We start from the raw sequence: 57,671 nt of genomic DNA on the forward strand, positions 1-57,671 counted from the left end.
GGACTCGAACCTCCGATCCCGTAGGGAATATGATGCTGTTTCGAATGCAACATTGTTGCAATAAATCTCTCTGCAAACTCTCCGGAACAATCGGATGCGGCCGGACATCGAGAACATACACGCCATCACGATCCACGTCAGCAAATCTCAGTTTTTCTTGCCGACTTCGTTTTTGCCGCGTCGCAGCACCCCGGCGGAAGTCGAATGACTCTGTTCTTCCCGATTTCATGAGTGTGAAAAAGCGGCACCCGGTACCTCGTATTGATATAGTCGGGACTGCAGATTATCATTCCCTCTGAAGTGACATCTCGTGGAAATCGTCTTGCTCGCAAAATTCGCCAACCTTTTTTCCGCTGTAGGCATCGTCCTGTCCGGGCTGGCGTTGCCGCACGCGCACGGGTCTGCGGCGGTCGGTGAGCCGGACGACCACGCACACCGGCCACATTTCCACTTCGGTCAGCACGGGCACTGCGACTGCCACGAGCACGGTGAACATGATGACGAAAATACACCCGCCCCGCCGCATGACGATGACGCGGTCTATGTCGACGGCGATCTGATCGCCGCAACAAGCGGCGTGAAGGTACCTTCGGTCCTCGAAACATCGCCCCTGTGGATGGCGATGGAAGTCGCGGACTCCAGTCCCTCTCGGATTGGCTGGCGAGTGGCCTTGAGGCGACCGCCGGACCGGGATGCTCTGCCCGTCTACCTGCGGACGGAATCGCTTCGCTTGTAGGCCGACCACGCTTGCCTCGTGCCGCACGGAAATCCGCTCGGGTTCCGTCCGCGGCGTGACAAGTCTCTGTCGCCTCGCTTCCGCAAATGAGTGGACGGGGCTGCGTGGTTGGAGCCTTACACATGTTGCGACTTCTGAAAGTCGCGGCGGTCCTGTGTGTCGTTGCGGTTGCTGTTTTCGGCTGCTACACGACCCGCGATCGCTGGTTGCCGCTGCTGCAAAATTCGGAACATGATTCTGTCGCTGTTGCTCCGAGTAGTTCGGCGGGCGGGGCGAATGAGCAGGTTCGTCTCACGAAACAGGCCCGGAAGAATCTGCGGCTGACTTCGATGCCGCTGGTGCCAACGACCTATTGGCGGTCGATCGAGATTCCGGGTGTCATCGTCGACCGACCCGGCGTGAGCGACCGCGGTGTCGTCGCCCCGGTCTCGGCTGTCGTCACCAAGATTCACCACTATGCCGGTGAGACCGTGCTGCCCGGCGAGCCGCTCGTGACCTTGCGGCTGGTGAGCGAGTCTTTCCAGATTTCACAGATCGAACTCTACAAGGCGGTCGAGGAGAAGCAGATCACGCAAGCCGAGATCGATCGGCTGAGCGACGCGGCCCGTTCGGGGGCGGTGCCGCGATCGACCATGATCGATCTCAACAACGAACTGCGGCGTCTCGACGTTTCTATTCGTGCCTATCGGCAGGACTTGCAGATACGCGGCCTGAACTCGCAGCAGATCGAGGCGGTGACTAAAGGTGATTTCACGTCGGAGATCATCGTCTACGCTCCCGCTACGACGAGCGAGGAGGTGGATTCACTCGGCACCGAGGCGGCGGACGGTGTCGAAGACGACTTCTATGAAGTCCAGCGGGTCGAAGTGGAACTTGGCCATCACGTACAGGCCGGGCAGAAGGTCGCCACGCTGTCACGGCACCATTCACTGTTCATCGAGGGGCGGGCTTTCCGGCAGGAGATACCGCTCGTGCAGCGTGCGGCCGAAGGCAAATGGCCGATCCGCGTCGAGCTGTTGCAGGAGTCGGAGCACGATTGGGAGGGGCCGCTCCCACCGGTGACCGTGCATCACATCTCGAACACGTTGAACGACGATCGGCGAACGATCTCGTTCTTCTGCCCACTCAAGAATCAGGCCCGACGCTACGAGCGCGACGGTCAGTCGTTGTATCTGTGGCGGTTCCGGCCCGGCCAACGGGTCACGCTGCACGTTGACGTGGAAGAATTTAATGACGTCTTTGTCGTACCCGCGGACGCCGTGCTGATTGAGGGGCCGGAGACTTACCTCTTCCGGCAGAACGGCGACTTCTTCGACCGTAAGCCTGTGCATGTGCTGCACCAGACCCGCGAGGAAGCGGTGATCGCCAACGATGGCAGCGTCCCGCCCGGCATCTATGTGACGAAGTCGGGGGCGGTGCAATTGAACCGCGTGCTTCAGTCACAGTCGGACACCGCACCCGCCGGCGTTCATGTCCACGCCGACGGCTCCGTTCACGCCAACCACTGAGGAGCCGTCATGCTCGATTCCGTGATTGCCTTTTCGCTACGGCATCGCCCATTAATCATCGTACTGAGTCTGGCCGCGATGATCTACGGCGGCTTCCTGTCGACCTCGATGCCGATTGACGTGTTCCCCGACCTCGACCGTCCGCGGGTCGTGATCCTGACGGAGTGTCCGGGCTACTCGCCGGAAGAGATCGAGGCCCTCGTTACGCAGCCGATTGAGCAGGCCGTCCTCGGTGCCAACGGCGTGACCGACGTTCGCAGCCAGTCGAGCATGGGGCTGGTCGTGATCTATGTGGAATTTCAGTGGGACATGGAGATTCGCTACGCACGGCAGGTTGTGCAGGAACGGATCACGAACGTCGTCGCAACAATGCCGCCCGGCATCGACCCCTACATGGCCCCGCCCACCTCGATCATGGGGCAGATCATGCACGTCGGCCTTTCTCGCCAGAAAGGCCCCGGCGGCGGCACTCTCGCTCCGGTCGAGGAGCCTGGCCTGCTCATCGAGCGGCAACGGACTGAGGGAGGTGTCGAACTGACCGCTTGGCGAACGCAGGGGCGGCGAGACACCTCGCAGTGGGTCGAAGCCGATATCAAATCGTGGGATGAGATTGAACCGCGGGAGCCATCGACGGTCGATCAAGTCTTCGAGGTCGCGATTGATGGCGAACGCCATACGGTGCGATTCCTGACGGACGAGCAGCGTTCGATGGAACTGCGGACGTTGGCCGACTGGATCGTACGTCCGCGGCTGCTGCGGATTTCCGGCATCGCCGAGGTCATTGTGCTCGGCGGTGACAAGAAGCAATACCACGTCTTGCTAAACGCCGACCGACTGCTGGAATACGGCGTTTCGATCCGGCAGGTCGAGGAAGCGGTCGCCGCCAACAACCTGAACACCAGCGGCGGCTTCACCGAGGAAGGTCAAATGGAACGGCCGATCCGCATCATCGGTCGCCTCGGACCATCTCCCGATCGGGTCATCGAGCACCTCCGGAAGATTCCGGTCGCTGAGGATGAGAACCGGCCCGTGCTCGTGGAGCAGATCGCCGAGGTTGCCGAGGGCACGCCTCAGAAACGGGGCGATGCCAGCATCGATGGCCGCGATGGCGTCGTCATCACGCTCGTCAAGCAGCCGCACGTCGATACCCGCGGACTCACCGAGAGAATTCATGAAACGCTAATTGATGTGGAACGCTCACTCCCCGCCGACATGGTGGTAAACCGCGAACTGTTCCAACTCAAGAACTTCATCGATCGCGGCATCTACTACGTGGCCGAGGCCCTCGTGGTCGGGGCGGTACTGGTCGTGATGGTGCTGGCCCTGTTCCTGATGAACTTCCGCACGACCTTTATCACCCTCACGGCCATTCCACTGTCGCTGATGATCACGGTCATCGTGTTCAAGCTGCTCGGCGTCGTAGTGGGGCGGGAACTCTCCATCAACGTGATGACGCTCGGCGGGATCGCCGTGGCGATGGGCGAACTGGTCGACGACGCGATCGTCGACGTCGAGAACATCTATCGACGGCTGAAGGAGAACAATGCCCTCGGCAATCCGCGACCGGCCTTGCAGGTGGTCTACGAAGCGAGCCGGGAGATTCGCAGTGCGATCGTATTCGGCACCGCGGTCGTGATCCTCGTGTTCCTGCCGCTGTTCGCGATGTCGGGGGTCGAGGGGCGACTGTTCGCCCCGCTTGGCTTCGCCTACATCGTCTCGATTCTGGCGTCGCTGCTCGTCTCACTCACGGTGACGCCGGTGCTGTCGTACTACCTGCTGCCGCAGTCGCGGGCGACGCACGAGCACGGCGACGGGCCACTCCTGAGACTGCTCAAATGGCTCGCAAAATTCCTCGTGAAGTTCAGCCTGCGGTTTGCCGGTTCGCTGCTGGTGATGACTTGGGTCCTTGTAGGCGGATCGATCTGGCTGCTGAGTTCGTTGGGTGCGGACTTCCTGCCCAAGTTCGACGAGGGGAGCGTGCAGGTCAATCTGACGCTCCCCGCGGGTTCGTCGCTCGAAGCCTCGAACGACGCCGCGGCGATCGTCGATGCCAAGCTCGAACCGCTGATGAAGACGGCGTCGAACCCGGAGGGCGACATTCTGCATTTCGTGCGACGCACCGGGCGAGCCGAACTCGACGAGCACGCCCAGCCGGTCAACATGACCGAGTACATCCTCAGCATGAACTCCGAGACGGAGCAATCCCGCGGCGAGATCATCGAGCAACTGACTGAGGAATTGAAGCAGGAACTACCGGGCGTCGATGTCGAGATCGACCAGCCGCTGGCTCACCTCATTAGCCATATGCTCTCGGGTGTCTATGCCCACGTCGCGATCAAAATCTACGGCGACGATCTCGCCACACTGCAACGGCTCGCGAGGCAAGTCAAAGGCGAAATTGAAGACATCCCCGGCTTGACCGAGCCGGTGATCGAGTCGCAGGTTTTCGTGGATGAACTCCATATCGTCCTCCGGCCCGATGCCCTCGCCCGCTACGGCGTCAGTCGGGAGTACATTGCCGCCTATGTCCAGACGGCGTTGCGGGGCGATGTCGTCTCTGAGGTGCTCGAAGGGATGCGGCGGTTCGACCTCGTGGTCCGGCTCCGCGAACAGGAGCGGACCGACTACTACTCGCTCCGCGACCTGCGAATCGACCTGCCCAACGGACAGGGCCGGATCAAGCTCGAAGACGTGGCCGACTTCCCGCAGGGGACGACCGGGCCGAATCAACTCATGCGTGAAAACGTCCGCCGCCGAATGGTGGTGCGGTGCAACACGCAGGGACGGGACCTCGGCAGCGTCGTCGCCGACATCGAGAATCGCATCGCGTCCCGCATTGATTTTCCCGAAGGCTACTACGTCGATTACGCCGGACAGTTCGAGAGCCAACGCTCGGCGACGCTGCTGATCGGCCTGCTCGCCGTTGTCTCGCTCGTCGGCGTATTCGTCGTGCTGTTGATGCTCCACTCGTCGGTGCGGATCGTGCTCCAGATTCTGAACGCGATCCCCACCGCTTTCATCGGGGGCGTGGCCGCTCTGGCGATCACCGACCAGACGCTGACGGTGGCCAGCCTCGTCGGCTTCATTTCGCTGGGAGGCATCGCGGTGCGGAACGGCATTCTGCTCGTAACGCACTACTTCCACCTGACGGAGCAGGAGGGGGAGGAGTTCTCGAAAGAGATGATCGTCCGTGGCAGCCTCGAACGACTGGCTCCGGTCTTAATGACCGCACTGACCGCCGGGATGGGCCTGTTGCCAATTGTTCTCGGCGGCCAGAAACCCGGCCTCGAAATCCTCTACCCGGTGGCGACGGTCATCCTTGGGGGTCTGATCACCTCGACCTTCTGCGAGTTCCTGATCCATCCCGGCCTGTTCTGGAAGTTCAGCGGGAAAGACGCCCTCGCTGCGGCCAAGGGCGAACACGAAGACGCGGAAATGCTCCGATGACGTTCGTCGGAGCGAGACTGAAAGTTTTTTCGATAAGGAGTGCGTTGATGAAGAAGATCACAAGTTTGACAACCGGCCTCGTGGTCGCGGCTGCCCTTGTCGTCGGCTGCCAACCGGCCGCTGATACGCCGCCTGCCGATACCGCGGACAGCGGACAAAGTTCCGGAGGTACGGCGGGCGGAGAATCGGAAGATCATGGCCACAGCCACTCGGACGGCCCTCACCACGGCGCCGTTGCCGACTGGGGCGGGGGGACCTATCACGTCGAATTCACGGTCGATCACGACGCCGAGGAGGCGACGGTTTACGTGCTCGGGAGCGATGCCAAGAGTGCCGCTCCGATTGATGCCGAGAGCCTGCTGCTCAGCATTAAGGAGCCGTCGTTTCAAGTGGAACTGAAACCGCAACCGCTCGAAGGCGAAGCCGACTGGAAGAGTTCCCGCTTTGTCGGACAGCACGAAAAACTCGGCATCGTGCAGGAATTCGCCGGCACGATCAGCGGACAGGTCGACGGCACCCCCTACGCCGGGGACTTCAAAGAAGAGCCGCACGGCGACCACGAGCATTAATCCGATACCTCGAACCGGCAAAGCGGGAGACCACGATGGCGTACTACGCATTCAAAGTGATTCTGACGGCGGCGATTGTGGTCGCCGTTTCGGAAACGTCGAAACGCAGTTCACTGCTCGGCGGTCTCCTCGCTTCGCTGCCGCTCGTGTCGTTCCTCGGCATCATCTGGCTCTACGTCGACACCGGCGACGCTGGCAAGGTGGCCGAACTCTCGAAGAGCATCTTCTGGCTCGTCCTGCCTTCGCTGCCGTTCTTCCTCCTGCTGCCCGTGCTCTTGCAGCGGGGCCTCGGTTTCACGCTGAGCCTGCTCTTTTCGACTGGAGCAATGCTCGTCCTCTACGGCCTGATGGTGCTCGTACTGAGTCGCTTCGGGGTGACTCTGTGACCGGCGAGAAAGTCCAGCGCCCTATTCATTCAAAACTTCACGACGACAGGTGGACTCTGTGCTTTCCGACCAACTTGCTCGGCTCCGCTAGGCCGCCCACTATTCGGGCTGGCCGCTGACTCTGTCCCGCGCTGTACTCAAGCTCGCAGGGAAATTTGGACTCCCCGGAACCGAATCCAACTGGTTTCAGGAATGTTGTGCCCGAGCCTATGACCGGCGATTCAATGTGCAGACGAGTGGAATCGTCTGGCAGCAAGACCTCGGTGTTTCCGAGAAGCAGGCCGAGCAGGCCGTCGAGTACAACCCGACAACGGCCTCACAGTTCGGCAGCATTCTCGAAAGCCTGCCGATCGACTACGAGCAATTCTCGTTCGTCGATCTTGGATCGGGCAAAGGGCGTGTCCTGCTGATGGCCTCGGAATTTCCGTTCAGAGAGGTCGTCGGTGTCGAGCTATCGTCACAGCTTCACGAGATCGCGGCGAACAATATCGATTAGTTCCGCAGTCGCCGACAACGAACCGTCAACATCTCCAACATTAACGGCGATGCGACGAGCTTCGAGTTCCCGGCGGGGAACTGCTTCGTCTTCATGTTCAACCCCTTCTCGGCCGAGGTCATGCAGCCGGTGGTCGCCAATCTGGAACGGTCACTGAAGAGCCATCCCCGTGAGATCATCGTACTTTACTACAATCCACGGCACGCCGAGGTTCTCGACCAGGCTGCGAGTTTCGAGCTGCACATGGAAAATGGCGACTGGAGGATGTATGGGACTTTGCCGGTGAAGAGTCAGTCATATGGAACTTCGCCGGCTGGTTCGGTGATGTCGAAGTCCGAGTAAGCATGGCGATCTGCTTATGTGGGGATGTTGACTTTCGGCAACGTATGAATCGCCGAGGAAATACAGATCGGTGCGACTCGTGCGGGGATATCTTGTAGTTCTTAAAGGGAGGTGCTCTGACTTCCTTCATCATTGGCCACAAATTAAGTTTCAGCCGAGGAGCGACATGGTCGCTGTCAATCAACTCGCAAGTCGCCTTCGGCGAAACGTGCAGCGTGAAGGAGCGGTCCGATTCGTCTCCAACCGAATCGCCGCGAAGTACAACCGGACGTTCAACGCCCGGCTCTGCGTCTGGCAGCGAAGTGCGGACATTCCCCTGCCGCAATTCCCCGACGATGTCGAGGTCCGGCGTTTTAGTGCGACTGATACGGTGCCGAAGGACCTCATCGATCGCCTGAGCGAAGCCGATCTGCCCAGCTTTGAATCCCGCATGCGTGAAGAATTCGCCGACCACGGCGTGATGTGGGTCGCCCTCTTTGGCGGTGAAGTCGCCGGTTACCAGTGGAGCCGCCGGGGCGATTACGTCCGCAACTGGCACTTCGACCTGACCGCGTCTGACACACTGGTTTTCTCGACGGTCACGTTCCCCGCATTCCGGGGCAGGTCAGTCGCTGTCGCCCTCGCCGCCAACATCTGCCGCCACGAAGTCCGTCCCGGCGGCCACGCTTATGCCGACTGCATGGTGTTCAACAAACCGGCCATCCGCTTCCTCGAAAAAACCGGCTTCAAAAAGATCGCCGAACGCAAACCGCTCCCGGACCACCCGGATTGAGCGTCAGTCGCATAGCAACGCGACCACTTCCGCTGATCCTGAAGTCGACTTGGGAACATTTTGGGAACACTGTTGTGGATTTACGGCAAATTCGAAATGCATTTGGAATACATGGTATTTGACATAACTCTCTGACTAATTTATTTTTATAATTTGTTTTGGATCGGATGCGCACGTGGCTGCAGGCAAGGGTTGTAGGTTCGATTCCTAGTGGGGGCACTCATAACCTCGTACGCCGTAATGGCTTGCGGGGTTTTTTGTTTGGGGTTGTCGATTGCTTTCGGATCGTCGACCTTTGAGGGCGAAGGTTCGTAAGGTACTGTGTGTCAACGGCTTACGGCCTGTTCGCCCACTTGGTTCGACGGTCTCCACCGCTGTTTTTGCGCCGCAACAGTCGGTTGAGTCGAGAATCCTTGGCGAATTGGCCCGGTCTGATGCAGATACCTTGATTGAAGCGAGGTTGAGTGCCTCGTGGATCGTTTTGGCATTCTCTTCGACGACCAAGCTGCAGGCGGGAGATGGACCGAGATCCGAGTGACTTTGTCGGGCTGCTGGTTCGGCATCAAAACGACCTGCTGCGGTACATCTTGCCGTTGGTCGGATCAATGGATGACGCCCAAGACGTGCTGCAGGAGACGGCGACCGCTCTTTGGAAAAAGTTCGGTGACTTCGATTCGGATCGACCCTTCCTGCCGTGGGCGAAGCGTTTCGCGCAGTACGAAGTATTGATGCACCATCGCTCCAAGCGACGATTTACGTTTCTCTCAGACGAGTTGGTTGCCGAACTCAGTGCGGCGGCGGATGCCGACGCGAATGTACTGGCCGATCATCACGCGGCGTTGCAAGTTTGTTTGGACTCATTAAGTGAGGAAGAGCGGCAGATCGTCAGAACGCGATATGCCGATTCGGACACGACCATTCAGCAATTGGCGGAGCAAACGGGGAAATCAGTCAACGTCTTATATAAATCTTTGTCGAAGATTCGGAAGCAATTGCTCGACTGCGTTGAACGGCGGCTCGCACCGCAATCTCTATCCGCGGAAAGCTGAAGAATGACCCGAACTGATCGCGAACAATTAGACGATCTGCTATCGACCTTAGTGGATGGTCGTATTGATGGAGTCGGGCAAGACCGGCTGGCCGTTCTGCTGCGCGATGCCACGGCCCGTCGACGCTATTTGGCGTTTATGAGATTGCACGCCGACCTATCGATTGACAGGCAGATTGACGCGCCAGTTATTTCGGCCGAGAGATTAAGAGATAATCGAAGACCTAACGATCGCTTCTGGTTCGCTGCCATTGTCAGCGCGTTGAGCTTGTTGGTCATCGCGGGGTGGTGGCAGGCGTTCTCAATCGATCAACCAACGATCGCATCAATCGCATCGATTTCCATCTCGGATGGTTCCGTCATCGCATCCGGATCTGATGCGTACCAATCTGACGGCGAATTAAGTGCTGGAAAACTTTCGCTGGAGACCGGCAAGGCTACCCTAAAGATGCTCAGCGGCGCCGAGGTGCGGCTTTCAGCTCCGGCATCGATCGAGTTGCTGGATGCGAAGGCGATTCGTTTAATTGCGGGGCGGATCACGGCCGACGTCCCTGATCAAGCAATCGGTTTTCGGATTCTGACTCCGACAGCGGACGTCATCGACCTCGGAACGTCATTTGGAATTGAAGTCGATGATGCCGGTGCTACGGAAGTGCATGTGTTCGACGGCGTGGTCGCGGCACGTGGTTCTGAGGAAGCCGACATCGTTCCGATCGCTGCGGGCGAGGGTGGGCGTGTTGAGCTTTCGGGCGGGGAGTTGGTCGCGGTCGCTTACGATGGAAGCCGGTTTGATAGTATTCGTCGCGCCGATTCGATTAAGCCCGTTAGCGGCAGCGACTCGGGAGAGGGCTCGGCTCCGGTCGATGGAGACGGCCCAATACCCGCCGAAGCCCGTGTGGTATTCCTAGGCGATCGCGCGACCTCCCGCGGGACTCATCTGTTGCTGATCGACCAGACACTCGCGTCTCAATTCAATGGAGATCGACCGACATTTTTTAATGAGGGTGTCACATTCCCGCTGTCGTTTGACGAAACTGATTTTCATGACCGAATCCTGGCACACCGTCCGACACACGCTGTTCTCGAATTCGCCAACGACATCGCCCGCGACGATGGGCGCCGCACGCCGACCGAATATCGCCGGGACATGCTCCGCTTGATCGAGCGTCTTAAGGCGGCGGGTATCGAACCCGTTTTAACGACAGGCTACCCGTTCGATCATGATTTCGAAGAGCCGAGGACTGCTCTCAATGCTTACAACTCAATTGTGCGTCAGATCGCTGTCGAACATCGACTGAGACTTGCGGATTATTATGACGGGTTTGTCGAGCGCGGTGATCCGCCGTCTCTGGTTTATAAGCGATTTGAAACGCCGATGTTTCATGGTTATCACGAGATGGCCGAATGCCTGCTCGAGGCGTTCGGGTATCCGGACCTCAAGGTGGCGCTCAAACTGCATGGGCTAAAAACCTTTCCGGGGGTCATCGAGAAGTGGCGATATCAAAGTATTGAGCGGAACTTAGAGATCGACGAAGCATATATCTCGTCAATGAATGTGGACGCCGAATGGGACATCGTCGAAATTCCTGAAGTAGACGGTTTTTCCCGGCGACGCACCGAGCCGACGCACTCCAATCATTTTCAGGAGACCGAGGTCGGCTTCGTTCGCAGTTTTCGCGGAGCACGCAATCGAAAATACATCCTTGCTTCAACGATCAACGTACCTCATTCGCAAGAGGTCACCGTGAATGTGGGGGGGACGGTGCGCTCGGTATGGCTTAATGGCGAGCGGATCGTCGAGCCACCGAAATACCACCGCGGTTGGCAGCCAACGGCCGTTCGAAGCGATATCTCTTTAGTCGCCGGCAGGAACCAAATCGTGATTGAAACGTTTGATGATTTCTTCTTCAGCTTGACGAAAGATGCAGACTGGGGCGTGACCTCATTACATACCAATGAAGAGCCAGCAACGTTCCATACTATCACACCGTGACCATCGCGTTCTGCATCGGTTTTGTATTAACTCTTCCCACCTGAATCCGTATGGTCTCTCGATATCCACAACTCGTCCTTTCTATCGCACTCGGCGTCGGCGTGCTCGCCGTGGGGATAACTACGGCATCCGCGGAAGATGTTTTTCGAGATCGCGTTGCTCCGCTGATCTCATCTCACTGCATCGGCTGTCATGGTGATTTCGATGATCCGGCGGGCGATATTAATCTTGAGCAGTTCAAAGCCCAGTCAGATATTTCCAAGCAGCGTGATGTGTGGGTCGGCGTGCGGGAGGCAATTGAGACCGGCTATATGCCGCCGGAAGATTCCGAACAGTTCAGCTTGGCGGAGAAAGACCGGCTGATGGCCGCTTTAGGAAAGCTGCTCGATGCCGTCGATCTGGGTGGTGCGCGTGATCCCGGCAAGCCGATTCTGCGTCGCTTGACACGCCTTGAGTACAACAACGCCATTCGCGATCTGTTCGGCTTGAAGATCGACGTCTTTAACTTTCCTGAACGAATTCCGCTGGATCGGACCTATTTTGAACCGGACAATGCACAGTTGGGCGATCAGTTATTAATTCCGGTCACACCGTACGGCAAAGTGCACCCTGCGTTGTTGCGCGAAGCCGGTCTTCCCGGAGAGAATCCCGCGGAACACGGTTTTACGAATCGAGGCGATACTCTTAATATTTCGCCGATTCTCATCGAAAAATATCTCGACCTGTCCGAACAACTTCTGGAGAGCGAAGGCCTTGCACAAGCGAGTCCGTGGGCCGCAGCGCTGTTGGGATCGGGGGCAATTCGAACAGCGATTCCGGAACGAGATGTGACGGCTCGTTACTCTCGCGGTCGATTCGGTTCTATGTTCGATGACTCGGCTACGGTGGTTGACCATTCCAATTCTGCGGGAATGGAGCTGTCGACCTTTCGGACACGCGTCCAACAGAAGCAACTTTCGAGCCGCGGTGGAGTTGTTCGGGCTGACAAAAACGGCAAAGACATCCGCTTTGGTGGCTCGTCATCTGCAGGGTTAGTCTTAGAAACCGGATCGGATCGACCGGTCCAAGTTGTCCTTCAATCATCAATGCCCCTGGCGTTCAAAGAATTGACGGGTGCTGTGCCGACATCCGGAGTGAGGGTGCTGACAAACGCCGTGCCGAATGACAAGGTCTTTGATATTAAAATTAATGTGCGTGATGGCGCGCCGCAGAACCGGCCCCAATCCCGAGTGACGGAAGCGGCATTCAATATTATTTCGCTCGATGGCGTCACAACGCAATATGTGGAGATTAAAGCTCACTTCAGTGGCGGCGGCCTGAAGAAATTGATGGAACCCGTCACAGACGGGGCCGGCAAAGGAAATCGATTCGTCCGGGTGCAGGCTCCGCAAGGCGAATGGATCGAGCGGATTCACTTCGACGGCTCGCGGGTTCGCTTTGGCGATCACGTTGCTTTCGATGATCTGACATTGTTTTTTGGCGATGTCAGCAGCACTTGGCAGCCGTTTGACGGTATCAGCCGCGTCGACTTACTTCGAATGTTTATCGAGCGCGCTTTCCGGAAACCGCTGTCGGACGGCGAATACCAGAAGTATCTAGGCATCTATGAGATGTTGCGAGCGACGGGAATTGACGAGCGCTCCGCAGCGAGGGATGTGTTGCGTGCCATCCTTTCTTCACCGCGGTTCATTTACCGGATTGAAAACTTCCGCCGTGACGAGCCGAAGGTTCGGCAGCTCGATGATTTCGAGTTGGCATCGCGGTTGTCGTTTTTTCTTTGGAACAGCTGTCCCGATGCAGAGTTATTAGCGGCTGCACGGCGAGGCGAACTTCAAAGCGATGAGGGACTCATCCGCCAACTCCGCCGGATGCTGAACGACCCGAAGGCGAAAGAGCTTTCAGAGTCATTTGCCGTGCAATGGCTGCAATTGAACGAACTGTTCGGGACGCGGCCGGACACGAAACGGTTCTCTAACTTTTATTTCGGAATTTCGAATAGCTCGACACTCCATCAGGACATGTTATTGGAACCGCTATTGCTGTTCGAATCGATTCTCGTGGAAGACCGCAGTGTGTTGGAATTTATCGATACGAATTACGGATATCTCAATGAGAAATTAATCCAACATTACGGGTACGAAGAAGAATTGGCCGAAACGCTCGCATCGCTTAAAGGGAAAGGAGAGCGGGCATTAATCGGTCGCGGAACGAAAGGAATTCGGGATATCTGGTTTCGCTGCCGATTGCCAGATCGGCGTCGCGGCGGCGTGTTTACCACGGGAGCCGTCCTGACTTTGACATCGACACCGCTAAGGACAAGCCCGGTCTATCGCGGGGCCTGGATGCTGGAGGCAATATTTAATAATCCGCCGCCGCCGCCGACTATCGCGGTTCCGCCGCTCGGTGCGGATGACCGCAAGATTGAGGAAGAGGGTTTGTCACTGCGTGAGAAGTTAGCCCAGCACCGCGAGGATGCCTCCTGCTCGGTCTGTCACGATCGGATCGATCCCCTCGGCATCGCACTGGAAAACTATGACCCCATCGGGAGATGGCGGGACCGGTCTGGAAAGTTTGAAGTGGATGCGACCGGGACATTGTCACACGGTCGTGCATACGATGGCGCCGTTGACTTCAAGGATGCGTTGCTGGATCGCCCGGAAGAGTTCGTCCATGGCTTCTCCGGTCATTTGCTTTCATACGCGCTGGGGAGAAAACTGAATTACTTTGATCGCATTGCGATTGATGAGATCGTCCAACGTTCCGCTCGGCACGATTACCGAATTAAGTCGGTTCTTGAAGGGGTCGTGCTGAGCTATCCGTTTCGCCATACTCGAAACCTGCCGGCCGTTCCTGTTGCGGATACCGTCAAGGAAGTATCTCATGATTAAGACCAATCCCGTCTCTCGCCGCAAAATATTGAAAGCGGGTGGGATTACGTTTGCACTTCCGCTGTTGGAATCACTCGTCCCTCAAGTGGCACGCGCTTCCGAACAGGCTGTGGAGCAATCTTTGCCGGTGCGAACTGCGTTTTTCTATATCCCCAATGGCGTCAACCTTGAGACGTGGATTCCGAAGCAAGAAGGAAGCGATTACGAAATACCGGCAGCGCTCAAGCCGATCGAAAAGGTACGTGATGACATCACCATTCTGACCGGCTTGAATCGGACGTATGCGGCCGGCACGACATTACACTCGCAGGCGGGCTCCTGCTGGTTGACCAGTTCGCCACCGTCAGAAACGAAAGACGGGGCCTACCCGACGAATCTGACCCTCGACCAAATGATCGCCCGCAATGTCGGAACGTCATCGCCGTTTCCATCGCTGGAATTAAGCTGCAACGACCACACGAATAATAAAGAAACCAAATACTTTGAGTCCGTGTCCTGGTACGGGCCGGGATACGCCGCTGCGACGGAGAAAAATCCCCGCGAGGTCTTCCGGCGGCTCTTCGGGGTAAGCGGGAAGGGGAAGCGTTATCGCAGCGTTCTCGACGCAATCATGGAAGATGCGGCCGGATTAAGAACCGACCTGGGTGCCGGCGACCGGGAAAAGCTGGACGAGTATTTTGAATCGGTTCGATCGATCGAACGCCGTATTAATCGGGCAGAGAAATTTCAGATTGATCGTTCGGAACTTCCGATTTCCGAGCCTGCGGGAATTCCGGAAGATCGCCGCGATTATATCCGCCTGATGGGAAGCCTGATGGCTCTGGCGTTCCGGCTTGATTTAACGCGCGTTGCAACGCTGCTGGTCGACCCGGAACGCTGGGACACCCCGCGCGAATATCCCGGATACTTTGACAAGCCCCAAAACCATCACGTCTTAACGCACACCAAAGGTGACGAACCGAAAGAAGCCCTCACGAAGATCGATGCCTTTCATGTCGAACAGTTCGCCGCGATCGTTGAAGCGATGCGTGAGACGCCCGAAGGTGACGGCTCTTTGCTCGACAATTGCCAATTAGTACTCGGTTCTGGGATGGGCCGAGGCGATTGGCATAGTTATCGGAATCTGCCCGTTGTCATCGCGGGGCGGGCCGGCGGTCGAATTGATCCGGGTCGGCACGTCGTTTATCCGAAGGGGACGCCGCTGGCAAATCTGTGGCTGTCGGTACTTGATCATCACGACATTGAACGACCTCGCTATGCGGATAGTACGGCGCAGCTTGCCGGGCTGATGACATAAGTTAGGGTTGGTGTGATCAGGTATACAAGGCGCAAGACTCGACGTCAATTTGTCAGATTGGTACGGACTCCTTTAACGCCCGCATTGTCATCAAAGTGCCGCCGTGCAAGAAGTGATGGCAACGCTGGACACGCGGACTCCGAGCGTGTCCAATACACGTCCAGAATCCTCTTGATGAGCGCTTTTGATGACCGCACCATTGCTCGCGATAACGATGGGTGACCCGGCCGGGATCGGGCCTGAGATTTGTCTTGATCTACTCGATCATGGCTCGGCCACCGGCGATTATCGGCCCATCGTCTTCGGCGACGCTCATGTTCTCTCGGCCGTCGCCGATCGCTTAAATAAGCCGCGACCTAGGCATATTATTTCGCAGCAGGATTGGTCGGCAGAATATCGATCGATCGATGCCCCGGCCGTGCTTGATGTGGCGGACCATCGGGTTCCGAACCTGGAGCCGGGAAAGATTGACGGCGATACCGGCCAAGCGTCTTTTCGATATGTAATCTGCGCAATTGAGGCCGCGTTGGCCGGAGAGGTCGCAGGCGTGACGACGGGTCCAATCAATAAAGAGGCTCTCTTTCAAGGCGGGATCCGCTATCCGGGGCACACGGAAATTTTCGCTGAGAAAGCGAAAGCCGAACGATCTTGCATGATGCTGACGTCGGACGAAATTACCTGCGCGTTCGCGACGACCCACGTCGGATATTCCTCAGTCCCAGGACTGTTAAGTATCGAACGGATTTCTGACGTAATCGAACTCGCCGCTGACGCGATGCGGCTGTTGCGTGAGCGCGAACCGAAGTTGGTGGTTTGCGGGCTCAATCCCCACGCCGGTGAACATGGCCTTTTCGGTGACCGGGAGGAAGAGCGAATCATTGTTCCGGCGATCGAGCAAGCTCGGCAAAATGGTATCGATATTGAAGGCCCGCTTCCGCCCGATACGGCCTTCTTAAAATGGCGACGCGAATCGACCGATGCTTTTATTTGTATGTATCACGACCAAGGGCATATCCCGCTGAAAGCATTAGCCTTCGATAAAGCAATCAATATCACGCTCGGTCTTCCAATGATACGCACCAGCGTTGATCATGGAACGGCGCTCGACATCGCTTGGCAGGGAAAAGCTGATTCGAGCAGCCTGTTTCTCGCCGCCGAACTCGCCGGGAAGCTCGCGCGCGGCCGTGAGACTGTGGTTGCCGAATCGTGAGTGTCCGGCATGTAATCATTGCCGACGATCTTTCCGGCGCCGCCGAAATTTCGGGGGTCGCAAGTAAGAAAGGATACCGTTCCACCTTAACAACACGTTTGGGAGGCTTCTCGGGCGAACCGATCTTGTCGATCGATACCGACAGTCGTTCTGATGCCGCAGCGTCGGCGGCTCATAAAATTCGCGTCATCAGTTCAAATCTTAGGCAGACCGGGTTTCCGCTACTTTTTAAGAAGACGGATTCGGTCTTGCGTGGGAATGTGCATAGCGAAATTGATGCGTTGCTGCAAGATTCTCCTTACACTCGCTGCGTATTGATCCCTGCAAATCCGTCAAAGAGACGGACGATTGTCGATGGCCATTACTTCGTTGAAGGCGTGCCGCTCGAGCAAACGGCATTCGCCCGCGACCCCGAGTATCCGCGGAAAACAAGCGACGTCGCCGAATTGGTCGGCGGGAAGGTCGTGCTCGTCGATCCTGAAGATGTCTGGCCCGAACAGGGCATTATCATCCCCCGCAACTTGACGGTCGACGACTTAAGTCGATGGGTCCGGCGAATTGATGACCGCACACTACCTGCCGGCGGCGCTGATTTTTTTGACGCATTTCTGCCAGCCCCGATGGACCCCAAGAGCGTTCAATTATCGGAGCAACTTACACCTTGTCGACAGCTTTTTGTTTGCGGTAGCTTGGCCGCGTGGGAGTCCCGCGAAGCGGATTGCATTACGCATGGCGTGCCTCTTGTCCCGATGCCGACGGACTTATTTGAAGGCAGGTCGAAGAACGAATTGGATGACTTGAGAGAATGGCAAGACACGGTCGTTCAAACGCTTAAGCAGGATGACTGCCTGGTCGGCATCTGCCGACGGATGCCGCCGCAGAAGAGGTCGCCGCGCGACCTTCAGCGGCTTCTGGCTCACGCGGTGGCTTCGATCGCAATGCAAGTCGGCGGACTCCGCCTGCTGCTGGAGGGCGGCGCGACCGCTGCCGCCGTGATGAAAGAGTTGGATTATACGGACTTGCAGGTCGATCAGGTTCTTCCGGAAGGCTTGGTCGAGTTCTTACCGAAACGCTCCTCGCTCCATCGCCCCGCTGATGAGCGACCGCTGCGACTGATTATTAAACCCGGTAGCTACACATGGCCCGAAATCGTTTGGAAAGATGCAACCGGAGTTGCAGGAAATCTCACTTAGAACAGTATTAAAGGTGAATCACGATGCATCAGAGAATGGCCGTCGCGCTGGCTGCCGCCGTCGCTCTTTCGATCGCAGCTGGGGTAGAGGCCGAAGACTATAGAACGATTAAGAATATCGAGTTTGCAAAGACAGGTCAGCAGCCGCTTAAGCTCGATTTATATCTGCCTGACGGGCAGTCTGAAGGACCACTCGTCGTCTGGGTGCATGGCGGTGCATGGATGCGTGGCTCGCGTGACAATGTGCCGGTTCTCTATCTCGTCGAGAAGGGGTACGCCGTGGCGAGCGTCGACTACCGCCTCAGCCCCGTCGCGAAGTTTCCCGCACAAGTTCATGACATCAAGGCCGCGATCCGCTTCCTGCGAGCAAAGGAAAACCAATTCGGGTATGACGCATCACGGATCGGAATCGCGGGGGCATCGGCGGGTGGTCACCTTGCCGCGCTCGTCGGCGTAACGAATGGGCACGAAGAGCTTGAAGGCTCGGTCGGCGAATACTCTGGCGAATCATCCGATGTCGCCGCCGTCGTCGACCTTTACGGTCCGACGAATTTCCTCACGATCCTCGCTCAATCCACACCCCATGGGCTGAGTGTCCGAGTGCCTGCGCTGAAACTGTTATTAGATGGTCATGTGAATGAGCGACCGCAGGCTGCCGGCTTGGCGAGTGTGACCTCGCATGTCGATCCGTCCGATCCGCCGCTCTTAATACTTCACGGCGACCAGGACCCGCAAGTTCCAATTAATCAATCTCACGAGTTGTATGGGCTGTACGACGATCAGAACCTCGACGTGACATTTGAAGTCGTCCACGGCGGCGCGCATGGCGGGAAGCAGTTTCACGATGACGAGCGTCAAGAGCTTGTCGTTACCTTCTTCAACCGCGCATTGTCCAAGGGCAAGACATCGCCAGTGCTTGACGAAGAGTTGGAATAATTCGCTTCACGAAATAGTCACAGTAGAGTTTAGATCAGCCGCAATACTATAAGATAACTACGCTCATGTCGCTCCGAGAAATCCTCGCCAAGATCCCCGGCGGATTGATGATCGTGCCGCTGATGGTCGGGGCGTTACTCAATACGGTCGACGAGATGCACCTCGGACCGGTTGAAGCCGCGCTCAAGTTCATTAATGCCCCGGCGATTGAAGAGACGGTCGAAGACCCTCACACCGGTGAAGAAGTCACGGTCAAATATTACGAATTCCTGGAAATTGGCGGCTTTACGACGGCACTTGCGCGGAAGGGAACGCTCCCGCTCATTGGGATGTTTCTGGTGTGCGTTGCCTCGCAGATGAATTTTCGTGTCGGGGCTCAGGCATTAAAGAAGGGGGCCGTGATCACGACGGCGAAATTCATCGCGGCCATCTCTATGGGATACCTTATCTCGACGCTGACCGACCCGTTCAGTGGCTTGTTCGGGCTGTCGCTCGTTGCCATCGTCGCGGCGATGTCGAATGGCAACGGTGGGCTCTATCTCGCCCTTACCGGCGAGTACGGCGATCGCTCCGACGTCGGCGCTGTCAGCGTCATCTCACTGAATGACGGCCCATTCCTCACATTGGTCGCGTTGGGATTAACAGGGGAAAGCTTCCCGTTCGTGGCGTTCTTGGCGGTGCTGCTCCCGATGCTCGTCGGGTTCCTACTTGGCCAATGGCACGAATCGATTCGAACATTCTTAAGCCACGGTGAAAAACTTGTAATCCCGTTCTTCGCGTTCGCGCTGGGAACCACGATGAGCTTTGCCGCGTTTTTTGACTTAAACGTGCTGACCGGCGGGTTATTTCTCGGAATTGCAACGGTGGTCTGCTCGGGCGGACTTGGAGTGCTCGCCCTAAAAATAATTGGTGAGCCAAACCAGATTGCGGCGGTTGCCGAGGCCTCGACCGCAGGAAATGCCGTGCAAACTCCGCTCGCCGTCGCCAGCGCCGCTTCACTCGCCGCGGCGGCCGGCGCCATGTCGGCTGAGCGTGCGGAAGATTATCAAAGTATTGTTGAAACGGCGACCGCGCAGATTTCAATCTCCACAATCACGACCGCCATCCTCTGCCCCCTCGCGGTCATTGCGTGGCATCGCTGGCAAAACGGGTGTTCGAATAGTGACGAGACCGAATCGTCTCGTGATCAAGACGAATAAGTCGTTTTCTCTTAATCAGATTCCGTCCGTTCGGCTTCCTTAAAATGCTTCGGCTCGCGTAGTGGGCACTTTAAAAGATAGTCGCGGAACGCCCGCTTAAGATCGATCTTCCTGCCGAACCTTCTGCGGTACGTGCACGCCCCGAATTTCCCGTGCGCGTCGATCTCTTCATACGACGGCAAGTGCTTCAGCTCTTGCGTCAGCCGGTGCAGCTCGCACAGCAGCTCGTGGTCGGTGATTTTTTTCCACGAGGAATATCGCTGAGGCGGCAGCCCGGCCGCGGCTCTTAATTTCGCCCACCCCCCACACTTCGACGTGACCGGCCCCGCCGACACCCCGGCCGCGTCCTGAAACTCTCGAAACGTCACATTCTCCCCGCGCTCAAAGGCGATCTCGCGCAGCGTGAGAATCAGCAATTCGCGCGTCCAACGGCAAGGCATGGGTACCGCGATGTGTTCGGGGTGAAGGGCATCCATTAGAGACGGCGGTAGTTGCGCGGACCCCGTGTACTTACCCGAGCCTTACTGATCCGAACCGGTTCGGATGATCTGTATTCAACCGTTCCGTTCTGTCTTGAAATTACGCGCACGATTCCTCACCCTCATGGGGCGCGACCAGATGGACACCCCAGCGAGATCCCGATGCTGGAAAACACGTTCGACTATCTTGTATTGCTCTCCGAGCGATCCGCGCCGGTCTTTGTCGCTGGAATCGTCGGGCTGATTCTCGGTGCATTGTTTACGGCTTCTCTGACGACGCCGCTCGGATTTCTGCTGCGTCGCGTCTTCGGCGGCTCGTCACGCCCCAAGCGTGTCGACGACCTCGTCGCCGCTTGCGAGGCCGCCGTCCAACGGGCGGAGCAAGCAGAGGCCGAACGAAAGGCATTGCAAAGCGACTACGACCAACTCGAAGCCGACCGCGCCGGCGAGCGGGAACAGGCAGCCGACGAAGCGGCCGAACTGCAGCAGGAAATTGATCGGCTCAACGAACAGATTCAGGAAATCGTCGACTCCGACGGTCGGGTGTGGGAGAAGCTGCCGACCGATGACGTGCCCCCCTTCATCCCCAAGCAAGATCGCCAGGCCCTGGTGGTCGCCGTCGCCAACTTGAAGGGCGGCGTGGGGAAGACGACGGTCACCGCCAATCTCGGCGCCGCGCTCGCCTCCGGCGGCAGCCGCGTGCTGTTGATCGATCTCGACCATCAGCATTCACTCAGCGACCTGTGTTTCCCCGAGCAGAAGCGGGGCGATCTGAAGTGTTCCGGGCGCCTGATCGACCACTTCTTCGATCCCGATCGCGCGCCGCACCGTCCCCTGCGGGAGTGCATCGAGCGCGTCGGCGATACCGAACTGCACTGCATCGTGTCCGACGAATTCCTCGCCGATGCCGAAACCAAAGCGATGGCGACCTGGCTCGTCGGGCAGAGTGACTCCGACGTGCGATACTGGCTGCGGACGCTGCTGCACGATCCCGACATCAGCGAGCGGTTCGATTGGATTCTGATCGACTGTCCGCCCCGGCTGACGACCGGAACCGTCAACGCCCTCGCCGCGGCTGACGAAGTCCTCGTCCCGGTGCTGCTCGACGCCCCGTCGATGAACGCCGTGCCGCGGATGCTGAAGTGGCTTTATCAACTGAAGCACCATGCCGGCGTGTGCCCGAACGCCTCCTTACTGGGCGTTATCGCGAATCGCACGAACAAACAGCCGTCGCTCACGAGCAATGAACGGGACAGTTGGCAGGGCCTGCAGGCTAAAGCCAATGACCGTTGGGATGATCCGATCCACTTCTTCGAGCGTTTCATCCCCGGCAAGGTCGCATTTGCCGACGCGGCCAAGGACAGTAAATTCGCCGCCGATGACCCGGCTCTTAAAGCCGTTTTTCTTGATCTCGTCCGTGAAGTCCGCACCCAAGTGCCGCATCATCATGAAGGTTCAACATCTCCTCAATTATCTTAGTTGCCTGCAGGGACCGCTCTGCGAAACGGGCGGCTCCAAGGCGGCTAACGATCTTGCCTCCGCCTGCGAGTCGCTCAACGCCTTCGGCGATATGAAGGTCGAAGACTTCGCCGCCTTCCTCAAGCTGGCCGAGCATTACAAACGCACCGGCGAGGTCCCCGTCACGGCGGGCCGCAAGAAAGTGACGAAAAAGGCCGCTGATCCCGAGCGGATTAAAAAAGCCGCGCAAACGGTGAGCGACCTCTATGAAAAATCAATCGACCGCAGCCTCGACTACGCCACGATCGAAGCCGAGCTGAAAAAGATCAACAAAGACCTCTCCGCACCAGAAATGAAAACCCTCTGCAAAGAGGTCAACATCGCCACGGTGCCCAAGACAAAGAAGGACGCATTCGAGGCGATTAAGGGGCGAATCTTTGACCGGAAACAGAGTTTTGAGCGGACTGCGTTTTGAGCGGGTGGCTGAGTCGATTTAAATATATTTTATTGTCTGCAATTTCACTCTGAAATTTTCAGGACTATTGTAGACAACCAACAAATGTTGGTCCGACCTAAGAAGGCAATAATGGCGAATACTCGATTTTCGCAGCATTTTGAATTAGAAAAGTCTCAGGCTGATTTGGAATTCGTTGACATACCGCTGAATACTGATATTCGGCTATATGTGGATCCGTATGCTTTCGCAATAAGTAACGACAATTGGTACATAGAGTGTAACAATTCGATCGTCGGTTTTTTCAATAGCCTCATTAAGTGTATTCGGACCGGCAACAATCGTATTGGACTGGAAATGCTAGGAGGTTGTAGAGAACCAAATGAAACCCATTTAGGTCAGTCAACTGCCAGTCCACGTGGACGAGGCCTCGGTCCTGAAAAGGGCCGAGTCTTATACAAGAGCCTTTCAGAAAGCGAGGCTGCAAAGACTGGATTCCTAGAAGACCTGAATGACTGCGAGCTTATGATTCCGGGATTCGGGCCAGATACGATTTCGGATATATCTATCAACATTATTCGAGGGCACTTGGTTAGTTTTACACAGAATCAATGCAAATTGCATGGCATTCCTTCGCAGAGAGTTCGTGCTGGAAAAATTTGGAATCCTGCCAAATCGCAATGGGAATCTCACTTCTCCTCACTTCCAGTTGTGGCAGATGAGCCGTTGCTGCTGGTTCCGAGGGACGCTGTTCGAATAGAATCGTCGGTTAGCGCTAAGAAATTCGAGGCCCGGGCTATCGATTTTCTTGTACAAGAGAATCTTGACGCGCACACTTCATTAGTTCGCGTCCTGAAAAATGGCGAACGTGTTGTGCATAAGAAGACCATCAAAGAGGAGGTTATTCAAAAGAGAATTCAGCAAAAAGAATTGCAAGGTCTAAAAGGATTCTTGTTTGATTTTGCACGCGAGCACCCTGAAGTGCTCGTTGACTACAAACGTGAAGCTATCGAGAGATCGCAACCGGTTCCGGTTGATCAGCTTTCAATTATTGTGAATAACTATTCGGAGGTAAGTGTCGAGATGAGCGGCGATAATGCGAATTTTGTTGGTGGAGACAATATGGGTGGAGTTGTCGGGAGTGGTCAAATTAATGCTCATGATATCACTGCATTCAAGGGGCATATTGAACAGTCCCAGATTTCAGAAGATGCCCGCGAGGCACTTCTGAGCGCTCGTCAAGAGGTCGAACAATTAGTAATTTCTGAGGGTGAGAAAACCGATATTTGTGATGACATAGGTAAGATGACTTCCGAACTCGAAAACGCTGAACCAGATTCTGGACGTATCAGCACAATATTTGATCGAATCAACAAGATGGCTTCCTCGGTTGGTGCTATCTTAAAGGGGATCGCCGCTGTCGCATCCGCGATAGATGTGTGACGGGGGCGGCTCGCCCCCGCTGTGAGCGGTCTGTTCCGTTATTGCGAAGTATCTTCTACTCAATGATCAAGGCGGAATCCAATGCCCCGCCGTCGAACGTTTAACACCCCGGGCACGCTCACGAGCTCACATTTCCCTGCTTCCGACGGCTGCCTCTACTGAGCCGCGAGCGCACCTGCTCGTGGTTGGCCGAATCGATCGATGCCGCCCGCGAACGACTCGAGTTCCATCTTTGGGGCGACGTCTTCATGCCCGAGCACGTTCACCTGATCGTGAAGCCGTCGGCACCCGATTACGATATGGGTTCCATCCGAACTGCCATCAAGTCACCGGTCTCGAAGAGAGCCGTCGGACTGGTTCAATAAACGCCGGAGGTGGATGGAAGTGTGCAAGAAGCAAGCGGACAACCAGATGCGGGGGCGAGCCGCCCCCGGCACCCGGCCGGAATAAGTGGTGGAAAATGATCGCGCTTGGGGTGTTTTTGGCATCGGGACTGGAAAGTCCTTGACGGGGAGGTTCCCATGGGCGAACGATTTGATTGGTTGATTTCGGCAGGGCGGCTACGCGTCTTCAGGGATGAGCCAGGAAACCACCGACCTCCGACCTGACTTCGTCGCTCATGACCGAGGACCACGCATCCAGCTCTCAGGGTACCCAAGGCAACCCTGACTTTGGTGATACGGTGGCGCCGGTGCCTTCGACTTCGCATTCCACCGCGACGGGCGGAGAGCAATTAGACGCCACGTTTGTGGTTCAAGGGGGTGTGGAAGTCGATGAGTTCGGGGCCGGCACCAAGCAGGAACGTGACATCGCCTTCGGTGTGACGGCACTCGAAAGCGGCAAGGTGACCGAGCGGCAGATCGCGAAAGCGGTTTCCGACTGGACGATTCACGGGCACGAGTCGCTCGCGGGTCATCTGATGGGCAAGGGTCTGCTCGATCCGGCAGTGCGACAGGAGCTGGAAGCGTCTGCGGCGACACGTCTTAAGAACGTGGGGAACAGCATCGCTCCAGCCGATCGACTTTCCGCCAGTGGTCTGGGCTCGCTCCTGCTGGTCGACCGCTTGGACAAGCAAGGTCGCGTTTCGAAGTTACTGGGCATTGCGAATTCGGCGGCCGTCACGATTGATGACGATTCGCGCCGCTTGAATTCCCGTTTCCGTCTGCTGCGTAAGTTGGGACAGGGCGGGTTGGGGACGGTCTGGCTGGCCAGTGACGAAAGCCTGCGACGACTCGTGGCGATTAAAGAAATTAATCCCGCCGCGCAACATGATGAAGCCGCCATCGCCCGCTTTAAACGAGAAGCCGAGGTGACGGGACGGTTGGAACATCCCGGCATCGTGCCGATCTATCAATTCGGGACTGACGAATCAACGGAGCGGTATTTTTATGTGATGCGGTTTCTAGGTAAGCAAACGCTGCAGGATGCGATTGCCGAATACCACGAGCGCCGGGAAGCGGGGCATCACGATCCAATGGACCTGCACCGGTTGCTGACGGCCTTCGTTAGTATCTGCCAGTCGGTCGCGCACGCCCATTCGCGAAAAATTATTCATCGTGATTTAAAGCCGGAGAACGTCGCGCTCGACAACTTCGGTCAAGTGGTGCTGCTTGACTGGGGTCTGGCCAAATTAAATGACGAGACGGGACTGTTTGAACTGGCCGGTTCGATGTCTTCGGACGATCCGCACGACTCGGGCGCGACCGTGGCCGGGCAGGTGCTGGGCACGCCGATGTACATGGCCCCGGAGCAGGCGGCCGGGCGTATCGACGAGATCGACGAACGGACCGACGTATTCGGTTTGGGAGCGATTCTCTTCGCTATTCTGACGGGAGCGGCGCCGCACGAACGCTCGCGCGAGGCCGCCAGCGCCGCGGGTCGAATGGCGGAGCTTTTTAGTTCCATCGTCAGTGATCCCGTTCCCGACCCGTTGCTATATGACCCGGAATTGCCCGCCGACCTGCGGGCGATTTGCATGAAGGCGATCGCCAAGAAACGGTATCTCAGATATGAGACAGCCGAGGCGCTGGCCGACGATATTCAGCGTCAAATGGCGGGGGAGCCTGTCCGAGCGTATGAGGAACCGGCATCGAAACGCATTCAGCGTTGGATCGGCGATCATCCGCGGCTGTCGCAGGCGTTGGGAGTGGTGGCCGCAATATTACTGGCGATCGTTTTCCTTGCTGCCGTGAAAACCTATCAGGACGGCGTGACCGCCGAGCGGGATCGCTTTGCGGCCATCAAGGCCGATGTCCGTGAGATGGAAATTAATCTGCGCTCGGATGCGGACGACTTAAGTAAGGCGGTGCGGTTTATGTCCGACCTGCCGCCGATCGGCGCGCTGATCGATCTTGAAAATCAACGGGCGTCCGCGGACGCCGCCGAGGGTCGTGATGTGTGGCGGCGTCGGCTGGGGTCCATCTATAGCGGGCTATTAAAGTCGACACCGACCTGTCTGTCGGTCACCTTCGGTAAAGTCGACGAGGTCACGTTTGATGAAATCGTCCGCGTGGAGCGCGGCTCGTTCGCGGGGGGGATTCCGCAGGTCCTTCCGGAAAGCCGCCTCGCCAGCTTTCCCATTGATAAGGCCGGCCTACTGGTGCGTTCCTTAAAGCCGGGCGAAGTCCTGGTGCTTGATCGCACGGTATTAACGGTGCCTGAAGCCGTTTTCAGCCGCGACCACCTCGTCTTAGTCGCGGGGACTCCGATCTACGATCAGGCCACCGGCGAAGTCTTCGGTATTGTGGCGATCGAATCCAACCTCGAACGGATGGTTCGCGAGTTAATCAGCCGGGTCGTGCGGCCGACCGAGCGGGTTCTGGTCCTCGACAGCAAGAATCACGTGCGAATCGATTATCAGGAGGCGACGGGCTTTCGAGAGATTCCCGAACAGGTACGGGGGGAAGCGGTCGTGCCGGCACTCGACGGGTTCCTGAAGCAGACGGTCGACACGGAGTTTTCCGATAAGCGGGATATTTACGCAGTCAAAATCCGCTTCGATCCCCGCCAACCCGACTCGGTCATCACGCTGGTGCTGATGAATGCGGAGGGTTAACGGGCAACGGAATTGGACTAGGGGCAACATCTTAACGACTATCTCTTGACGGCTATTTCTTTAGCATCCGGTCGAGTTCCGCCGGGTGCCGGGGGCGGCTCGCCCCCGCAGTGAGCGCGCTGTACCCGCATTGCAAACTATCTACTCCCAATGATTAAGGCGGAACCCAATGCCCCGCCGTCGAACCTCTAACACCCCCGGGCACGCTCACGAGCTCACGTTCTCCTGCTTCCGACGGCTGCCTCTACTGAGCCGCGAGCGTAACTGCTCGTGGCTGGCCGAATCGATCGATGCCGCCCGCGAACGACTCAGGTTCCATCTTCGGGCCTACGTCTTCATGCTCGAGCACGTTCACCTGATCGTGAAGCCGTCGGCACCCGATTACGATATGGGTTCCATCCGAACCGCCATCAAGTCACCGGTCTCGAAGAGAGCCGTCGATTGGCTCGATAAACGCCGGGGGCGGTTGGCTGATGTGCAAGAAGCAATCGAGCGACCAGATGCGGGGGCGAGCCGCCTCCGGCACCCGGCGAAATGTTCCAAAAAAGACGTGGACGTGCAACCCGGGGGACATGATGCTGCGAACTGTAACTGTGAGCCGTTCGCCCAAACGCCCTGCCCTTAATTCAGTCAGTGAGAAGGTGTTAGAATGATCTTCCTTCAGCGTAACGCTGTATTCGCATTGGTGAGTGGTCTTTCCGTCTTGGCGGCTCTGTCGCAAAATGCCCAATCCCAATGCCCCGAGATAGTAGAGGTTCCCCGCTTCCTCACTACCAACGAAAGCATACGCGACACATTTCGTGTTGTGCCTGATGAGGGCTCGCGGTCGGAGGAAATCGTCGTCAAGGTTGTCCAAAAAAATAAAGTCACTGATGCGAGCCCCGGGTGCGTGGTTTTTAACCATGCAAACTCACGGTGGGAGAGGCCAGCAGATGCACTCATATTTCCAGGTCGCGGGTTTCCAAAGGGGTTCCGCTTCGAGTTCGACCCGTCGAGAGAAGTCAATATTTCGAAAGGATATAAGCTTGATAGCAAGACTGCGTATACCTTGGGGATCGTCAATCGGTCAGAGAAAGTCGAGCCAGCGTTTTATTACGCTGGAACATATTGTAGGGACTCCAAAGAATTCCGGTGCTTCCAAGGTCGTTCGAAGGGAAAGGATGTGAAACAAGAGCAGTTCAAATTTGATTGGAAGGTCGCGGAAGTTACTCAAGCGGACATTCCGCTCCGAATTCGGACTGAGGGTGATCGGAAACTCTTTTTTGTCGACGAAGCTATCGAAATCGACGTGCATATCTCAAACCTCTCCGATCAGCAACTATCCTTACGGCGAGACTCTCTTTCAGGCCCGATCGCGGCAATGCGACTGTCTCAGGCTTATTTTGGCAAGGCAAGCGACTGGAGTGGAGAGCGTGATGCGAGCTCCGTTGCAGACTACGATGCAGGTGAGCCTACCAACCCCTTCTATGCTGAACTTGCGATGCTTACAGATAAGGGATTTGGCGTAAGAATGCTTCGCAATGAAGGTGTTAAGGCGATTTCCATCCATCCAAGGTCGTCGATTTTGCTAACCGTCAAGCTAACGGATTTTTACAACATACAAGAGCTGGGAGATTGGGCTCATCTAGAGTGGCAACTTGAGGGTGTGCACAAGGACGGATCAGCGTGGAAGGCCGCAGCTGGCCTTACAATATACCTCCAGTGGAGAGAGAAAGCCGAGAACAACTGAATGATTTCAGCGAGTTCCTATGCATCGAACTTCTTGCCCGACAGAGCGTGTGGCTGGGCCAAAGATTTGTTGCTTTATCCGTTGACGACTCGACACGAATGCTAGCTGACTATACTGGTCTAGTACTGGCAGATCCACGTGATTTATATAGATGACAGGTTCCAGCAATCTCGCCGCTTGCCGGGGGCGGCGCGCCCCCGCAGTGTGCGGTTCGTTTCCTTATTGCACAATATCCACTCCTTGAATTTAAGGTGGAATCAAGCAGCCCTCCGCCGCACCTTCAAGGCGCCGACAGAACCAGAGTACCGGCACCCACGGGCAACTCCGACACCCGGAGCTACATGCAACTAACTGTGTCAAGACGTACCCGGTACGATTTCAACCAAATTCTTTCCCACGGCAATCATTCTCGATTCGGTGGTAGATATGCGATGTGTTGCGATTGCAGTTGCAATAAGCCTTGTCGGCGCGGGCGCGATTGCCAGCGACGAATCACCGGCTCTTGCGGAGTTCGATCGATTTCACGGAGTCAGGTCAGTTGAAGATGGAAAACCGTGCGTTGATTGCAAGTTGACCCTGCGTGTGGCAACTTCGGCGGAAAATAGCTATTTCACTTCCGGCTATCAACTCTTCGACATTTTGCCCGCAAACAGTAGTTCACTTTTTAAATCACCGTCTATTGCACAAGCCAAGTTCTCAAGGAAATCTGTACCGATCGAAGGATTATTGGTTGACGGAAAAATCGATCACTACAGCTTCTCGGCAGTACTGGGCACCATCGAGGAAGGAAGCGAGTTTGTGCTCCCCGATGGCTCACAGTGGACGGCGCAGAAGATTGAAGTTGACGCTGGTGGCGTCGAGTTCAACGTAACATCGCCCAGTTGGAACTTCTCATCCGACGAAGACGTGGCAACTGACCTGTTGGAGCTTCCCGTCGACTCCAGCATCACTATTTTGCATGAAGAGTCATCCAAGGTGTGGGTTAGTAAAGCCCTATTCCATACGACGCTGGGAGTTTCACGCCGCCTCGTCGACGGCCGCTTCTTGACGGACGTGAAGATTTCAGTACCGGTCCGTAATGAAAGTGCGGCTGGACGAAAATCCGTCAAGAGGAACTACTTCGACATTGAGGATGGTGACGTGATTGAGCTATTCCCCGGCATCAAACGGGTCGTCAAGACAGTTGTTGCGTCTTCCCCCTCAAAAGGGGTCCGAGGAAAGGTCGTGATTGCGTCTATGACTCAAGGAAACGGATCTTGAAATTTGAGTGACGGCGGGTGGCTGGGGACAGGCGTTTTCGCCTGCCCTAAGTCGAGCGCGTTTGAAGATAACCCCTCCAGCAAGGCCGCGTTACCCCGCGCTCGCCGGGGGCGGTTCTGCGAGACCGTCCCCAGCCACCCCCCGGCTACGACGGCAACATCACGGAGTCGAAGACGTTGTTGAAAACGTTGCTGAAGATGGTCGACTATATCCACGCCAACCTGCTTCGCCGTGGGCTGGTGGAACGGCCGACTGATTGGAAGTGCTCAAGTGCGGCGGAGTTAATCGACGAGCGACCCGGACCGCTCCGAGTCGACCGAGTGCCGCCGGACTGGCTCGATTAACGCCGGGGGGCGGTTGGCTAATGTGCAAGAAGCAACCGGACAACCAGATGCGGGGGCGAGCCGCCCCCGGCGGGGGATCGGGTGATTTCGGTCTCACGCAAGTGTTTACGCTCACCCGCCTCCCACGATCACGCTCCGTTTTGGGAATCGTGCACTAAAAGCTGAAGTTCTGCGAAACGATCCCGCACTTGCGGTGTTTCACATCCCACAAGCTCCTGAGCCGACGGGGTAACGCACCATGAAAATGCTGTTGATATTTTGCTGGTGCCTGGCGGTAGCGGCCGTGGCGAATGCGGAGGAGACCTTTGTCACAATCCATAAGGTCAGCGGAAATCGGATTGTCGTGTCGAAGGAAGATCAATCAGCTGGTCGGCGCGGCGGCGGGCGATTCCAAGGGAATTCGGACGACGCTTCGCGCGGCCGCCGGGGACGGGGAGCGGCACAATCTGCCCCGCAGGCGGTCGTCACCATCGCAGCCGATGTGAAGATCACCGGCGCGATGCGAGAGCGGCGGACAAGCGATTTCATGGTGCTCGCCGAATTGCCCGGCGGTTTGCGGAACTCAGTATTCCGCAATATGAAGCAACCGCTGTCGGCCCGCGTGATCACGGAGGGAAAACGCATCCTTGAGATCAACGTCCTGACACCGGTGACAGACATCAACCAGTCGCTGGTCGATGCCGACGGCGAAGCGGTCATCGCCGTCCGACCGAAGCGACCACCCATGAAGGAGAACCGGTGAGAGCATATGCTCAGTCGACTTTCATCTTAATGGCGGTGGTCGCCGGGCTCGCGGCCGTGATGAATTTAAACAGCGCTGCGGCCGACGAGACCGATGCGGGATTAAGATTCTTCGAGGCGAAGATTCGGCCGGCCCTCATCAAACATTGCTATGAATGTCACTCGACCGAATCGGGAAAAGCGAAAGGTGGCCTGCGCGTTGATACCCGTGATGCGCTGCTTCGTGGCGGTGAAGGCGGACCTGCGGTTGTGGCGAAATCGACGACGCGCAGTCTTCTCTATGAGGCAATCCTCTATGAGGACGGTGGTTATCAGATGCCGCCGAAAGGTAAGCTCCCGGCTCAGGTGATCGCTGACTTCCGCAAGTGGATCTTAATGGGGGCGCCTGATCCGCGAGTTACTCGCTCGCAGCCCGCCGTGGCGACGGAAATCGATATCGAGCAGGGTCGCAACTATTGGGCTTATCGGCAGCCGCAAGAGGCGAAGCCGTCGATGTCTACGGACGATTGGCTCCGGACGACGATCGACCGATTCGTGCACCAGTCGCAGCGATTACACGGGGTATCGCCGGTCGCGGACGCGGATGCACGTACTTTAATAAGGCGACTTCATTTTGTACTGACCGGTCTGCCGCCATCTCGCGATGCTGCGCAGGAGTGGAAGCGTGAGATCGAAGCGGCCGGTTCGGTCGGGCAGCGGCAAAGGGTCATTTCGAATCTGATCGACGAACTGCTCGCCTCGCCCCGGTTCGGAGAACATTGGGGTCGTCATTGGATGGACGTGGCCCGCTTCGCCGAATCAACCGGCGGCGACCAGAACAACATTTATCCCCACGCGTGGCGCTATCGCGATTACGTGATCGACAGCTTTAATTCCGACAAACCTTTCGACGACTTCATTAAGCAGCAGATTGCCGGTGACCTCCTGCCAATCGAGGACGATCAAGAGTGGGGTGAGAACGTCGTCGCGACCGGCTTCTTAGCCATTGGCGTTAAGTTCGTCGGTGAAGAGGACCAGCAGAAGTATCTCGCCGACTTGGTCGATGAGCAGGTCGATACGACGACCCGCGCCTTCCTCGCGACGACGGTCGCTTGTGCCCGCTGTCACGACCACAAGTTCGATCCGATCCCGCAGCATGACTATTACGCGATGGCGGGCATCTTCCGGTCGACCGCCACGCATTACGGCTTGCTGAGAGCACAGGCCCGCCAAGCCACGACACTCCTCGATCTCACCGGGATGGGTCTGCCCGCCGGTACGCCGCAGGCCACGAGAGAAGAACTCGCGCAGCTTCAACAGGATCGCGATGATGCTGAGAAGGCCTTGTCCGACGCGATGTCGAAGATCCGCTCCGGGGAGAACGTGTTTCGAGGAACATTGCGTCGGTTGCGGTCTCAACGCGATGAGACCGCCGCCGCGCTCCTAGCCTACGGCGCCGGCGGAGAAGCCCGGGTGCTTGCGATGGGAACGCAAGATCATGAGTTTCCATTACGAACCCGTTTGCTCGTTCGGGGCGAATTGGACAAGCCGGCTCAAGAGGTCTCGAGGGGCGTTTTGCAGGTCTTGTCCGAGTCGGGAAAAAACTCATTTCCACCGACGATGAGGGGTAGCGGACGCGTTGAACTCGCGGAATGGATCGCCTCGAAAGACAATCCGCTCACCGCGCGAGTAATGGCCAACCGCATCTGGCACTGGATGTTCGGCCGCGGCCTCGTCCGAACTGTCGATGATTTCGGCGAGAGCGGTGACCGTCCTTCCAACCCGGAATTGCTCGACTATTTGGCGACTCGATTTGTCGACGAAGATTGGTCCACGAAATCATTAATTCGAGAAATCGCTCAATCGCGGACTTGGCAATTGTCATCGCAGTACGACGAAGCCGACGCCGAGATCGATCCTGACAATCGCTATCTGTGGAGAGCGAACAGGCGACGGTTGGAAGCGGAATCGATTCGCGATGCCATGCTCGCCGTATCGGGCCAACTTGAGGTCCAGCGCCCCGCCGGAACTCTGTTGCGGTCGGTCGGCGAGGGTGGTGTCGGGCAAAATGTCTTCGAGCCCGATATTCGAGCGATCGAGACGAACTGCCGCTCGGTCTATCTTCCCCGGGTGCGGGGCGTGTTGCCGGAAGTGATTGAACTCTTTGACGCACCTGACGCAGGTCTGGTGACCGGCGCGAGGGAGAGCACGGCGAGTCCGCTGCAGGCACTCTACCTGATGAACAATGCCTTCGTTCAAGAGCAGGCGATCGATGCTGCGGGGCGAACAAAGAAGGGTAATGTTCGAGAGCAAGTCGCCGATGTGTTTCATCTCGTCCTCGGGCGTTCGCCGACGGCGGTAGAAGCCGCAGCTGCCGAAGTGTACTTGGCGAACCGTCTCAATTCGGTGACACAAACTCAAATTCAGTCGGATCAACCTGGTCGAAATGATCGCGGTTTTGGACGGCGAGGTCGCGGGCGGGGACAACGTTCGGCGATCCCAGCGGACGAACCCCCAGTGACCGAGGCTGCAGTGACACCGATGCCCGCGTTGGCCGAACTCATTCAAGCATTAATGTGCACGGCCGAATTCCAACAAATTAATTAAGAGCCACGGGACGCGTCTCATGTCACGTAACTATTGCGGAAAGCGGTACTCGGTCGCATCGCGACGTGATGCTTTAAAGACCCTCTCGGCCGGTTTCGGATTTCTCGGCTTTGCCGGTCTCGCCGCTGCCGAGAGTTCGTCAAAGCAACCGCTGCTGGCGTCAAAGAGACCGCACTTCGAACCGAAAGCAAAACGGGTCATCTTCCTGTGCATGCGCGGCGGTCCCTCTCACGTCGACACTTTTGATTACAAGCCGAGACTCAAGGCCGACCACGGCAGAGCCTCTCATTACGGAACGCCGTGGTGTCGATCGCCGTGGAATTTTAAGCAGCATGGCGAGAGCGGACTCTATCTCTCCGAGCTGTTCCCGAATCTGGCGAATCACGCCGACGATCTTTGCGTGCTTAACGGCATGCACTGCGATCAACCGGCGCATGCCCAGGCGATGCTGCAGATGCATACCGGCAGTTTCCAGTTCGTGCGGCCCTCGCTTGGGGCATGGACGCTGTACGGGCTGGGCACGGAGAGCCGGGACCTTCCCGGCTTCATCTCGATCAATCCGCCGACCGCGACCGGCGGAGCTCAAAATTACGGCAGTGCATTTTTGCCGGCGGCGTACCAAGGGACGAAGTTCAACATTCAAGACAGCAGTCAGCGCAACCGCCGTATTGATCGCATGCGGCGTGGCGAAGCCAACCCGCACGGAATTAATAACGCCGTTAATGATCGCCTGACGAATACCGCACAACGCGCGCAGTTAGATCTGATCGGCGAACTGAATCGAGCGAAGCTCACCCGTGATGGTCATAACCCGCACGTCGAAGCGGCGATTGAAAACTACGAGCTTGCCTTCCGCATGCAGGACGCGGTTCCCGAGGTGATGGATATTTCAAGGGAGACCGACGAGACGTTCCAGCTCTATGGAATTAATGAAGACCCGACCGACGGTTTCGGACGGCAATGTCTGCTCGCACGACGCTTTGCCGAGGCGGGTGTTCGGTTTATCGAACTCGGCCACGGCAGTTGGGATCAGCACAGCAACCTGCAAACGGCGATGGCCGACAACTGCGCCGAAACGGACAAGCCGATCGCGGGCCTGCTCGCCGATCTAAAGCGGCAAGATCTGCTGAAAGACACGCTCGTGATCTGGGGCGGCGAATTCGGGCGGACCCCCTACAGCGACAGCGGTTCCGGTCGAGACCACAATCATAAAGGTTACACAATGTGGATGGCCGGAGGCGGAGTGAAGGGCGGCTTCTCCTATGGCCGCACCGACGAACACGGCTACGAAGCCATCGAAAACAAGATGCACGTCCGGGATTGGCACGCCACGATCCTGCACTTGCTCGGCCTGGACCATGAAGAACTGACCTATCGACACGCGGGCCGCGAAATGCGAATCACCGACGTCGGCGGCTCCGTCGCGCAGGAGATCATTGCCTGAAGGTCGGCTTATGTCGCGGGGGGACGCGTCGGTGTCCACTCCAACCGCTGCGCGCGCTCGATCCGCGGCTCACAGGAGCCTCGGCTTGTATGAGTCATTATTTTTTTCACCCACCACGAGCACCGCTTCCTGAGAAGCGGTGGCCGAGCGCGGCGACGAGCATCGCGGATTATTGAGCGGCGATAGCCCGATCGGCCTGCGTCTCTCAGGAGACGCGGCTTGTAACGCTCTCCGATGGCTGGCGCCTCGGGCTGGTATGACGGGGAGATCGGGAGAGGCGGGAGAGGTTCGAAAGATGCTCGTCTCGCCCATTCACTCGTCTCACCCCCTTTAGCCTCTCGCCTCTCACCGCTCACCTACTTCTTCGCCCGCTTGCGTTCATTCTCGGTGAGCAGGATCTTTCGCAGGCGGATCGCGTCGGGGGTGACTTCGACCCATTCGTCCGACTCAATATATTCCAGGGCCGACTCTAAGGTGAGTTGGCGGGGGGGCTTGAGCATGATCGCGTCGTCGGCGCCGGAGCTGCGAACGTTGGTCAGTTTCTTCTCACGGATCGGATTAACGACGAGGTCGTTGTCGCGGCTGTTTTCGCCGATGAGCATGCCTTCATAGACTGGGGCACCGGGGGGGACGAGCATTTCGGCTCGTTCCTGTAACTTCCACAATGCGTAGGCGACAGCCTGCCCTTGCACCTGAGAAATTAAGACTCCGTTCTTGCGATGGGGCACATCCCCTTCCTGCGGCTTATAAGCATCGAAGCGGTGGTGGATGATCGCTTCGCCCCGGCTGGCATTTAAGAGCTTGGTTCTTAATCCGATCAAGCCGCGAGCGGGGATGCTGAATTCGAGATGGGTCATTCCCGTGGAGCCGGCGGTCATTTCGTTGACCTGACCCCGACGATTACCGACCAATTCCATAATGCCGCCCACGGACTCTGCGGGCACATCAATGACGAGTTCTTCGAACGGCTCATGCCACTTGCCGTCGATCTCGCGACGGATGACCTCCGGCTTGCCGACGGAAAGTTCGTAGCCTTCGCGGCGCATCGTTTCAATTAAGACGGCCAGGTGCAGGACTCCGCGGCCGGAGACTTTAAAGCTGTCTTTATCGCCGGTCTCTTCGACGCGAAGGGCGACGTTCGACTCGAGTTCGCGCATCAGTCGTTCGCGGATATTCCGGCTGGTGACGTACTTGCCGCTCTTACCGGCGAAGGGGCTGCTGTTGACGGTGAAGAGCATTGAGAGGGTTGGCTCGTCGACGCTGATGCGGTTCAGCGGGGTGCCGCCCTCGGCGTCGGTGACGGTATCGCCGATGTCGGGCTGGGGCAGGCCGATTAATGCGACGACGTCGCCGGCCTGGGCATCTTCGACGGCGATGCGACCGAGTTTGTCGAACATTTCGATCGAGTCGATCTTGCCGGTCGTCGTAGTGCCGTCGGCGCGGTGGAGGGCGATCTTCTGTCCCTTTTTTACTCGGCCCGAGGCAACGCGACCGGTCACGATGCGGCCGACGAACTCTGAGTAGGAAAGGGTCGTGACCATCATTTGGAACGGGCCGTCGGGGTCGACGTCGGGACCGGGAACCCTCTCAACGACGAGGTCGAGGATCGGCGCGATGGTGCCTTCGCGCTCGGCGGGGTCGTGGACAGCGTAGCCCGACCGGCCGGAGGCGAAGATATAAGGGAAGTCGAGTGTTTCATCGTCCGCTCCGAGTTCCATAAAGAGCTCGAAGGTTTCGTCGAGCACTTCGGACGGGCGGGCATCGGGGCGATCGATTTTGTTGACGACCACGATTGGTCGCAGGCCGACCTCCAGCGCTTTTTGGACCACGAAGCGGGTTTGGGGGCGGGGGCCTTCGAAGGAATCGACCAGCACGAGGCAACCATCGGCCATGCGCAGAACGCGTTCGACTTCGCCTCCGAAATCGGCGTGGCCCGGTGTATCAATGATGTTGATTCGGACGTCTTTATAGGTCAGCGCAATGTTCTTGCTCAAAATAGTGATGCCGCGCTCGCGCTCCAAATCATTGGAATCGAGAATGCAATCCTGGGTCAGTTGGGCATCACGGAATTGACCGGATTGCCGGAGAAGGGCATCAACGAGTGTGGTCTTGCCGTGATCGACATGCGCGATAATGGCTAAATTTCGGACGTCTTGTCGGCGCATCGGAAGGGCAATCGTAAGGCGGGAAGCGGAACAGGGCGGGATTCTATAGCGTTGCGGCTAAGTACGATAGCGCGTTGGACCAGAGACGCGGTGCAATTGCGTACTCCGAATGTCGCAAGACGATTTCCGCTGAGTGGTTGGAGTGAGTGCGGGTTTCACAATGCCTGCTGCACGGGGTTGCCTGACGGTCGAATCGGGAGTGTTTTCCAAATTATGAGACTTCCGTTAATCCCGGCGACGGGTGTTCCGGGCCGCATAGACACCCGGTCGAGGGCCGCTCATATTGGAGAAGTCCAGAAGTTCAGCGGAGCCTGTGCACGATGCGATTGCTGTCAGCACGCGTTCAGAATTTCAAATGCGTCAACGATTCGGGCGTTTTCGCAGTGCATCCGCGCGTCACGTGCCTGATCGGGCGCAACGAGAGCGGCAAAACGGCAATTCTGCAGGCGCTGGAAAGGACCAATCCGGAGCCTCGCAGGCCGAGCCGATTTGAGGAGCTCGAGTTTCCGCGGATTCGAGCGACGGAACTGGGTTCAAGCGACAGCCAGTTTGAGGTCGTCCGGACCACTTGGACGGTCGATGAAGCGACTCGAACGGCTATCGAGGAATTTGTCGGACCGGGAGTGCTCATCTCGGACGATGTCGAGTTTATCAAGCATTTCGATGGCTCGGAAAAGTGGAATGTCAAGATTGACGAAACGCGTTGCCTGGAGAGCAATCTCTGCGACACGGAATTGCCGGCTGGGGAGAAGCAGTCTTTGCGAGACGCAAAGACGATCAAACGCGCGGTCGAATACCTGGAAGGTAAGAAAAACGGTGAAGGAGGGTTGTCCCATGCGGAGGGCGAGCTTCTCGGTCGTTTGTGGGACCGATTCGGTGAGGCCGATTTTTCGTGCCGGACGGCGATCGGTCACCGGATCAAGAGCACCCTACCCCGGCTCGTTTATTTTGACGAGTATACGCGGCTGCCGGGAACGGTGTCGCTCGACGATCTCCGAAGCCGCCCAGGTGCGTGGGATGAACCTGGGATGCGTGTTTTCCGTGCCCTCCTCGAATTGGCGAATTGCGATGTCGACACGCTCGCGGAGATACGGCAGTACGACCGGTTGCAGGCGGATCTGTCGGCGATTTCCGCGAAGCTGACGCGTGAACTGCACAAGTACTGGAGCTCGAATCGGGACCTCCGGGTGCAGTTCCGATTCGAATCCGGTATGCCGGACGACCCGCCTCCGTTCAATTCCGGTCTCGTGATGCGGACCCGTGTCGAAAACATCAAGACCGGAGTGTCGACCGGCTTCGACGACCGCAGCACCGGGTTCACATGGTTCTTTTCGTTTCTCATCTGGTTCAGCCAGATTCGGAGCCAACTTGGTGAAAACGTGTTGCTGCTGCTCGACGAGCCGGGCTTGGCCTTGCACGCTCGGGCCCAGCAGGATTTGCTCCGATTCATCGAAGACCGTCTTGCCGGAACTGTGCAGGTAATCTATTCGACGCACTCACCATTTATGATCGACACGCGTGATCTGACGAAGGTCCGCGGCGTCGAAGACCAGCCGGGCATCGAGGACGATCCGGACGACCCGTTTGCCGACGTTTCGGCCGGCGGCACGAAGGTGATCGGCGACGTCCTCACAGCCGGTCCCGATACGCTTTGGACGGTCAAAACCGCCGTCGGTGTCGATCTGTCAAAAAATCACGCAATCGGCGATGCGGCCACGCTATTCGTCGATGGGCCGGTGGAATCGCTTTATATCCCTTTCTTCAGTCGAAAATTACGCGACGCAGGTCGCGCCGGTTTGGACGACCGTTGGCACGTGCTTGCCGTCGGCGGGGTGAGCAGGCTCGGCGCAGTGCTTCAACACGTTGCTCCGAACCCGGCAGCCGTCGCCGCGATCGTGCGGGCTGAACCGGATGCGATCGTCAACGGTCGTATTCGTGAGTTTCCGGCAGAACGTATTTCGTTCTGGAGCCGCTACGCCGTTGGTGACGGCCAAGAAATTGAAGACCTGTTCGGCGTCGAGGCGTACGTCGATCTTGTTGTCGCGAGCTACGGATTGAAGAGAGAGGAATTGGCCTTTTGTTCAGGAGGACCGGTGCTCAGCGAGGTTGCCGCTACGTTGAAATCAGTTAAGGGAGCGGGGCATCGATTTGACCGCTATCGGGTCGCCGAATTTCTGACAATCCGAAAGAAACAGACGGCATTTCGTGACGAACAGGCCGTCCTCGCGCGTTTTGAGAAACTCTTCAACGATCTCAACGCTCTGCTTAACGGTTTCGGACCGTCCGCAAATCAGGAATCCGAAGAGCCACAATTTGCAAACCGCTGAGGCCAAACGCGGGATACGTCTTATTGGAGTGTCCGCATCATAGCCGCTTGTCATCCGCCCATTTTCTTGACGGAGAGGGCGGGTCGCGGTCTGTCGGCTGGTAGAACTTGCGATCGGCTCCGAGATAGTCCTGCGCGATCCAACCGTCGGGATCGTCGTGCGGATATTTGTAGCCGTCACCTTTGCCGCCGAAGCGGGCCGCCGTTGAGTTTCCATCACGCAGGTGGGGAGGCACGGGGAGCGACGGATTGTTGCGGACGTCGGATAAGGCGGCGTCGATGGCTCGATAGCAGGCATTCGACTTGGGAGCGCACGCGACATAAATCGCTGCTTCCGCTAGCGGAATGCGGCCTTCAGGCATTCCGATGAACTCCAGCGCCTGTGCTGCGGATTGGGCGACGACGAGCGCCTGCGGGTCAGCAGTGCCAACGTCTTCGGCCGCACAAATCAAGATGCGGCGGGCGATAAACCGAGGATCGTCCCCTGCCTCAAGCATCATAGCCATCCAGTAGATCGCCGCGTCGGGATCGCCGCCGCGCATACTCTTGATGAACGCGCTGATGATGTTGTAGTGGTCGTCCCCGGTTCCGTCGTAGCGAAGCGCTTTTTTCTGGACGGACTCTTGGGCGACGTCGAGATCGACAGTCGCCTCCGGCGGCACGGAAAGCACGGCTACTTCGAGTCCCGTTAGTGCCCGGCGGGCATCGCCGTCGCTGACGCGAACCAGGAAGTCGATCGCGTCGTCGGTCACCGTGACGGAACGATCACCGAGCCCTCGCTCGCTGTCGTGGATCGCTCGCCGAAGCAAGTCGGCCAATTCCGAATCGGCAATCGGTTGGAACTCGAAGATCGTGCTACGCGACAGCAGCGGGGCGACAAGTGCGAAATAGGGATTGGCCGTAGTGGCCCCGACCAGAATTACAACGCCCCGTTCGACGTCCGGAAGCAGGACGTCCTGCTGAGCTTTGTTGAAGCGGTGCAGCTCGTCGATGAACAAGACGGTCCGTTGCCCGGAGGCTTCGATCCGATCGACCGCCCTCGCCAGAATCTCTCGCACGTCCTTCACACCGGCGGCAGCGGCGTTCAGGGTCTCCATCACGCTGTCGGAGCCTTTGGCGATCAGCCGCGCGAGAGAAGTCTTTCCCGTGCCGGGAGGGCCGACGAACACGACCGATCCGAGCCGGTCGGCTTCGATCATCCGCCGCAGCAATTTGCCGGGGCCGAGAAAGTGCTGCTGGCCGACGAACTCATCAATGCTGCGGGGACGCATCCGTTCGGCGAGCGGCTTGACCTCGTCGAGCCGGCGTCGTTCCTGCTCGGCAAATAGATTGGTGCCGTCTTTGAATTGCTTTGCCATGCGAGCAGCATGACGTGAGAAGGCGGCGCGGTCACGCGCAAGTGCTTCCAAAGCTGTGAGAGCGCATAGAAAACCCCTACCGCGGTAGATCCGGGAGTTTGCACCGACCCGTAGATAGCTACGTGGGCACCCTGCCTCCGGGTTGCGTGATCCGATACCAGGTCGGCTATACGCGCGGCCGGAGAATGTCAGGGTTCCCTATATCGGTGCTTGTAGGGCCGGCAAACTGGCCCGGATCAGCACGGCAGGGGCAAGCAATTCACTTGAACTGCGTCACGATCGTAGCTCGCCGGCCGAAGGCGGGCAAGCTGTAAATTCAGCGGTGAAGCAGCAATCTATTGAATCGCGATCTCGCCCGATTTCCGGTTGACAATCCCGTTTTTCGAATCGCTCGCAGCCAGCACCTACAACTCTTCGATCGACTGCGGTTCAAGCTCTTTGACGTTCTGTTCGACGGCCAGGATCGAGGTCCGCTGCTCGACGCCATCGGGACTGACGGCCACCGCAGGAATGACCATACGGCCGTCTTCGAGGCGGATTTTCATCGTGAATCGACCATCCCGACCGAGGCGGACGACCTCACCCATCACCGTGACCTGAGCTTCCGGATGAGTTGAGCCGTTGATGACCAGTTCGGTCTCCAGTTCCAACTGCCCGTGCGATGACGAGCGGCCATCTTTGGCGAGGGCGAATGACGCGGCCCGGGCGCTGAGGAACTTTTCGAATTGCGGATCAGCCCCGGACGTCTTGGCCGGGACCAGTCGCTCCAAATCGTTCCCGTTCGAATCGCTGTTCCACCCGGGCCGCTCGGCTGCTTTCGATCCGGGACGCGGTGTGGCCACCCGGCGGGATTTTCCGAGAGCGTAGAACTTGTTCTTGGTGGTCAGGTAGCCGACTTCGAGGCGAAATTGCGAGGGTGCATTGCTGACCGGGACGAACCAATGGTCAACCTCACCGTGAATAGGAATATCGCAGACGAAGGACGACTTGGCGGCACGAACCTCATCCATTTCAACGGAATGGACGCGGATGACCGGAATTGCCGCATACCAGTCGTGCGCCAACGCGGCGGCAGCTCGTTGCACAGAAGATTTTTTGATAACCCAGCGGGCGTGCAGCCAGTGCGGGTCGTGAGCCACAACGGTCAATCCTTCCTGACCGGGATCGCCATCAAGGACGGTCGAAATATCCTTGCGAATCGCGCGAGTCCCTGCCCCGGCGACGTGCATTCCGCTTCCTGATTGCTTCGCCAAAGCTTGAATTCGATTCTCGGGACGGCTGCTGTGAGCTTGCACATTCCGATTCCCGTTTGATTTCGACTTCGCACTCAACTTGGCCGATGCGGGACGAGTCTTGACGGCTGAATTGCCGTTGCGTCCGCCCGGACCGAACACGTCGATCAACGCTTCAATCAACTCGTCTTTTCGCATTCCGTGCCAACCGGCAACCTGGTGCTGCTTCGCAAGCTCGGCGAGCTCTTTGCGAGTGTTGTCTTTGAGCTGTGCTTGAGTCATTGGCTCAATGTCCTTTTCGAAACACTATTAAAATGCTTGGATTACGGAGAGGTCGGGCCGACGTTCTTTTCGTTCCCGGCATTTGCCTGCTCGAGTTGAACGAACTGGGGCAGTCTGCGGTTCAATTCGATCAGCCGAAGAAAAAACGGCATCCCGTTGACGTGGATGCCGTTCGATGTGTCGAGCAGAAGACGCGGCAGATGTCGGATGTTTGCCGTCAGTCATTCGGAAGTCGGAATCGATCGAGCAAGTCGGAAATTTGCCTTCCGACTGAGCGAAATCGCTGCGTCCCGTGATGCCGGTCGGTCCGTAAAAAGCCATGAACATCGTCCAAGGCACTCCCAGGTCGAATGCGATTTAGCTCGACTTTGGCGATCCCTGCCGACGTCCGTTGATGGATTCCGTCGCGGATGGACATCGGAGCAGTTCGCTACCCATCCGCATCACGATTTCTTTTGTACCGGAACGTCAGGCCGTGAACAATTTGACGAAGGGTTGCCGTGAGGCATCGGAAGGCCGACTTCGATTCAAAGCCTTTTGATATGAGTGAGTTGCGCCATCAATGAATTTCGCGTTCAGATTTCGTGACGATCTCAAAAAATAGGTAGAACCACCTGTTGGCCGCGGAAGTTCACTCAATTGGGGGTGTCGACTCGACAGGTCGGCAGCTGATCTCTAACGTCATCGGATGCGCTCGAAGCTCTGCCGCTTGCTTGCTTGGCGTCACGGATTCGAACTGTTCTCTGCGAAGAATTGCATCGAAACGGATTGCACTGGAATGGCTCAGCCCGACCGAACCGACGAGAGTGGCCGCTCACCTTTGGCCGTTGGTTTGGCGTGGTCCTCCAGAATCACCACGATCGCTCTGGAAATGGCGCTGCCGCCGTTGTTGGGTTGGTGGCTTGATACCAAGCTTGGAACGACGCCGCTGCTGGTCATCTTGCTAAGCATTCTCGGATTTGCCTCGGCGATGTTTCACCTGATCGCGCTGGCTCGCAGCTTGAGTCCTTCGAAGCCTGAAACAGGCTCAATCACGGAAGGCGACGACTCTTGAGCGAGACACCGCGACGATCTGACGCACGTTTGGGGGCGGGAGTTCTGACGGCCGTAATCGTCGGACTTTCCTTGCTTTTCTCAGTTCCGGCGTGGTTTACGGCGGGGCCGACGGGACTGCGCGGCTTAATCTTCGCCGCTGTGCTGTGTTTGTTGCCCGGTTGGGTGGTGTTCGCGATCCTTGGGCTGTATAAGTCCGCGAAGTCTCGGGCGTTTGGGGTGCTGGCCGGAGCAGGAATTCGTTTCGCGGTTGCGATCGCGGGCGTCCTGTGGGTCAAGACTCAGTGGTCGGAAGACGGTTGGCAGGCGTTTCTCGTCTGGATGGCCGTGTTATATCCGATCTGCTTGGTGGTCGAGACGATCCTGATTCTCCGTCAGACCTCGGATCAATCGACGATCGGGTCGGGCGGCACTGAACCTGATTATCCTCCGCAGAATACCGAAGCCACCGATGGCAGCTGAATCCGCAGGAGCTGAAACCGCCGGCCCTTTTGATGTCGTGCAAGACACGGCATTCCATCACGTCGCGGATAGTGGTTTCTTCGAACTGCCGATGGGCGGTGAGCTTGAGATTCCCGGCTTCTTGCTGGCGATCGGCATCACGAAGTACGTGATTCTGCAATTCATTGCTTTCGCGCTCGCCTTCTTGGTCTTCAGCGTGCTCGCCCGCAAAATGCGGAGCGGTCAGCCGATCAAAGGCCGCTTCTGGAACTTCTGGGAAGTTCTTTGCGTGTACCTCAGAGACGAAGTCGTCCGTCCGACCATCGGTGACCCGCACGCCCATCAGGAGCACGGCGATGGCGCCGGAGAGCCGGAAGGGCAGTTCGACCCGGGTCACAGTGATCCGCTCAAAGAAGCGAACGCTCCGTTCTCGACCCGCAATGAGGGGACGGAGTTGCCGACGGCCGAACTCGGTGGTCATCCCGCCGATGTTTATCTGCCGGTCATTTGGTCGCTGTTCTTTTTTATCCTGTTTTGCAATCTGCTCGGCGCGATTCCCTATCTGGGATCGCCGACCGGGAATCTGTTCGTCACCGGCGTGCTGGCCCTGTTTGTGTTCGGCTACGTCGTGTGGACAGGATCGAAGCAATCGGGCTTTGTTGGATTCTTTAAGTCGCTGGTGCCGGGAATGGAGCTGCCGGGCATCATGAAGCCGATCCTGATTCCCATGATTTGGGTGATCGAGTTCTTCGGGCTGCTCGTGAAGCACTTCGTCTTGGCCGTGCGACTTTTCGCAAACATGCTCGCCGGACACATGGTGGTCGGCGCGATTTTGGGATTTATCGGCGTTGCCGCGACTTTCGAAAGCTCGGCGATGTTCGGTGCAATTACAACGGCAAGTATTGTCGGGCAGGTCTTCATCGGACTGCTCGAGCTTTTTGTGGCGTTTCTCCAGGCGTATATCTTCGCGTTTCTGGCGACGCTGTTTATCTCGTCGGCGGTGCATCCGCACTAACCGATCGAGCTCGACTCAAAGTTGGGACCATTAAGAACCGCGGCCTCTTGAGGTCAGTTTCGTTTCCAAGAAGGATTGAACCGGGATGTTTGCTCTGATTCGCGGCGTGCAGATGACTTTAATGGTAGTGGGCGCACTTGTGATGCTCACCGCCCCGGCAATGGCCCAAGACGGAGACAGCTTAATTGCTGCCGGTGGCGCCTTCGGCGCTGGTCTGGCGATCCTGGGGGCCGGGCTCGGCATTGGGCGTATTGGTGGGCAAGCCGTCGAGGCGATGGCTCGTCAGCCGGAAGTGGCCGGGCAGATTCAGACCGCGATGATTATCGCTGCGGCTCTGATTGAAGGGGCGACCTTCTTCGCACTGATCGTGTGCATTATTAAATAAGTGGTCGGATTGATCGTTAAGCGTTCAGTCGATTCCTGCGGTCGCGCGAAGGCTGTTGAGGCTGCTTGGTATGTTCCTGAGTTCTGAGGCTGGTATGCATTGTCATCCATTGCATCGGGCGGCACCGATCTTAACTCTGGCGGTGGTTTGCATTCTCTCGCTTGTCGGCGTACCTGCTTTAGCGCAGGAGTCGGGAGAGGCTGATGTCGTCGAGCAGGAAAGCCATGAGGCTGAAGACGGCGATTCGCACGAGCACGACTCAGATCACGATGCGGGGCACGACGGCGAGCACGGTGAACATCACGTCGATGTCGACGATCTGATGGATCAAAACGCTGGCCTTAAGGGCTTGCCGTTGGCGTTCTGGACCGGTGTCACCTTTGTCGTGTTCTTAATCGTGCTCTCGCGAGTAGCGTGGGGGCCGATGGTGACGGCACTCGATCAACGGGAGCAACGCATTCGCGATGACATCGCGGCTGCGGAATCGGCTCGCGTGAAATCGGAGCAGATGCTGGCCGATCACGAGAAAAAGCTCGACGCCGTTCAGGACGAGGTCAAAGAGATTCTCGCCGAAGCGCGTCGCGATGCGGAGACCGCGAAGTCAAATATCATGGCTGAAGCTCAGTCCGAAGCGGAAGCCGCCCGGCGTCGGGCGGAAACCGATATCGAACGGGCCAAGGACCAAGCGCTCAAAGAACTTTTCGATCGCCTGAACGACCGCGTCGTCGATATGAGCGGCTACGTCCTCGGCCGGTCGATGGACGATGCGGATCACCGAAAGCTTATTGACGAAGCGTTGGTTTCATTCGAGGCGAATGGTCCAACCAAGGCGTAAGGCCGACAGATAGTCTCAAGGGAAACTCGCTTAACGACCTCCCATCAACTATCTCTTGCTGCTTTCCGCTTTTTAACGGAACGATACGACTCCAAACTTTCGAGAACCTTCCCGCGATTAATTACCCCTATGTCCTCTGAAACTGCCGATCTGGCCCAAGACCGTGTTCGCAGCGTGATGGAAGACCCCAGCGCGCTGTCGATCGCGCGGGTCTATGCACAGGCTTTGGTCGAGGCAGCGGGGGATGAACTTGACGACGTGATCGCTGAGTTAGATGCCTATTTCGAACACATTGCGGGCAAGTTTCCGGAGTTCGGCGCAGCGATGTCGGGCGGCATGCTCAGTATCGACCGGGTTCAGCACCTGATCGATCAGGCGTTCGCGCCGAATTGCTCGGAAGTCTTCACTAACTTTTTGCGTGTCCTCGCCAAGCGGGAACGACTCGATTTATTGCCGTTGATTCTGCAACAGGTCGAAAAGGTCCGCCGGCGATTACACGGACAAAAACGCGTTATCGTGACCACGGCGGTTCCGCTCGGTGACGAACAACTCGATCAGATGAAGTCACGCTTCCGCAATCAACTTCCGTTCGACCCGGTCGTCGAGACCAACGTCAAACCGGAGTTGATCGGCGGAATGGTGATTCAAATCGGTGACACCGTTTACGATTCCTCGGTGCGGGCCCGGCTCAAACAGCTAAGGTCGCGACTGCGAGAGAAAACCAACTATGAAATTCAACGCGGACGAGATCGCTTCGGTTCTGCGGAGTGAAATCGAAAACTTTAAAGGTGAGCTCGAGACGACCGAAGTCGGTCGCGTGCTGGAGGTCGGCGACGGCATTGCCCGTTGCTACGGCCTCTCGGGCGCGATGGCTGGCGAGCTCGTCGAGTTCGAGAACGGCGTCAACGGCGTGGTTTTCAACCTCGAAGAAAGCTCCGTCGGCCTCATTATTCTCGGTGATTACCTCGAGATCGAAGAAGGCGACACGGTCAAATCGACCGGCAAGCTCCTTTCGGTCCCGGTCGGTGAAGCCCTGCTCGGCCGCGTCGTCGATCCGCTCGGCAACCCGCTCGACGGCAAAGGCCCGATCGTCACCGATCAGACTTGGCTGCTCGAAACCGCAGCCCCCGGCGTCATCGATCGAAAGCCGGTGACCGAGCCGCTGCAAACGGGAATCAAAGCGGTCGACTCGATGACTCCGATCGGTCGCGGTCAGCGCGAATTGATCATTGGTGACCGCAAGACGGGTAAGACGGCTGTCGCGCTCGATACGATCATCAATCAAAAAGGCAAAGACGTCATTTGCGTCTATGTCGGTTGCGGTCAGCGTGATTCGGCCATCGCGGGCGTGGCCGAGGTGCTGCGTGAACACGGAGCTCTTGAATACACGATTATCGTGTCGGCATCAGCTTCCGACCCCGCCCCGCTGCAGTATTACGCCCCATACGCCGGTGCGGCGATGTGCGAATACTTCATGGCGCAGGGCAAGCACACGCTCGTCGTTTACGACGACCTCTCGAAGCAGGCTCAGGCCTACCGGCAGTTGTCGCTGCTGATGCGTCGCCCGCCGGGCCGTGAAGCGTATCCGGGAGACGTCTTCTACGCTCACAGCCGATTGCTCGAACGGGCCGCGAAACTCAGCGACGAAAACGGCGGCGGTTCGATGACGGCCCTGCCGATCATCGAAACGCTTGAAGGTGAGGTTTCGGCCTATATTCCGACCAACGTGATTTCGATTACCGACGGTCAGATTTATTTGGAGCCCGACCTGTTCAACGCGTTGATTCGACCGGCGATTAACGTCGGTATTTCGGTCAGCCGGGTGGGCGGTAATGCTCAGACGAAGGCCATGAAGAAGGTCGCCGGCGGGTTGAAGCTCGATCTCGCCTCGTTCCGCGAACTCGAAGCGTTCGCGCAGCTTGGTACCGAACTCGACAAGGCGACGCAGAAACGCCTCGACCGCGGTTACACGATGGTCGAATTGCTCAAGCAACCGCAGTTCGATCCGCTCAGCGTGACCGATCAGGTGATCGTCATTCATGCCGGCACCAAAGGCTACCTTGATGGCGTTCCGGTCGACCAATTGAAAGAGGTTGAGCAGGAACTGCGAGCGTTCATGAATGATGAGAAATCGGAAGTGGTCGAAGCCCTCGACGGCGGCAACGCCTGGAACGACGATGTCACCTCAATGCTCGACTCCGCCCTCGATGAATTCCGGATTCGGATTAAGGAACGAATTGAATCGGCGGAAGCAGTTGGAGTTTGACGAAAGCCGTCAGCTGTCAGCCGTTAGCTGTCAGCTTTCGTGTTTAAGGACTTGCTGATAGCTGACAGCCGATAGCTAAGAGCTTTTAAGAAAACATGGCCAAAGCCCGCGCAATTGTTAAACGCCTCAAGGCGGTCAAGAACATCCGCAAGATTACGCGGACGATGGAATTGATCGCGACTGCGCGCTTCAAGAAAGCGATGGATCGCGCGACGGAGGCGGCTGCGTACACGCGAAAGATTTCCGAAATCGTTGCTGATCTCGCCAAGTCCTCGGGTGAAATTTCGCATCCGCTGTTGGTCCAGCCGGCTTCGACGCAGAACGTCACGCTGCTGGTACTGACATCGAATCGCGGGCTGTGCGGAGGCTTCAACGCCGCCGTGCTGCGCCAGGCGACGGGCCGCTATAAATCACTTAAGAAGCAGTCGCTCGATACGACAGTCGAGGTCTGCGGGAAGCGGGGCATCTCTTTCCTGAAGTTTCAGGACATCGCGATGGATCGCACCTATACGAATTTCGAAGACAAGCCGGGCTTCAATGAGGTCGAAGAACTCGCCGACCGATACATTGAGGACTACACGAGTGGAAAGCTCGACCGGCTTGACGTGGCCTACACGAGATTCGAATCGGCCGGCAAACAGACTGCAATCATTGAGACGCTGCTGCCCATTGGCGATTTGGCCGCCGGAGATGACGCGGGCGTCGGCAGCACCATCGACTACGAATTTCTGCCCTCGGCCGAAGACATTTTGATGGAGATCGTCCCCGCGGCCTTCAAGGCCCGGTTGTTTAAGTGCTTCCTCGATAGCGCCGTCAGCGAGCAGATTGCCCGGATGGTCGCGATGAAGGGGGCCACCGAGAATGCCGACGAGATGATCGGCACGCTCTCACAGAAATATAACCGGGCCCGTCAGGCCCAGATTACGTCCGAACTCGCCGAAGTCATCGGCGGTGCAGCAGCGTTGGAATAAAGCTCTCAGCTGTCAGTTCTCGGCTGTCAGCTCGTTTCAATAACAAATTTGATCGCAGAAAAGCTGATAGCTGACGGCTGAATGCTGACAGCTTCCGGAGTGAAAAATGAGCGTCGCAGAAGCAACTCAGGTCGGCAGTATCACTCAGATCATCGGTTCGACGTTCGATGCCGAGTTTCCTGAAGGGCACATGCCGGGGATTTATCACGCCCTAACGGTCAAGGCGGAGACTAAAGGGATTAAGGTCGACGTGACCGGCGAGGTCCAACAGCACCTCGGCGGCGGTCGCGTCCGCTGCGTCGCCCTCGGTTCGACCGACGGCATGGTCCGCGGGATGGAAGTTGTCGACACCGGCGGTCCGCTGTCGGTGCCGGTCGGGAATGAAACCCTGAGCCGCGTGTTCAACGTCCTCGGAGAGCCGATCGACGGTCGCGGTCCGGTTGAGACTGCCGAAAAATGGCCGATTCACCGCGACCCGCCCAAGCTCGAAAACCTGAGCCCGAAGTCGGAACTGTTCACGACCGGGATCAAGGTCATCGACCTGCTCACGCCGTTCGTCCGCGGTGGTAAAGCGGGTCTGTTCGGTGGGGCGGGCCTCGGGAAGACCGTCATTCTGACCGAACTCATCGCCCGTATCGCGAAAGAGTTCGGGGGTTACTCCGTGTTCGCGGGAGTCGGGGAGCGGACCCGCGAAGGAAACGACCTGCTGCTCGAAATGCGTGATACGCAGATGGGCGACGGCAAGAGCGTCATCGAGAACACGGTGATGGTGTTCGGCCAGATGAACGAGCCACCCGGGGCTCGCCTTCGCGTTGCGCTGACCGGCCTGACGATGGCCGAGTGGTTCCGCGACACGACCGGTACCGACACGTTGCTGTTCATCGACAACATTTTCCGTTTCTCGCAGGCCGGTTCGGAAGTCTCGGCGCTGTTGGGTCGGATGCCGTCGGCCGTGGGTTATCAGCCGACGCTGGGCACCGAGCAGGGCGAGTTGCAGGAGCGAATTGTCTCCACGACCGGGGGAGCCATCACCTCGGTGCAGGCGGTCTACGTCCCGGCCGACGACCCGACCGACCCGGCCCCGGCGACGGCGTTCAGCCACCTCGACGCGTTCATCTATCTCGACCGCGGGATCGCCCAGCGTGGTCTGTTCCCCGCGATCGATCCGCTCTCGTCGTCGAGCCGAATTCTCGACCGGCAATACATCGGCGACAAGCACTTTGAAGTCGCCAACCGCGTCAAGCAGATTCTGCAGCGGTATCGCGAATTGCAGGACATCATCGCGATTCTCGGGGTCGACGAACTGTCCGAAGAAGACAAGCTCATCGTGCACCGTGCCCGCCGGATTCAGCAGTTCCTCTCGCAGCCGTTCTTCGTGGCCGAGCCGTTCACCGGTAAGCCGGGTAACTTCACGTCGCTTGACGACACGATCCGCAGCTTCGATGAACTGTGTGAAGGCAAGTGGGATCACCTGCCGGAAACGGCCTTCCGCTACGTCGGCCCGATTGAAGAAGCCGAGCAGCAGGCCAAGGAAATGGAAAAGTAGGACGCCCCTAATGGCCAATGTGTTCGAGTTTGTGCCCGGCCGGTGGTACCGGTTTCATTACCCCGGCGGGTTCTCGGACGAAGCGCGTTGCAAGGGATTCGATCAGAAGCGACAAACCTATCTGGTGGAATTCCGCGGCGACCCCGGAGCGGTGGTGACACTGACCGACCTGTTGATCAACGCGTATAAATTTGAAGAGATTCCCGCGGCCGTGGCTCCGCCTTCCCCGACGGCTCCGCGGTCATAAGTCCAGCAAAGTTCGGTTCGATCATGGCCCGCGATCTTCGACTGATTCTCGTCACTCCCGAGCGCACGCTCCTCGACGAGCCGGTGCGCTCGATCACGCTGCCTCTGTTTGACGGCATGGCCGGCGTTTTCCCAGGCCGGGCTCCCATGGTCGGTCGGCTCGGCTACGGCACAATGACGGTCTACGATCACTCGGGCGAGGCGCGACACTTCTTTCTCGACGGAGGGTTCGTGCAGGTCGCTGACGATACGGCTTCGGTCCTGACCAATCGCGCCCTGAAAAAGGGAGAGGTCGACGCGCCGGAGGCTTCCGAGAAATTGGCCGAAGCCACAATGCGTATCACCCGCGGCGAGCAGGAATACGAGGCGAGGGCAAAGGACCAAGCCCGCTACCGCGGCATGAAAGCCTTTGCTGCCAAAGCGAAATAAGTAAGTGCCGCCCACAAGTCGCGCACGCAGTAAGAGGATTTGTTAACGATGAGTGACCCCGCTAATGCTGTCGAGACAAAGAAGGGCTCATCAAAGCCTTCCAAGGCGGCCTCGATTGTCGGTTGGGTCTTAACCGTCCTCCCCGCATTAATGCTCTTTGCCAGCGCCGGCTTCAAGCTCTCGATGGCGGAAGACGTCCGCAAAAGCTTTACCGAGTTTGGATACCCGGAATCGGCAATCATTCCGATCGGGATTACCGAATTAATCTGCACCGTCCTGTTCCTCATTCCGCAGACGGCAATTCTCGGCGCAATCCTCTTGACCGGATACATGGGCGGCGCGATCGCCACCCATGTGCAGGCGGGCGATCCGTTCTACGTTCAGGCAGCGATCGGCGTCGTGCTTTGGATCGCCCTCTATCTGCGGGAGCCGCGATTGCGAAGCATCGCCCCGTGGCGAGGTTAAGCCCTACAAGCCGCGCACGAAGTAAGCGGATTGCCGTAGCGAGATTAAGCCCAACAAGCCGCGCACGAAGTAAGCGGATAGACCCCAGCGATGGCGGGCCGTGTGATCCGCTTACTACGTGCGCGGCTTGTTGTGATTGGGATTCGTGACGAAATCTACCACAGCTTCCTGTCCATCGAGCGCAGGCATGTTCGTATTCGAATCCGAAATAATCGGCCGTAAATAAGTATCGGTCGAAGTCGTTTCCGGTCCATAACCGCTCGGCGATACTGCTGCCAAAGTTGCCGAACGTTGCGGCCGCCGAGGAAGATAATCCACGTAAAGCTTAACTGCCATATCACGAATGACGCGACGAATAGACGGAAATAAATTGAGTGTGGCGAAAGTGTTAGTGGATAGAGATAGGTTAGCGATATGAGGGCTAGGGGACAGCTCATGAGAACGAGCATCGCCACCATCAATGCGACGCAAAAACCTGTCAGAGCGACGACTCGCAGCCGATCCCGACGGTCATCTCGAACGTCTCGCCAAGCGAGACGAACAAGCTGCCACAGAAGCGGGGTCGTGATCACCGCGCAAAAAAACCAAAGCAGACTGGTAGGCGCGACTGTCCAGAGTAAATCAGTGAGTTCGGGGTCCGGCATCGGGCTTATAAAGGATCCGCTTACTTCGTGCGCGGCTTGTACCGGAGTCTACGTCCGTAGAACGTCAAATCGTTTCTCGGCATCGACAAGATATTCGCCAAGGCGACCATTCGCACCAGCTCTGGTTCGCTTCTGGCCTTCCGTCACGATCGATTCTAACTGCTCGGCGCTCAGGTCATCGGCGAACTTCTCGATGAACTCCGCCAGTTGGTCGTCGCTGAGAGCACCGAGTTCGCCGGAGAGGACTTTCGCTTCCTGTTCCAATAGTTTGGCGTAGCGCTCGATGTCTTCCTGTCCCACGCGGGCACAGAAGTCGCCGAAGGTTTCGCCGTCGTTGCGGGCCAGTTTGAAGTATTGCAGGGCGGGGGAGAGCACATCGGCGACGTGTTCTTCCCGCACGAGGTCTTTATAGATGTATGCGAGGCGGGTGCCGATGTCGTTACCGCCGAGGTAGACGGTGTAGCGGCTTTTCGCCTTGCCGACGAGGCCGATGTCGGGCGTGTAGGGACGGGCGCAGCCGTTGGGGCAGCCAGTCATGTGAATGGTGATTCGTTCGCCGGCGAGGCCGTACTGAGCGATCCGCTTTTCAATGTCGTCGATCACGGTTGGGAATATCCGTTCGCTCTCCGTCACGGCTAACCCGCACATCGGCAGCGCCGGGCAAGCCATTGAATAGCGACGGACCAGCGAAAGTTCCGCGGCCTGTTTAATGTCGTGCTTCTTAAGGATCGCGTTAATATCCTCGCGGTCCTCCGGCTTAATATCGCACAGGATCGCTCCCTGCAGTGCGGTGAGCCGAATCTCCATGCCGTAGGTCTGAAGCAGTTCCCGCAGCGCGGTCTTCCATTTAGGGCCATTTTCAAAGTCGGCAACACGGCCGTTCTCGATATTAAGACCGAGGAACCAGTTTCCGTCCCCCTGCTCATTCCAGCCCATGTGGTCTGGGGCGTCGGTTACATCGGCGGGATGAGGCTCCGGCAATGATGCTCCGAAGTGTTCCTCGACCTTCGCCTTAAACCATTCGAGGCCCTGCTTTGCAATCAGATACTTCATGCGGGCTTGCTTGCGGTCGGCGCGGTTGCCGTGATCGCGCTGCACCTTCACGACGGCGGTTGCGACTTGCATCACTTGGTCGGGCGTGACGTATGCCATGCGTTTGGCGAGCGCGGGGAACGTCTCCGACTTCGCGGGCGTCATGCCCATGCCGCCGCCGACCAGCACGTTGTAGCCGACAATCTCGCCCTCCTCGACGATCGCCAGAAATCCGAGGTCCTGCGTGTAGACGTCGATGCAGTTGTCTTCGGGCAGGGCGATCCCCATCTTGAATTTGCGGGGCAGATAGACTTCACCGTAAACCGGCTCCACCGGCTCAGCGGGATCGTCACTGAGATTGGCCTTCAGGTTCTGCGGGTCGGCGTCATCTCGCAGCCACAGGTCGTAATAGGCTTTCGTTTGCGGACGGAGCAATTCGGCGAGTCCGAACGCCATCCGCTGCATCTCCTCGCGGACGTTGTCCCTCTTGAACGGGGCGGGGCAGGCCATCACGTTCCGGGACACGTCGCCGCAGGCGGCGAAGGTGGTCAGTTTGGTTTCGTTGATCTTGCGGATCGTCTCCCGCAGGCTTCCCTTGGGAACGCCGTGAAGCTGGAAACCTTGCCGCGTCGTGATGCGGACGGTTCCCTCGCCTAACAGGTCGCCCAGGTCGATTTCCGCGAGAAACTGCTCGGCGGTGACGCGGCCACCGGGGATTCGCGTGCGGACCATCATGGAGAACTGTTTTCCCAGCGGCTTGCCGTCTGGCCCTTTGGCCTTGCGCAGGTCGCGGTTGTCCTGCTGATAGGTTCCGTGGTGTTTGAGCAGTTGGATCGCTTCGCCGGAGAAGTCGGGGCGATCGTTCTGCAGTTCCTCCGCGATCGAACCGCGAAGGTAATTACTGGAAGCTTTAATGCCTTCCAACTTGCTCAGTTCGGCCTGATCCGCCATGTTCGCCTCTATCCGCGTTCAAACGGGCGAGCAGCACGCGTCAGCCTGCTGAATTCAATTCGCCCAGATGTCTGTTTTAGCCAAATTTGTTCCTGGTCCGGGCCGGGGGCCCATCTACTGTGAGTATAGATACGTGCGGGAAAGAAACGAAGGCGAAGATGACCTTGAGGGCAGGCTCGCGGAGCCGAAGTCATCGCTTCCGCTCGGGACGCGGATTTGCCTGCTTCTGGCGACCGGTTTTGGCACGGGGCTCAGCCCAATCGCCCCGGGGACGGTGGGGAGCCTTTTGGGGCCGCCGCTGGTGTGGGGCGTGCAATACTTCCTGCCGATTTGGGCCTATTGGCCGGTTGCGGGGTTAGTTTTGGTCGGTGGGACGATTGTGTGCGAAATTGCCGCACGTCATCTTCGCCTCGACGACCCGCCCGCGGTCGTGATCGATGAAATTGCCGCCTTTTTTATCGTGTACGCCCTCGTCCCGGTGACGCCGGCAACCGCCGTGATCGGGTTCGCTTTGTTCCGGCTGTTCGACATTTCCAAGGTCTGGCCGGTCAGTTTGATGGAAGACTTCCACGGCGGAGTCGGAATCATGCTCGACGACCTCGTCGCGGGCTTTTACGCAGGATTGGTGCTGACCGGGATTTTCGTCGCGACGGGAACCGTCGGGCCGATCACAGATGATCGCACTTCGACTTTGCCTCATCGCTCGGCGGTGGCTACGTTGCAATTTGAAGACTACGAGTTCGGGGGAGAGGACCAGAAACATGCCCGCGAAGATTATTGACGGCAAAGCGATCGCGGCCGATCTGCGGGAAAAGATTGCCGCGGATGTGGCTGAGTTTCACGCTTCGACCTCCGTTACGCCTCACCTCGTCGCGATCCTCGTCGGCGATGACCAGGCCAGTGCCGTCTATGTCCGTAATAAGGAGGCTGATTGCGCGAAGGTCGGGATCAAGAGCACGCTGCATCGGCTTCCCGCTGAGACGACGCAGGCCGACCTGCTCGAACTGATCCAGAGTCTGAATCACTACCCGGACGTGCACGGCATCCTGTGCCAACTCCCGCTGCCGGCACAGATCGACGAGCAAACGATTCTCGACTCGATCGATCCGTCCAAAGACGTCGATGCCTTTCATCCTGAGAACGTCGGTCGGATCGCGCAGGGCCGACCGCGGTTTCTCCCCTGCACGCCGCACGGCTGTCAGCACTTACTGATCGCCAGCGGAATTGAGACCAAGGGTGCCCACGCCGTCGTGCTGGGCCGCAGTGAGATCGTCGGCAAGCCACTCGCCATGATGCTCATGCAGCGCGGCGCAGGAGGTGACGCCACCGTGACTATCTGCCATAGCCGTACGAAAGGCCTCTCCGAAATCACCCGACAGGCCGACATCCTGATCGCCGCGATCGGTAAGACGAAGTTCGTTACCGCCGACATGGTGAAGCCGGGAGCAGCAGTGATTGACGTCGGCATTAATCGAGACGAATCGACCGGCAAGCTCGTCGGGGACGTTGATTACGAAGCGCTACTCGACGTGGCGTCGGCAATCACCCCGGTGCCCGGCGGCGTCGGACCGATGACGCGGGCGATGTTATTAAGGAATACGCTGACTGCGGCGAAGTTAAGCAGATAGTATTTGGCGTTATTCTCGCATTTAATTCTATACCAGAAGGCTTACGCCTTCCGTTCGCCCGCGGTTGATTCAAGTCGCTCGACGAATTTTTCGTGCTCCGGTGCATTAATGCCGGTTTGCAGCTTGACGAGCACCGTCTTTAGATCGCCCGACAGCATCGCCTTAGCGTCGAGCCATAATCCCGGGAAGGCTTGGCTATAATAAAGCCCGTCTTCGCCGGGCTGCTGCTTTTCGAAGCGGCCTTCGTTCCCGGCGAACCAATCGATCTCGCCGTCTTCGACACGCCAGACAATGTATTCTTTCACGCCCGAGCGGCAATAAAGTTCCAGCTTGTCGTGGAGGTCATAATTGACGCTGCTGGCGGCAATTTCGCAGACGAGTTCGGGGGCATTCTCAATATAGTCCTCGTCCGATTCGTCCGACTGGCCTCCCGAACTCTTCAAGATGCGAAGTAGTGCATCCGGTTGTGTAAGATTGTCATCTTCCAGAACGACGGTCCCGTTGGTTCCGGGTTCGACGCCGGGCGTGTGAATCGCGTAGTGCGTGACCCACCAGGTGAAGCTCGAATTGGGGACGCTGTGCCTGCTGTTGCGTACCGGTGAAGCCACGTAAACTCTCCCGTCAATCAGCTCCGCCTTCAGTCCCGGCGACGCTTCGTAGCGTCGCATGAACTCATCCGCGTCCATGCGATCACCGTTTTGCAGTAGCGGTCCTCGATCCGCCCGATCGAGAATCGGATGATTCTGTGCGGTGATCGGCTTTTTTGCAGCGGTGTCGGTCGACATGGCAGTTCCTCCTCGCCGAATTATACATCGTTAAGGAGGCGTGAGACAGAGGATTCCGCAAGCCCAACTCGGTGCGTTACTGCTTCAGATCGTCGGTGTTCTCGGATGCTTCTCGTCGCCCGACTCCCAGCGACAACGCATGCTTTACTGCTCCGGAACCGAATCGCTCGGTAATCTCGTCACAGACGCCGTCCAGTTGCTGCAGTCGCGACGTGTCTTCGTCAAACAGCGATCGTTGCACCAGCGGCGACGCTTCGATCTGCGAGACGCCAATGCCCAGCAGCCGGACCGACAGCCGGCGCGACGGTAAGTGCTCACGCAGTAATTCGTCCGCCGCCCGCCAAAATAGTTCGGTGACATTGGTTGGCTCCGGCAAGGTGCGGGAGCGCGAATAGGTCGCGAAGTCTTCATAACGAATTTTTAAGGTCACGGTGCGAGCTTTGCGATCGTGCCGACGCAGGCGGCGGCCGACCTGATCGGTTAATTCACGCAGCCAGCTTCGCAGGATTTCGAGATCACGAATGTCATCGCCGAATGTGTGTTCGTGCGAGATCGACTTGGCCGTGTGATCAGGAATCACTTCACGGTCGTCGATAGCTCGCGA

General features: G+C 57.8%; 50 protein-coding genes (1 of these 50 cut by a window edge). 43 read left to right on the top strand and 7 right to left on the bottom strand.

From position 1 onward, the window contains the following. Positions 1–310: 310 nt before the first annotated feature. The 16 genes from Pan189_RS10050 to Pan189_RS10125 all read left to right on the top strand — a co-directional run bounded on the left by Pan189_RS10050 (position 311) and on the right by Pan189_RS10125 (position 20,019). Positions 311–736: a hypothetical protein gene (locus Pan189_RS10050; protein ID WP_145363786.1), complete on the top strand. Its 426-nt coding sequence runs from the start codon at positions 311–313 to the stop codon at positions 734–736. A 122-nt stretch (positions 737–858) separates the two neighbouring features. Beyond that, a complete protein-coding gene (locus Pan189_RS10055) occupies positions 859–2,244 on the top strand; it encodes an efflux RND transporter periplasmic adaptor subunit (protein ID WP_145363787.1) in 1,386 nt (461 codons plus the stop codon). Between the two features lie 9 nt (positions 2,245–2,253). Next, complete coding sequence (locus tag Pan189_RS10060; RefSeq protein ID WP_145363788.1) at positions 2,254–5,691, top strand: efflux RND transporter permease subunit; 3,438 nt, start codon at positions 2,254–2,256, stop codon at positions 5,689–5,691. 47 nt (positions 5,692–5,738) lie between these two features. Next, entirely contained in the window at positions 5,739–6,260 is a 522-nt protein-coding gene (locus Pan189_RS10065) for a hypothetical protein (RefSeq protein WP_145363789.1), read from the top strand. A gap of 35 nt (positions 6,261–6,295) precedes the next feature. Then, on the top strand, positions 6,296–6,646 hold the full coding sequence (locus Pan189_RS10070) for a DUF3147 family protein (RefSeq protein WP_145363790.1): 351 nt from the start codon (positions 6,296–6,298) through the stop codon (positions 6,644–6,646). 226 nt (positions 6,647–6,872) lie between these two features. After that, a complete protein-coding gene (locus tag Pan189_RS10075) occupies positions 6,873–7,142 on the top strand; it encodes a class I SAM-dependent methyltransferase (RefSeq protein WP_310821324.1) in 270 nt (89 codons plus the stop codon). A gap of 93 nt (positions 7,143–7,235) precedes the next feature. Next, a complete protein-coding gene (locus Pan189_RS10080; protein ID WP_145363792.1) occupies positions 7,236–7,484 on the top strand; it encodes a hypothetical protein in 249 nt (82 codons plus the stop codon). A gap of 166 nt (positions 7,485–7,650) precedes the next feature. Beyond that, on the top strand, positions 7,651–8,256 hold the full coding sequence (locus Pan189_RS10085; protein ID WP_145363793.1) for a GNAT family N-acetyltransferase: 606 nt from the start codon (positions 7,651–7,653) through the stop codon (positions 8,254–8,256). A gap of 518 nt (positions 8,257–8,774) precedes the next feature. Continuing rightward, positions 8,775–9,305, top strand: a complete 531-nt coding sequence (locus Pan189_RS10090; RefSeq protein ID WP_145363794.1) for a sigma-70 family RNA polymerase sigma factor — start codon at positions 8,775–8,777, stop codon at positions 9,303–9,305. A 3-nt stretch (positions 9,306–9,308) separates the two neighbouring features. Beyond that, on the top strand, positions 9,309–11,297 hold the full coding sequence (locus Pan189_RS10095) for a FecR domain-containing protein (protein WP_145363795.1): 1,989 nt from the start codon (positions 9,309–9,311) through the stop codon (positions 11,295–11,297). 50 nt (positions 11,298–11,347) lie between these two features. Then, positions 11,348–14,185: a DUF1592 domain-containing protein gene (locus tag Pan189_RS10100; RefSeq protein ID WP_145363796.1), complete on the top strand. Its 2,838-nt coding sequence runs from the start codon at positions 11,348–11,350 to the stop codon at positions 14,183–14,185. Next, positions 14,178–15,482, top strand: coding sequence for a DUF1552 domain-containing protein (locus Pan189_RS10105; protein WP_145363797.1), 1,305 nt, complete (start codon positions 14,178–14,180; stop codon positions 15,480–15,482). Before Pan189_RS10100 ends, Pan189_RS10105 begins: the two co-directional genes overlap by 8 nt. 187 nt (positions 15,483–15,669) lie before the next feature. Continuing rightward, positions 15,670–16,692: a 4-hydroxythreonine-4-phosphate dehydrogenase PdxA gene (gene pdxA, locus Pan189_RS10110; RefSeq protein WP_310821325.1), complete on the top strand. Its 1,023-nt coding sequence runs from the start codon at positions 15,670–15,672 to the stop codon at positions 16,690–16,692. Next, a complete protein-coding gene (locus Pan189_RS10115) occupies positions 16,689–17,885 on the top strand; it encodes a four-carbon acid sugar kinase family protein (RefSeq protein WP_310821326.1) in 1,197 nt (398 codons plus the stop codon). Before pdxA ends, Pan189_RS10115 begins: the two co-directional genes overlap by 4 nt. Before the next feature lie 35 nt (positions 17,886–17,920). Next, positions 17,921–18,820: an alpha/beta hydrolase fold domain-containing protein gene (locus tag Pan189_RS10120; protein ID WP_310821327.1), complete on the top strand. Its 900-nt coding sequence runs from the start codon at positions 17,921–17,923 to the stop codon at positions 18,818–18,820. 65 nt (positions 18,821–18,885) lie between these two features. After that, a complete protein-coding gene (locus Pan189_RS10125; RefSeq protein WP_145363800.1) occupies positions 18,886–20,019 on the top strand; it encodes a 2-keto-3-deoxygluconate permease in 1,134 nt (377 codons plus the stop codon). An 11-nt stretch (positions 20,020–20,030) separates the two neighbouring features. Here Pan189_RS10125 and Pan189_RS10130 read toward each other — a convergent pair whose 3' ends face one another. Next, complete coding sequence (locus Pan189_RS10130) at positions 20,031–20,459, bottom strand: homing endonuclease associated repeat-containing protein (RefSeq protein WP_145363801.1); 429 nt, start codon at positions 20,457–20,459, stop codon at positions 20,031–20,033. Between the two features lie 201 nt (positions 20,460–20,660). Here Pan189_RS10130 and Pan189_RS10135 point away from each other — a divergent pair, with 201 nt between their 5' ends. From Pan189_RS10135 to Pan189_RS10185, 12 genes are all read left to right on the top strand, one after another. Further along, positions 20,661–21,977 (top strand): AAA family ATPase, encoded by a 1,317-nt coding sequence (locus Pan189_RS10135; RefSeq protein ID WP_145363802.1) that lies wholly within the window; start codon positions 20,661–20,663, stop codon positions 21,975–21,977. Further along, positions 21,946–22,431, top strand: a complete 486-nt coding sequence (locus Pan189_RS10140) for a hypothetical protein (RefSeq protein WP_145363803.1) — start codon at positions 21,946–21,948, stop codon at positions 22,429–22,431. Before Pan189_RS10135 ends, Pan189_RS10140 begins: the two co-directional genes overlap by 32 nt. A gap of 111 nt (positions 22,432–22,542) precedes the next feature. Next, positions 22,543–23,853, top strand: a complete 1,311-nt coding sequence (locus Pan189_RS10145) for a DUF8370 family protein (RefSeq protein WP_145363804.1) — start codon at positions 22,543–22,545, stop codon at positions 23,851–23,853. A gap of 185 nt (positions 23,854–24,038) precedes the next feature. Further along, positions 24,039–24,218, top strand: a complete 180-nt coding sequence (locus Pan189_RS10150) for a hypothetical protein (RefSeq protein WP_145363805.1) — start codon at positions 24,039–24,041, stop codon at positions 24,216–24,218. Between the two features lie 254 nt (positions 24,219–24,472). Next, the gene (locus Pan189_RS10155) at positions 24,473–26,908 is read left to right on the top strand and encodes a serine/threonine-protein kinase (RefSeq protein ID WP_145363806.1); all 2,436 of its coding nucleotides are present in this window, start codon (positions 24,473–24,475) and stop codon (positions 26,906–26,908) included. A 169-nt stretch (positions 26,909–27,077) separates the two neighbouring features. Next, positions 27,078–27,533, top strand: a complete 456-nt coding sequence (locus tag Pan189_RS10160; protein ID WP_145363807.1) for a hypothetical protein — start codon at positions 27,078–27,080, stop codon at positions 27,531–27,533. Positions 27,534–27,557: 24 nt separating this feature from the next. Next, positions 27,558–28,637 (top strand): hypothetical protein, encoded by a 1,080-nt coding sequence (locus Pan189_RS10165; protein ID WP_145363808.1) that lies wholly within the window; start codon positions 27,558–27,560, stop codon positions 28,635–28,637. A 426-nt stretch (positions 28,638–29,063) separates the two neighbouring features. Further along, positions 29,064–29,897 (top strand): hypothetical protein, encoded by an 834-nt coding sequence (locus tag Pan189_RS10170; protein WP_145363809.1) that lies wholly within the window; start codon positions 29,064–29,066, stop codon positions 29,895–29,897. Between the two features lie 179 nt (positions 29,898–30,076). Next, entirely contained in the window at positions 30,077–30,241 is a 165-nt protein-coding gene (locus tag Pan189_RS21355) for a hypothetical protein (RefSeq protein ID WP_310821328.1), read from the top strand. Between the two features lie 238 nt (positions 30,242–30,479). Continuing rightward, a complete protein-coding gene (locus Pan189_RS10175; protein WP_145363810.1) occupies positions 30,480–30,983 on the top strand; it encodes a hypothetical protein in 504 nt (167 codons plus the stop codon). Further along, positions 30,980–33,568 carry a PSD1 and planctomycete cytochrome C domain-containing protein gene (locus Pan189_RS10180; RefSeq protein WP_310821329.1) on the top strand — a complete coding sequence of 863 codons (2,589 nt, stop codon included), beginning with the start codon at positions 30,980–30,982 and terminating at the stop codon, positions 33,566–33,568. Before Pan189_RS10175 ends, Pan189_RS10180 begins: the two co-directional genes overlap by 4 nt. Positions 33,569–33,587: 19 nt before the next feature. Beyond that, positions 33,588–35,012, top strand: coding sequence for a DUF1501 domain-containing protein (locus Pan189_RS10185; protein WP_145363811.1), 1,425 nt, complete (start codon positions 33,588–33,590; stop codon positions 35,010–35,012). Positions 35,013–35,368: 356 nt separating this feature from the next. Here the strand turns inward: Pan189_RS10185 and typA are convergent, their stop codons facing one another. Continuing rightward, a complete protein-coding gene (gene typA, locus Pan189_RS10190; RefSeq protein WP_145363812.1) occupies positions 35,369–37,177 on the bottom strand; it encodes a translational GTPase TypA in 1,809 nt (602 codons plus the stop codon). A 320-nt stretch (positions 37,178–37,497) separates the two neighbouring features. On the opposite strand from typA, the gene Pan189_RS10195 reads away from it, so the two are divergent. Further along, positions 37,498–39,504 carry an AAA family ATPase gene (locus Pan189_RS10195; protein ID WP_145363813.1) on the top strand — a complete coding sequence of 669 codons (2,007 nt, stop codon included), beginning with the start codon at positions 37,498–37,500 and terminating at the stop codon, positions 39,502–39,504. Between the two features lie 37 nt (positions 39,505–39,541). On the opposite strand, the gene Pan189_RS10200 is transcribed toward Pan189_RS10195, so the two are convergent. Further along, positions 39,542–40,861 carry a replication-associated recombination protein A gene (locus tag Pan189_RS10200; protein ID WP_145363814.1) on the bottom strand — a complete coding sequence of 440 codons (1,320 nt, stop codon included), beginning with the start codon at positions 40,859–40,861 and terminating at the stop codon, positions 39,542–39,544. 404 nt (positions 40,862–41,265) lie between these two features. After that, positions 41,266–42,375, bottom strand: coding sequence for a DUF4912 domain-containing protein (locus tag Pan189_RS10205; protein ID WP_145363815.1), 1,110 nt, complete (start codon positions 42,373–42,375; stop codon positions 41,266–41,268). A 778-nt stretch (positions 42,376–43,153) separates the two neighbouring features. Here Pan189_RS10205 and Pan189_RS10210 point away from each other — a divergent pair. From Pan189_RS10210 to Pan189_RS10265, 12 genes are all read left to right on the top strand, one after another. Beyond that, the gene (locus tag Pan189_RS10210; RefSeq protein WP_310821330.1) at positions 43,154–43,429 is read left to right on the top strand and encodes an AtpZ/AtpI family protein; all 276 of its coding nucleotides are present in this window, start codon (positions 43,154–43,156) and stop codon (positions 43,427–43,429) included. After that, the gene (locus Pan189_RS10215) at positions 43,426–43,890 is read left to right on the top strand and encodes a hypothetical protein (RefSeq protein WP_145363817.1); all 465 of its coding nucleotides are present in this window, start codon (positions 43,426–43,428) and stop codon (positions 43,888–43,890) included. Before Pan189_RS10210 ends, Pan189_RS10215 begins: the two co-directional genes overlap by 4 nt. Next, positions 43,880–44,884 (top strand): F0F1 ATP synthase subunit A, encoded by a 1,005-nt coding sequence (atpB, locus tag Pan189_RS10220; RefSeq protein WP_145363818.1) that lies wholly within the window; start codon positions 43,880–43,882, stop codon positions 44,882–44,884. Before Pan189_RS10215 ends, atpB begins: the two co-directional genes overlap by 11 nt. A gap of 85 nt (positions 44,885–44,969) precedes the next feature. Continuing rightward, complete coding sequence (gene atpE / locus Pan189_RS10225) at positions 44,970–45,269, top strand: ATP synthase F0 subunit C (protein WP_145363819.1); 300 nt, start codon at positions 44,970–44,972, stop codon at positions 45,267–45,269. Between the two features lie 94 nt (positions 45,270–45,363). Then, on the top strand, positions 45,364–46,104 hold the full coding sequence (gene atpF, locus Pan189_RS10230; RefSeq protein ID WP_310820311.1) for a F0F1 ATP synthase subunit B: 741 nt from the start codon (positions 45,364–45,366) through the stop codon (positions 46,102–46,104). A gap of 129 nt (positions 46,105–46,233) precedes the next feature. After that, positions 46,234–46,875, top strand: coding sequence for an ATP synthase F1 subunit delta (gene atpH, locus Pan189_RS10235; RefSeq protein WP_145363821.1), 642 nt, complete (start codon positions 46,234–46,236; stop codon positions 46,873–46,875). Continuing rightward, complete coding sequence (atpA, locus tag Pan189_RS10240) at positions 46,832–48,370, top strand: F0F1 ATP synthase subunit alpha (RefSeq protein WP_145363822.1); 1,539 nt, start codon at positions 46,832–46,834, stop codon at positions 48,368–48,370. Before atpH ends, atpA begins: the two co-directional genes overlap by 44 nt. 95 nt (positions 48,371–48,465) lie before the next feature. Next, positions 48,466–49,341 carry an ATP synthase F1 subunit gamma gene (gene atpG, locus Pan189_RS10245; protein ID WP_145363823.1) on the top strand — a complete coding sequence of 292 codons (876 nt, stop codon included), beginning with the start codon at positions 48,466–48,468 and terminating at the stop codon, positions 49,339–49,341. Between the two features lie 106 nt (positions 49,342–49,447). Further along, entirely contained in the window at positions 49,448–50,887 is a 1,440-nt protein-coding gene (atpD, locus tag Pan189_RS10250; RefSeq protein WP_145363824.1) for a F0F1 ATP synthase subunit beta, read from the top strand. 10 nt (positions 50,888–50,897) lie between these two features. Further along, positions 50,898–51,134: a hypothetical protein gene (locus tag Pan189_RS10255; protein ID WP_145363825.1), complete on the top strand. Its 237-nt coding sequence runs from the start codon at positions 50,898–50,900 to the stop codon at positions 51,132–51,134. A gap of 23 nt (positions 51,135–51,157) precedes the next feature. Next, positions 51,158–51,562 (top strand): FoF1 ATP synthase subunit delta/epsilon, encoded by a 405-nt coding sequence (locus Pan189_RS10260; RefSeq protein WP_145363826.1) that lies wholly within the window; start codon positions 51,158–51,160, stop codon positions 51,560–51,562. 48 nt (positions 51,563–51,610) lie between these two features. After that, complete coding sequence (locus Pan189_RS10265) at positions 51,611–52,027, top strand: DoxX family protein (RefSeq protein ID WP_145363827.1); 417 nt, start codon at positions 51,611–51,613, stop codon at positions 52,025–52,027. A gap of 692 nt (positions 52,028–52,719) precedes the next feature. Here the strand turns inward: Pan189_RS10265 and Pan189_RS10270 are convergent. Next, positions 52,720–54,654 (bottom strand): NADPH-dependent assimilatory sulfite reductase hemoprotein subunit, encoded by a 1,935-nt coding sequence (locus Pan189_RS10270; RefSeq protein ID WP_145363828.1) that lies wholly within the window; start codon positions 54,652–54,654, stop codon positions 52,720–52,722. A 133-nt stretch (positions 54,655–54,787) separates the two neighbouring features. Here Pan189_RS10270 and Pan189_RS10275 point away from each other — a divergent pair, with 133 nt between their 5' ends. Continuing rightward, positions 54,788–55,435, top strand: a complete 648-nt coding sequence (locus Pan189_RS10275; protein WP_310820312.1) for a phosphatidylglycerophosphatase A family protein — start codon at positions 54,788–54,790, stop codon at positions 55,433–55,435. Next, positions 55,416–56,282: a bifunctional methylenetetrahydrofolate dehydrogenase/methenyltetrahydrofolate cyclohydrolase FolD gene (gene folD / locus Pan189_RS10280; protein WP_145363830.1), complete on the top strand. Its 867-nt coding sequence runs from the start codon at positions 55,416–55,418 to the stop codon at positions 56,280–56,282. Before Pan189_RS10275 ends, folD begins: the two co-directional genes overlap by 20 nt. A gap of 41 nt (positions 56,283–56,323) precedes the next feature. Here the strand turns inward: folD and Pan189_RS10285 are convergent, their stop codons facing one another. After that, on the bottom strand, positions 56,324–57,067 hold the full coding sequence (locus Pan189_RS10285) for a Uma2 family endonuclease (RefSeq protein WP_145363831.1): 744 nt from the start codon (positions 57,065–57,067) through the stop codon (positions 56,324–56,326). 76 nt (positions 57,068–57,143) lie between these two features. Next, on the bottom strand, positions 57,144–57,671 hold the 3' portion of the coding sequence (locus tag Pan189_RS10290) for a DNA polymerase IV (protein ID WP_145363832.1). It continues 666 nt past the right edge of the window; the window shows 528 of its 1,194 coding nt (coding positions 667–1,194); its start codon lies off the right edge, out of view; the stop codon is at positions 57,144–57,146.

The sequence above is a fragment of the Stratiformator vulcanicus genome (assembly GCF_007744515.1).
Classification (GTDB): Bacteria; Planctomycetota; Planctomycetia; order Planctomycetales; family Planctomycetaceae; genus Stratiformator; species Stratiformator vulcanicus.

Bases quoted from the DNA above. Each gene is read 5' to 3' on its own strand.
- Pan189_RS10055 (WP_145363787.1), top strand. From the start codon at position 859: ATGTTGCGACTTCTGAAAGTCGCGGCGGTCCTGTGTGTCGTTGCGGTT.
- Pan189_RS10060 (WP_145363788.1), top strand. From the start codon at position 2,254: ATGCTCGATTCCGTGATTGCCTTTTCGCTACGGCATCGCCCATTAATC.
- Pan189_RS10065 (WP_145363789.1), top strand. From the start codon at position 5,739: ATGAAGAAGATCACAAGTTTGACAACCGGCCTCGTGGTCGCGGCTGCC.
- Pan189_RS10070 (WP_145363790.1), top strand. From the start codon at position 6,296: ATGGCGTACTACGCATTCAAAGTGATTCTGACGGCGGCGATTGTGGTC.
- Pan189_RS10080 (WP_145363792.1), top strand. From the start codon at position 7,236: ATGTTCAACCCCTTCTCGGCCGAGGTCATGCAGCCGGTGGTCGCCAAT.
- Pan189_RS10085 (WP_145363793.1), top strand. From the start codon at position 7,651: ATGGTCGCTGTCAATCAACTCGCAAGTCGCCTTCGGCGAAACGTGCAG.
- Pan189_RS10090 (WP_145363794.1), top strand. From the start codon at position 8,775: ATGGACCGAGATCCGAGTGACTTTGTCGGGCTGCTGGTTCGGCATCAA.
- Pan189_RS10095 (WP_145363795.1), top strand. From the start codon at position 9,309: ATGACCCGAACTGATCGCGAACAATTAGACGATCTGCTATCGACCTTA.
- Pan189_RS10100 (WP_145363796.1), top strand. From the start codon at position 11,348: ATGGTCTCTCGATATCCACAACTCGTCCTTTCTATCGCACTCGGCGTC.
- Pan189_RS10105 (WP_145363797.1), top strand. From the start codon at position 14,178: ATGATTAAGACCAATCCCGTCTCTCGCCGCAAAATATTGAAAGCGGGT.
- pdxA (WP_310821325.1), top strand. From the start codon at position 15,670: ATGACCGCACCATTGCTCGCGATAACGATGGGTGACCCGGCCGGGATC.
- Pan189_RS10120 (WP_310821327.1), top strand. From the start codon at position 17,921: ATGGCCGTCGCGCTGGCTGCCGCCGTCGCTCTTTCGATCGCAGCTGGG.
- Pan189_RS10125 (WP_145363800.1), top strand. From the start codon at position 18,886: ATGTCGCTCCGAGAAATCCTCGCCAAGATCCCCGGCGGATTGATGATC.
- Pan189_RS10130 (WP_145363801.1), bottom strand. From the start codon at position 20,459: ATGCCTTGCCGTTGGACGCGCGAATTGCTGATTCTCACGCTGCGCGAG.
- Pan189_RS10135 (WP_145363802.1), top strand. From the start codon at position 20,661: ATGCTGGAAAACACGTTCGACTATCTTGTATTGCTCTCCGAGCGATCC.
- Pan189_RS10140 (WP_145363803.1), top strand. From the start codon at position 21,946: ATGAAGGTTCAACATCTCCTCAATTATCTTAGTTGCCTGCAGGGACCG.
- Pan189_RS10145 (WP_145363804.1), top strand. From the start codon at position 22,543: ATGGCGAATACTCGATTTTCGCAGCATTTTGAATTAGAAAAGTCTCAG.
- Pan189_RS10155 (WP_145363806.1), top strand. From the start codon at position 24,473: ATGACCGAGGACCACGCATCCAGCTCTCAGGGTACCCAAGGCAACCCT.
- Pan189_RS10160 (WP_145363807.1), top strand. From the start codon at position 27,078: ATGCCCCGCCGTCGAACCTCTAACACCCCCGGGCACGCTCACGAGCTC.
- Pan189_RS10165 (WP_145363808.1), top strand. From the start codon at position 27,558: ATGATCTTCCTTCAGCGTAACGCTGTATTCGCATTGGTGAGTGGTCTT.
- Pan189_RS10170 (WP_145363809.1), top strand. From the start codon at position 29,064: ATGCGATGTGTTGCGATTGCAGTTGCAATAAGCCTTGTCGGCGCGGGC.
- Pan189_RS10175 (WP_145363810.1), top strand. From the start codon at position 30,480: ATGAAAATGCTGTTGATATTTTGCTGGTGCCTGGCGGTAGCGGCCGTG.
- Pan189_RS10185 (WP_145363811.1), top strand. From the start codon at position 33,588: ATGTCACGTAACTATTGCGGAAAGCGGTACTCGGTCGCATCGCGACGT.
- typA (WP_145363812.1), bottom strand. From the start codon at position 37,177: ATGCGCCGACAAGACGTCCGAAATTTAGCCATTATCGCGCATGTCGAT.
- Pan189_RS10195 (WP_145363813.1), top strand. From the start codon at position 37,498: ATGCGATTGCTGTCAGCACGCGTTCAGAATTTCAAATGCGTCAACGAT.
- Pan189_RS10200 (WP_145363814.1), bottom strand. From the start codon at position 40,861: ATGGCAAAGCAATTCAAAGACGGCACCAATCTATTTGCCGAGCAGGAA.
- Pan189_RS10205 (WP_145363815.1), bottom strand. From the start codon at position 42,375: ATGACTCAAGCACAGCTCAAAGACAACACTCGCAAAGAGCTCGCCGAG.
- Pan189_RS10210 (WP_310821330.1), top strand. From the start codon at position 43,154: ATGGCTCAGCCCGACCGAACCGACGAGAGTGGCCGCTCACCTTTGGCC.
- atpB (WP_145363818.1), top strand. From the start codon at position 43,880: ATGGCAGCTGAATCCGCAGGAGCTGAAACCGCCGGCCCTTTTGATGTC.
- atpE (WP_145363819.1), top strand. From the start codon at position 44,970: ATGTTTGCTCTGATTCGCGGCGTGCAGATGACTTTAATGGTAGTGGGC.
- atpF (WP_310820311.1), top strand. From the start codon at position 45,364: ATGCATTGTCATCCATTGCATCGGGCGGCACCGATCTTAACTCTGGCG.
- atpH (WP_145363821.1), top strand. From the start codon at position 46,234: ATGTCCTCTGAAACTGCCGATCTGGCCCAAGACCGTGTTCGCAGCGTG.
- atpA (WP_145363822.1), top strand. From the start codon at position 46,832: ATGAAATTCAACGCGGACGAGATCGCTTCGGTTCTGCGGAGTGAAATC.
- atpG (WP_145363823.1), top strand. From the start codon at position 48,466: ATGGCCAAAGCCCGCGCAATTGTTAAACGCCTCAAGGCGGTCAAGAAC.
- atpD (WP_145363824.1), top strand. From the start codon at position 49,448: ATGAGCGTCGCAGAAGCAACTCAGGTCGGCAGTATCACTCAGATCATC.
- Pan189_RS10255 (WP_145363825.1), top strand. From the start codon at position 50,898: ATGGCCAATGTGTTCGAGTTTGTGCCCGGCCGGTGGTACCGGTTTCAT.
- Pan189_RS10260 (WP_145363826.1), top strand. From the start codon at position 51,158: ATGGCCCGCGATCTTCGACTGATTCTCGTCACTCCCGAGCGCACGCTC.
- Pan189_RS10265 (WP_145363827.1), top strand. From the start codon at position 51,611: ATGAGTGACCCCGCTAATGCTGTCGAGACAAAGAAGGGCTCATCAAAG.
- Pan189_RS10270 (WP_145363828.1), bottom strand. From the start codon at position 54,654: ATGGCGGATCAGGCCGAACTGAGCAAGTTGGAAGGCATTAAAGCTTCC.
- folD (WP_145363830.1), top strand. From the start codon at position 55,416: ATGCCCGCGAAGATTATTGACGGCAAAGCGATCGCGGCCGATCTGCGG.
- Pan189_RS10285 (WP_145363831.1), bottom strand. From the start codon at position 57,067: ATGTCGACCGACACCGCTGCAAAAAAGCCGATCACCGCACAGAATCAT.